This is a genomic window from uncultured Pontibacter sp., assembly GCF_947499215.1.
In the GTDB taxonomy this organism is placed as follows: Bacteria; Bacteroidota; Bacteroidia; order Cytophagales; family Hymenobacteraceae; genus Pontibacter.
Window position 1 is genome coordinate 288358 of the sequence record NZ_CANMNI010000002.1, and the last position, 57671, is coordinate 346028.

General features: G+C 50.5%; 52 protein-coding genes (1 of these 52 running past the window's edge). 34 read left to right on the forward strand and 18 right to left on the reverse strand.

Annotated elements, in window-relative coordinates; genetic code table 11:
• Positions 1-261: 261 nt before the first annotated feature.
• From folB to Q1A04_RS09205, 3 genes are read right to left on the reverse strand one after another with little or no spacing between them, the layout of a single operon-like run.
• Entirely contained in the window at positions 262-618 is a 357-nt protein-coding gene (gene folB, locus Q1A04_RS09195) for a dihydroneopterin aldolase (protein WP_299704363.1), read from the reverse strand.
• 8 nt (positions 619-626) lie between these two features.
• Complete coding sequence (locus tag Q1A04_RS09200; protein WP_299704365.1) at positions 627-1613, reverse strand: DivIVA domain-containing protein; 987 nt, start codon at positions 1611-1613, stop codon at positions 627-629.
• Complete coding sequence (locus Q1A04_RS09205) at positions 1573-2541, reverse strand: WD40 repeat domain-containing protein (protein WP_299704368.1); 969 nt, start codon at positions 2539-2541, stop codon at positions 1573-1575. Before Q1A04_RS09205 ends, Q1A04_RS09200 begins: the two co-directional genes overlap by 41 nt.
• An 84-nt stretch (positions 2542-2625) precedes the next feature.
• Here Q1A04_RS09205 and Q1A04_RS09210 point away from each other — a divergent pair, with 84 nt between their 5' ends.
• On the forward strand, positions 2626-3264 hold the full coding sequence (locus Q1A04_RS09210) for a 4'-phosphopantetheinyl transferase superfamily protein (protein WP_299704371.1): 639 nt from the start codon (positions 2626-2628) through the stop codon (positions 3262-3264).
• Positions 3265-3294: 30 nt separating this feature from the next.
• The gene (locus Q1A04_RS09215) at positions 3295-3885 is read left to right on the forward strand and encodes a thioredoxin family protein (RefSeq protein ID WP_299704374.1); all 591 of its coding nucleotides are present in this window, start codon (positions 3295-3297) and stop codon (positions 3883-3885) included.
• Positions 3886-3978: 93 nt separating this feature from the next.
• On the opposite strand, the gene Q1A04_RS09220 is transcribed toward Q1A04_RS09215, so the two are convergent.
• The 4 genes from Q1A04_RS09220 to Q1A04_RS09235 form a co-directional block, all read right to left on the reverse strand.
• Positions 3979-4827, reverse strand: coding sequence for a transglutaminase-like domain-containing protein (locus tag Q1A04_RS09220; RefSeq protein ID WP_299704377.1), 849 nt, complete (start codon positions 4825-4827; stop codon positions 3979-3981).
• 109 nt (positions 4828-4936) lie between these two features.
• A complete protein-coding gene (locus Q1A04_RS09225; RefSeq protein WP_299704379.1) occupies positions 4937-6565 on the reverse strand; it encodes an acyl-CoA carboxylase subunit beta in 1629 nt (542 codons plus the stop codon).
• A gap of 88 nt (positions 6566-6653) precedes the next feature.
• Positions 6654-7709, reverse strand: a complete 1056-nt coding sequence (locus Q1A04_RS09230; protein WP_299704385.1) for an MlaD family protein — start codon at positions 7707-7709, stop codon at positions 6654-6656.
• A 22-nt stretch (positions 7710-7731) separates the two neighbouring features.
• On the reverse strand, positions 7732-8514 hold the full coding sequence (locus Q1A04_RS09235) for an N-acetylmuramoyl-L-alanine amidase (RefSeq protein ID WP_299704388.1): 783 nt from the start codon (positions 8512-8514) through the stop codon (positions 7732-7734).
• An 84-nt stretch (positions 8515-8598) separates the two neighbouring features.
• On the opposite strand from Q1A04_RS09235, the gene Q1A04_RS09240 reads away from it, so the two are divergent.
• The 10 genes from Q1A04_RS09240 (at position 8599) to Q1A04_RS09285 (ending at position 17889) form a co-directional block, all read left to right on the forward strand.
• Positions 8599-11298, forward strand: coding sequence for a putative LPS assembly protein LptD (locus tag Q1A04_RS09240; protein ID WP_299704390.1), 2700 nt, complete (start codon positions 8599-8601; stop codon positions 11296-11298).
• Between the two features lie 85 nt (positions 11299-11383).
• Positions 11384-12202, forward strand: a complete 819-nt coding sequence (panB, locus tag Q1A04_RS09245; RefSeq protein WP_299704393.1) for a 3-methyl-2-oxobutanoate hydroxymethyltransferase — start codon at positions 11384-11386, stop codon at positions 12200-12202.
• 90 nt (positions 12203-12292) lie between these two features.
• Positions 12293-12985, forward strand: a complete 693-nt coding sequence (locus Q1A04_RS09250; RefSeq protein ID WP_299704396.1) for an RluA family pseudouridine synthase — start codon at positions 12293-12295, stop codon at positions 12983-12985.
• Between the two features lie 165 nt (positions 12986-13150).
• The gene (locus Q1A04_RS09255) at positions 13151-13912 is read left to right on the forward strand and encodes an acyl-CoA desaturase (protein ID WP_299704399.1); all 762 of its coding nucleotides are present in this window, start codon (positions 13151-13153) and stop codon (positions 13910-13912) included.
• A gap of 124 nt (positions 13913-14036) precedes the next feature.
• Positions 14037-14579, forward strand: a complete 543-nt coding sequence (locus Q1A04_RS09260) for a hypothetical protein (protein ID WP_299704402.1) — start codon at positions 14037-14039, stop codon at positions 14577-14579.
• A 236-nt stretch (positions 14580-14815) separates the two neighbouring features.
• Positions 14816-15361 carry a 30S ribosomal protein S16 gene (locus Q1A04_RS09265; RefSeq protein WP_299704404.1) on the forward strand — a complete coding sequence of 182 codons (546 nt, stop codon included), beginning with the start codon at positions 14816-14818 and terminating at the stop codon, positions 15359-15361.
• A gap of 12 nt (positions 15362-15373) precedes the next feature.
• Positions 15374-15937: a ribosome maturation factor RimM gene (gene rimM / locus Q1A04_RS09270; protein ID WP_299704407.1), complete on the forward strand. Its 564-nt coding sequence runs from the start codon at positions 15374-15376 to the stop codon at positions 15935-15937.
• An 11-nt stretch (positions 15938-15948) separates the two neighbouring features.
• Entirely contained in the window at positions 15949-16626 is a 678-nt protein-coding gene (gene trmD / locus Q1A04_RS09275) for a tRNA (guanosine(37)-N1)-methyltransferase TrmD (protein ID WP_299704409.1), read from the forward strand.
• A 164-nt stretch (positions 16627-16790) separates the two neighbouring features.
• Positions 16791-17144: a 50S ribosomal protein L19 gene (gene rplS, locus Q1A04_RS09280; RefSeq protein ID WP_007657440.1), complete on the forward strand. Its 354-nt coding sequence runs from the start codon at positions 16791-16793 to the stop codon at positions 17142-17144.
• 157 nt (positions 17145-17301) lie between these two features.
• A complete protein-coding gene (locus tag Q1A04_RS09285) occupies positions 17302-17889 on the forward strand; it encodes an inorganic diphosphatase (RefSeq protein ID WP_299704415.1) in 588 nt (195 codons plus the stop codon).
• Positions 17890-17964: 75 nt separating this feature from the next.
• On the opposite strand, the gene Q1A04_RS09290 is transcribed toward Q1A04_RS09285, so the two are convergent.
• Positions 17965-18669 (reverse strand): DNA repair ATPase, encoded by a 705-nt coding sequence (locus Q1A04_RS09290; RefSeq protein WP_299704418.1) that lies wholly within the window; start codon positions 18667-18669, stop codon positions 17965-17967.
• A gap of 218 nt (positions 18670-18887) precedes the next feature.
• Between Q1A04_RS09290 and Q1A04_RS09295 the strand changes: the two genes are divergently transcribed.
• From Q1A04_RS09295 to Q1A04_RS09305, 3 genes are all read left to right on the forward strand, one after another.
• Entirely contained in the window at positions 18888-19295 is a 408-nt protein-coding gene (locus Q1A04_RS09295; RefSeq protein ID WP_299704421.1) for a 6-carboxytetrahydropterin synthase, read from the forward strand.
• Positions 19288-19953, forward strand: a complete 666-nt coding sequence (folE, locus tag Q1A04_RS09300; protein WP_299706973.1) for a GTP cyclohydrolase I FolE — start codon at positions 19288-19290, stop codon at positions 19951-19953. Before Q1A04_RS09295 ends, folE begins: the two co-directional genes overlap by 8 nt.
• Before the next feature lie 121 nt (positions 19954-20074).
• Positions 20075-20992 carry a TIGR01777 family oxidoreductase gene (locus Q1A04_RS09305; protein WP_299704423.1) on the forward strand — a complete coding sequence of 306 codons (918 nt, stop codon included), beginning with the start codon at positions 20075-20077 and terminating at the stop codon, positions 20990-20992.
• Between the two features lie 72 nt (positions 20993-21064).
• Here Q1A04_RS09305 and Q1A04_RS09310 read toward each other — a convergent pair whose 3' ends face one another.
• Positions 21065-23404, reverse strand: a complete 2340-nt coding sequence (locus Q1A04_RS09310) for a transglycosylase domain-containing protein (RefSeq protein WP_299704425.1) — start codon at positions 23402-23404, stop codon at positions 21065-21067.
• Between the two features lie 183 nt (positions 23405-23587).
• On the opposite strand from Q1A04_RS09310, the gene Q1A04_RS09315 reads away from it, so the two are divergent.
• The 5 genes from Q1A04_RS09315 to Q1A04_RS09335 all read left to right on the forward strand — a co-directional run bounded on the left by Q1A04_RS09315 (position 23588) and on the right by Q1A04_RS09335 (position 26915).
• Entirely contained in the window at positions 23588-24097 is a 510-nt protein-coding gene (locus Q1A04_RS09315) for a hypothetical protein (protein WP_299704427.1), read from the forward strand.
• A 25-nt stretch (positions 24098-24122) separates the two neighbouring features.
• A complete protein-coding gene (locus Q1A04_RS09320; protein WP_299704430.1) occupies positions 24123-24584 on the forward strand; it encodes a YciI family protein in 462 nt (153 codons plus the stop codon).
• Positions 24585-24635: 51 nt separating this feature from the next.
• Positions 24636-25454: a class I SAM-dependent methyltransferase gene (locus tag Q1A04_RS09325; protein ID WP_299704433.1), complete on the forward strand. Its 819-nt coding sequence runs from the start codon at positions 24636-24638 to the stop codon at positions 25452-25454.
• A gap of 12 nt (positions 25455-25466) precedes the next feature.
• The gene (locus Q1A04_RS09330; protein WP_299704435.1) at positions 25467-26372 is read left to right on the forward strand and encodes a UbiA family prenyltransferase; all 906 of its coding nucleotides are present in this window, start codon (positions 25467-25469) and stop codon (positions 26370-26372) included.
• A gap of 69 nt (positions 26373-26441) precedes the next feature.
• Positions 26442-26915, forward strand: a complete 474-nt coding sequence (locus Q1A04_RS09335; RefSeq protein ID WP_299704438.1) for a hypothetical protein — start codon at positions 26442-26444, stop codon at positions 26913-26915.
• 228 nt (positions 26916-27143) lie between these two features.
• Here Q1A04_RS09335 and rho read toward each other — a convergent pair whose 3' ends face one another.
• Positions 27144-28949 carry a transcription termination factor Rho gene (gene rho, locus Q1A04_RS09340; protein WP_299704441.1) on the reverse strand — a complete coding sequence of 602 codons (1806 nt, stop codon included), beginning with the start codon at positions 28947-28949 and terminating at the stop codon, positions 27144-27146.
• Between the two features lie 282 nt (positions 28950-29231).
• On the opposite strand from rho, the gene serS reads away from it, so the two are divergent.
• The gene (serS, locus tag Q1A04_RS09345) at positions 29232-30506 is read left to right on the forward strand and encodes a serine--tRNA ligase (protein WP_299704444.1); all 1275 of its coding nucleotides are present in this window, start codon (positions 29232-29234) and stop codon (positions 30504-30506) included.
• 188 nt (positions 30507-30694) lie between these two features.
• Here serS and Q1A04_RS09350 read toward each other — a convergent pair whose 3' ends face one another.
• Positions 30695-31105 carry a hypothetical protein gene (locus Q1A04_RS09350; protein WP_299704448.1) on the reverse strand — a complete coding sequence of 137 codons (411 nt, stop codon included), beginning with the start codon at positions 31103-31105 and terminating at the stop codon, positions 30695-30697.
• 124 nt (positions 31106-31229) lie between these two features.
• Between Q1A04_RS09350 and Q1A04_RS09355 the strand changes: the two genes are divergently transcribed.
• Positions 31230-32174 carry a TraB/GumN family protein gene (locus Q1A04_RS09355; RefSeq protein WP_299704451.1) on the forward strand — a complete coding sequence of 315 codons (945 nt, stop codon included), beginning with the start codon at positions 31230-31232 and terminating at the stop codon, positions 32172-32174.
• A gap of 133 nt (positions 32175-32307) precedes the next feature.
• Here Q1A04_RS09355 and Q1A04_RS09360 read toward each other — a convergent pair whose 3' ends face one another.
• Complete coding sequence (locus tag Q1A04_RS09360) at positions 32308-33303, reverse strand: glycosyltransferase family 9 protein (protein WP_299704454.1); 996 nt, start codon at positions 33301-33303, stop codon at positions 32308-32310.
• Between the two features lie 3 nt (positions 33304-33306).
• The gene (gene polX, locus Q1A04_RS09365) at positions 33307-35010 is read right to left on the reverse strand and encodes a DNA polymerase/3'-5' exonuclease PolX (RefSeq protein WP_299704457.1); all 1704 of its coding nucleotides are present in this window, start codon (positions 35008-35010) and stop codon (positions 33307-33309) included.
• Between the two features lie 301 nt (positions 35011-35311).
• Between polX and Q1A04_RS09370 the strand changes: the two genes are divergently transcribed.
• The 6 genes from Q1A04_RS09370 to Q1A04_RS09395 all read left to right on the forward strand — a co-directional run bounded on the left by Q1A04_RS09370 (position 35312) and on the right by Q1A04_RS09395 (position 40203).
• Positions 35312-35710 (forward strand): hypothetical protein, encoded by a 399-nt coding sequence (locus Q1A04_RS09370; RefSeq protein ID WP_299704460.1) that lies wholly within the window; start codon positions 35312-35314, stop codon positions 35708-35710.
• Positions 35711-35966: 256 nt separating this feature from the next.
• Complete coding sequence (locus tag Q1A04_RS09375) at positions 35967-36371, forward strand: EVE domain-containing protein (protein WP_299704463.1); 405 nt, start codon at positions 35967-35969, stop codon at positions 36369-36371.
• A 106-nt stretch (positions 36372-36477) separates the two neighbouring features.
• Complete coding sequence (locus tag Q1A04_RS09380; RefSeq protein ID WP_299704465.1) at positions 36478-37956, forward strand: hypothetical protein; 1479 nt, start codon at positions 36478-36480, stop codon at positions 37954-37956.
• Between the two features lie 186 nt (positions 37957-38142).
• Entirely contained in the window at positions 38143-38691 is a 549-nt protein-coding gene (gene pyrR, locus Q1A04_RS09385) for a bifunctional pyr operon transcriptional regulator/uracil phosphoribosyltransferase PyrR (RefSeq protein WP_299704468.1), read from the forward strand.
• A gap of 6 nt (positions 38692-38697) precedes the next feature.
• Positions 38698-39621 (forward strand): aspartate carbamoyltransferase catalytic subunit, encoded by a 924-nt coding sequence (locus Q1A04_RS09390; RefSeq protein WP_299704470.1) that lies wholly within the window; start codon positions 38698-38700, stop codon positions 39619-39621.
• Between the two features lie 45 nt (positions 39622-39666).
• Complete coding sequence (locus tag Q1A04_RS09395) at positions 39667-40203, forward strand: alpha/beta hydrolase (RefSeq protein WP_299704472.1); 537 nt, start codon at positions 39667-39669, stop codon at positions 40201-40203.
• A gap of 103 nt (positions 40204-40306) precedes the next feature.
• Here Q1A04_RS09395 and Q1A04_RS09400 read toward each other — a convergent pair whose 3' ends face one another.
• From Q1A04_RS09400 to Q1A04_RS09410, 3 genes are all read right to left on the reverse strand, one after another.
• On the reverse strand, positions 40307-41764 hold the full coding sequence (locus Q1A04_RS09400) for an OmpA family protein (RefSeq protein ID WP_299704473.1): 1458 nt from the start codon (positions 41762-41764) through the stop codon (positions 40307-40309).
• A gap of 381 nt (positions 41765-42145) precedes the next feature.
• Positions 42146-43438: an aminopeptidase P N-terminal domain-containing protein gene (locus Q1A04_RS09405; protein WP_299704476.1), complete on the reverse strand. Its 1293-nt coding sequence runs from the start codon at positions 43436-43438 to the stop codon at positions 42146-42148.
• A gap of 189 nt (positions 43439-43627) precedes the next feature.
• Entirely contained in the window at positions 43628-44626 is a 999-nt protein-coding gene (locus Q1A04_RS09410; protein WP_299704479.1) for a glycosyltransferase family 9 protein, read from the reverse strand.
• A gap of 182 nt (positions 44627-44808) precedes the next feature.
• Between Q1A04_RS09410 and Q1A04_RS09415 the strand changes: the two genes are divergently transcribed.
• From Q1A04_RS09415 to Q1A04_RS09430, 4 genes are all read left to right on the forward strand, one after another.
• Complete coding sequence (locus Q1A04_RS09415) at positions 44809-45561, forward strand: hypothetical protein (RefSeq protein ID WP_299704482.1); 753 nt, start codon at positions 44809-44811, stop codon at positions 45559-45561.
• A gap of 68 nt (positions 45562-45629) precedes the next feature.
• Positions 45630-46862, forward strand: coding sequence for a pitrilysin family protein (locus tag Q1A04_RS09420; protein ID WP_299704485.1), 1233 nt, complete (start codon positions 45630-45632; stop codon positions 46860-46862).
• 84 nt (positions 46863-46946) lie between these two features.
• On the forward strand, positions 46947-47591 hold the full coding sequence (locus Q1A04_RS09425; protein WP_299704488.1) for an O-methyltransferase: 645 nt from the start codon (positions 46947-46949) through the stop codon (positions 47589-47591).
• 241 nt (positions 47592-47832) lie between these two features.
• Positions 47833-50373: a LysM peptidoglycan-binding domain-containing protein gene (locus Q1A04_RS09430; RefSeq protein WP_299704491.1), complete on the forward strand. Its 2541-nt coding sequence runs from the start codon at positions 47833-47835 to the stop codon at positions 50371-50373.
• A 71-nt stretch (positions 50374-50444) separates the two neighbouring features.
• Here Q1A04_RS09430 and Q1A04_RS09435 read toward each other — a convergent pair whose 3' ends face one another.
• Positions 50445-51773: an MFS transporter gene (locus Q1A04_RS09435; RefSeq protein WP_299704494.1), complete on the reverse strand. Its 1329-nt coding sequence runs from the start codon at positions 51771-51773 to the stop codon at positions 50445-50447.
• Positions 51774-52003: 230 nt separating this feature from the next.
• Here Q1A04_RS09435 and Q1A04_RS09440 point away from each other — a divergent pair, with 230 nt between their 5' ends.
• Both Q1A04_RS09440 and dnaE read left to right on the forward strand, forming a co-directional pair.
• Positions 52004-53089, forward strand: a complete 1086-nt coding sequence (locus Q1A04_RS09440) for a mechanosensitive ion channel family protein (protein ID WP_299704497.1) — start codon at positions 52004-52006, stop codon at positions 53087-53089.
• 470 nt (positions 53090-53559) lie between these two features.
• Positions 53560-57183, forward strand: a complete 3624-nt coding sequence (gene dnaE, locus Q1A04_RS09445; RefSeq protein WP_299704500.1) for a DNA polymerase III subunit alpha — start codon at positions 53560-53562, stop codon at positions 57181-57183.
• A gap of 86 nt (positions 57184-57269) precedes the next feature.
• Here the strand turns inward: dnaE and Q1A04_RS09450 are convergent, their stop codons facing one another.
• Positions 57270-57671, reverse strand: the final stretch of a protein-coding gene (locus Q1A04_RS09450) for a S41 family peptidase (RefSeq protein ID WP_299704503.1). 1314 nt of this gene lie beyond the right edge of the window; the window shows 402 of its 1716 coding nt (coding positions 1315-1716); the start codon falls outside the window, past its right edge; it ends in the stop codon at positions 57270-57272.

A 57671-nucleotide genomic window follows, 5' to 3' on the forward strand; every position in this document is an offset into this window, starting at 1 on the left:
TAGTCCTCTCCTTTCGAAGAATAGGGCTCTTAAGTTCTAGCGAATTCTCCCCTTGAGGGGAGCGCAGAGGGGTGTTTTCGGTCAGAAGGAAAATGAAAAGGGCCAATTATTAGCTTTTCAGTCCTAAATTTACACCCCTATAATCCCCTCAAGGGGATAGTTTTCAATATAGCTTAACACCTTCTTAAAACAGGAAAGGAAGAAACGAAAACAGCCGGCACATTCCTGCACCGGCTGCTCTCTTATCAATAAGTAAAATCTTTAGCGGGCTTCTTCTAAGGTCACTTTCGCCCACTTGCATATACCTCCCAGCGGGGGGTTAAACTTATATACATTGATCTTGACGGACTGCACAAACGGAAAGCGCTCATAGATCTTATCGATGATCCGGTGGCCTAAGTGCTCCAGCAGGCGAGCGGGAGTTTTCATCTCCTCCAACGCCAGTGCATAGAGCACCTCGTAATTTACCGTCTCATGCAGGTCGTCGCTTTCGGCAGCGCGGCGCAGGTCGGTTTCAATGATCAGGTCTATCCCATACTTGTTGCCGATCTTCTGTTCTTCGTCGTAGTACCCATGGAAGGCAAAGAACTCCATGCCCTCCAGTGCGATCTGTCCCATCAGCGCGATTAGCCTAACTCGTCGAAGAAAGAACCGGCAGGCTTTTGCTGGCGCTGTGCCCAGTTGGCCAAGGCGTTACGCGACGGCTCCGTCATTGGTGGCTGAATCTCCGGCTGATCAGGTTTTACAGGCTGAATTTCAGGTATAGGTCGCTCGATCTCAGGAGCTGGCACAGTACCCGGATAGTCAGGTTTTGGCTGTTCGATCTCTGGCGAAGGTATATTCGGCACAGGAGTCGTCGGGTTTGGTACTTCCGGCTGCGGTTGTGTTACGTCCGGAGCGGGGTCGCCCAGTGGTTCGTATCCATTGCCACTGGCCACCACTGGCATAGCAGTTACTGCAGTGGCCGTAGCCTCTGGCAGTTGTATAGTTCGGTTTGTCGTGTTCGTTGTTTCCATATCTTTCAAGTTATGCAGCAACTCGGGCTGTTCCACCCGCAGTTCGGCCGCTCTTGAAAGAATACTGTTTGTATTGGTTTTAGGTTTAGCCTTTGTCTTCTCAGCTTTCTCCAATGCTTCGTTTGCCAGATTACGCAAGTCGCGCACCATCGTGTCGAGGTAGCTTTCCATGCGCTGGTAGTCCTGCTCCAAGGCCTTTACCTCCTGTTGCATTTCGCTTACCATGCGCTCAGCCTGTTTCTGGCTCTCCTCCAGCACCATACGGGCTTGGTTGCGGGCTGTGTTCATCAACTGATCGGCCTGCAGCTGTGCCTCCCGGATTTTCAGTTCCGAAGACTTGTTCGCCTGCTCCAGTATGGAGTTGCCCGTGTCTTCAGCGGTTTTCAGTGTTTTGTATAAGGAAGATTCCACCTCGCGCAGCTTCTGCGTCTCACGGTGAGCCGACTCCAGCTTGTTGCGCAGGTCTTTGTTCTCATCCAGCAATTTCTCCCACTGCTGCGATAAGGTCAGCAAAAAAGCATTTACTTCGTCCTTGTCAAGCCCTCTAAATGCCTTCTCAAATGTCTTTTGTCTGATTTCTAAGGGTGTAATCTTCATGATCCAAACTGAATTTTATATCCCACACCGAAATGGTGCGGTCATCGCTACACGAAACTAACTGATTCTGATGAGCCGACCAAAATAATTTATTCACCGATGTGCCGTGGCTCGCATTTCGGACTTTATCAATAACCTTGAGCAGTTTAAAGGTCTGGGCGTCCCACAGTTTTATGGATTTATCCATGCTGCAGGTCGCAAAATAGCGTCCGTCAGGGCTATAGGTTATGTGATTGACGGTATACATGTGCGCGATCACATAGCCGCGCTCCTTGTATTTTTCCTGCACCTGCCATACGCGCAGGTGGGCGTCGCGGCCGGCAGTGAGCAGCAGCGTGCCGTCTGGAGAGTAAACGACCGTGAACACGGAGTTGGTATGCGACGGCAGCTCGTATTTCAACTCCATGCTGCCTGCGTCGAATATCCGCACGAGGTTGTCGCTATACCCAGCGGCCAGTTCGTTGGTGGTTTTATTGTAGGCAAGGCAGCGCACGCTCTGGTCCGATTTGCGCACCATGCTGCGCAGTTCATAGTCCTCGGCCCCGATCACGGCTATACCTCCGTTGCCAAGCGCCACGTATACCTGTCCTGTTTCAGGCACGAAGGCTATATCGAAAATAGGCACCTTGGGCAGAGCCACTGATTTGTGAATGGCTTTGCTCTTGAGATCGATCACCTGCAGGCCTTCCATGTTCTGCCCGATCAGCAGCAGGTCGCGATCAGGTATAAAGCGCAGTGCGTATACCGAAGAGGTGACCTTGGCTACAAGTTCGCCATTGTCAGGCTGGTTCAGGTCCCAAGCAGCCACCATGCCGTCGGCGCCCGCTGAATATACCGTGGCGGGGTTAGCACCGCTTTCCAAGGTATACACACAGTCCCGGTGGCCGGTCAGGGTGGCGACTTTTTCTACTTGTATTTTGCTGGCCATCTATACTTGGTTTGTTAAGCTTAATTTTAGCTAAATTTACAACAATTGCGGCGAACCTATTCGTTGCCTTTTAAAAAATACGCCATGCCCCTGCTCCACACCCGCGAACTTGACTCCCATACCCTGCTAGGTGTATGGTCGTTGGAGGAGCGTCCGGAGGAACTCCTGCATACCCTGCCGGCCCACCTGAGTCCGGAAGAAGGGCTGGCACAGGCCCACCCGCGCCGCCAGCGGGAGTGGCTGGCCAGCCGCACACTGGCTTATCAGCTTTTACAGCGTTTCACCGACGCCCCCCTGCCGCTGCTGCGCGACGCTACCGGCAAGCCCATTTTTGCACAAAAGGGCTTCCACCTGTCCATAACGCACTCGCCCCGGCTTGCCGCCGTTATACTTTCCGAAAGGTATGATGTTGGCATAGATATTGAACTAGTGAGTGCGAAAGCGCTGCGGGTGGCAGACAAGTTCTTGACTGATCAAGAAAAGACCTTCACGGCAGACGATGAGCAACAGACTTGTCTGTATTGGAGCGCCAAAGAAACGTTGTACAAAATGTATAGCCAAAAGCAGCTCATTTTTAAGGAAAACCTATTGGTAGAGCCGGCACAGAGCCCTGAAAACAACTTGCTGCAGGGTCGCGTAATTACCGATAAATTTTCTAAATTGTATCAGATTCACCATGAGTTACTGCTTAACCATATACTCACGTATAGTATTGACCGATAATCTGACACACTCACCTTAAAACAAACTCATATGAAATACCTAGCTTCTTTTGTTGTAGCCTTGATGGTTACAGCCAGCGTGTTCGCCCAGCGCGGCGGATACCAGTTGGGCAGTAAAGTAGCTGACTTCTCGCTAAAGAACGGTCAAGGTAAAACCGTATCACTGAGCGACTTTACTGACAGCAAAACGGTCGTGGTCGTCTTTACCGACAACCAGTGCCCATACGCCAAACTTTACGAAAACCGCTTAGTAACGCTTTCCACCACCTATGCAGCCCGCGGGGTGCAGTTCATTTTTATCAACCCGGGTGTGGGCCTTGGCGAGGGTAGCGATAGGCCGGAAGACCTCGCCGCCAAGAACTACGGTTTCCCATATCTTGCCGACGAGGGTCAGCGCATTAGCCAGCAGTTTGGCGCCACCAAAACGCCTGAGGTGTTTGTGCTGCACAACATGGGTGGCGAGTTTGTGCTGAAGTATAAAGGCGCCATCGACGACAATCCGCAGGTGGAAAGCGGCGTCAAAAACAATTACCTAAAGTCAGTGATAGATGATGTACTGGCCAACAAAAACGTGAGCACTGCTGATAAGCGTGCGACGGGATGTATGATTAAGCGCTACTAATAATTCTTAAGCACAAAATAACAAAGGGGCCGCTCCATCAACTGGAGCGGCCCCTTTTCTTTTGCCTATACCTTGTCAGCGACTATACCTAAACTATATAGCCGGATCGTCATCCGTAATAGCGGTGAGCAATTTGGTAACTTCTGTGGCTTTCTCCAGATCCTTGGTCTTTTCAAACGCGAATGCCAGATTGCGCAACGCCCTTTTCACGATCTCGACATTAGAGCAGGGCTCATAGAAAATATCTACCGGATTCAGATTGAGCTGCACAATGTAATTGTCGATGTCTGCCTTAGAGAGCATCAGCCCTTTGTTGTAGACATTGATATAGAACTGCACATCGCCCTGCTTGTAGGTCAGGATAAAGAGATTAGGTAGGTTCACACCGTAGACAGGCATACCCAATCGCTGTGCAATAGTCATGTAAATAACGCAGAGTGTCAGCGGATTGCCCCGCCTCGTCTCCAGCGCCAAGTGCATCATAGAGTTAGATGGAGAGTGAAAATTCTTGGTGTTGGCCGTAAACTTCTTCTCTCGAAAGAGGGAATTATTGAGCGTCTTCACTTGGTCATACGGGTGCATGCTCTCCTTCATGTTTGTCCAAGCATCGAAGTATAGCTGATCCAGCGCCTTATGAATAGTAGCTAGATCCACATCAGGGTATAGATAGGAGTTCACCAACCACATCCCCTCTATCAGATCCAAACCACCGGTTTCTTTCCAGTTTTTGAGGCGCCTGAGCAGGCCCTCGAACTGAAGGCTGTGAATCAGGTCCTCGATCTTCTTCTGCAAGTCTGAGTCAAGGGTTTCTTCCCATTCCTCTTCCAGAAATGGAATGATCCCTTCACCCATTGATACAATCTTACCCTCTACATGCGACGCGACCTCATAATCCATATCATCCAACAGCGAGATCAGCGCCTTTATCTCCTTCTTCGTCACAGAAATATTTAAAACTTAATAGGTACTAGATATTCAATAGTTTACTCTAAACACAGGCAATCAGATACCTGATTACCTGTATTCTTCAACAAATTTCTATCAAAACAGCTTAGGTTTGGATCACGCCAACATTATACGGCTTCTCAATCGGGGCATGATTGGCAGCCTCTATACCCATGGAAATCACCTTACGGGTCTCCAGCGGGTCGATGATGCCGTCTATCCACAAGCGGGCGGCTGCGTAGTAGGGCGACAACTCTTCGTTATACTTGGCTGTGATGCGCTCCAGTAGCTCATTCTCCGCTTCCGGTGTTATCTCTTCGCCTCTGGCTTTAAGGGCTGACACCTGAATCTGCAGCAGGGTTTTGGCTGCCGCCGCACCGCTCATCACGGCTAGCTGCGCCGATGGCCACGCATAAATCAGACGCGGATCATAAGCTTTGCCGCACATGGCGTAGTTACCAGCGCCGTAACTGTTGCCAAGTATAACCGTAAATTTCGGCACTACCGAGTTAGCCATAGCGCTCACCATCTTGGCGCCGTCTTTTATAATGCCGCCGTGCTCCGATTTGCTGCCCACCATAAAGCCGGACACATCGTGCAGGAATACCAGCGGAATTTTCTTTTGGTTGCAGTTCATGATAAAGCGGGCCGCCTTGTCGGCTGAGTCGGAGTAGATTACGCCACCCATCTGCATTTCGCCTTTTTTACTTTTCACGATCTTGCGCTGGTTCGCTACAATGCCTACTGCCCAGCCATCAATACGGCCTAGTCCGCAAATAAGTGTTTGGCCATAAAGGTCCTTGTAGGGCTCGAACTCAGAGTTGTCGACCAAACGGCTGATGATGTCCATCATGTCGTACGGCTTGGTACGATCGGCTGGCAACTGGCCATAGATCTCGTTTTGGTCCAGCTTTGGAGCAACGGGCTCCACACGGCTGAAGCCAGCTTTCGGGTTCTCGCCCAGTTTGTCAAAAATAGTGCGGATATGATCCAGCGCCTCTTTATCGTCTTTGCACTTGTAGTCGGTTACACCGGATATTTCGCTATGCGTAGTAGCACCACCCAGCGTTTCGTTGTCGATGTTCTCACCGATGGCCGATTTCACCAAGTAAGAGCCTGCCAGAAATACAGAGCCTGTACCTTCCACAATCAGAGCCTCATCGCTCATGATCGGCAAGTAAGCACCACCGGCCACGCAACTGCCCATAATAGCGGCGATCTGCACAATGCCCATTGAGCTCATTACGGCGTTGTTGCGGAACATGCGCCCGAAGTGCTCTTTGTCCGGGAAGATCTCGTCCTGCATCGGCAAAAATACGCCAGCGCTGTCCACTAGGTATACGATCGGCAGTTTGTTCTCAATGGAGATCTCCTGCGCGCGCAGGTTTTTCTTGGCTGTGATCGGGAACCATGCACCGGCCTTTACGGTGGCGTCGTTGGCTACCACTACACACTGGCGGCCTTTGATGTAGCCTATACCTGTCACCACACCGCCGCTTGGGCAGCCGCCAACTTCTTGGTACATGCCTTCACCGGCAAAAGCACCAACTTCCAAAAACTCGGTGCCTTCATCGAGCAGGTAGTCAATGCGCTCACGGGCGGTCATCTTGCCTTTAGCATGCTCTTTTGCGATGCGCTTCTCGCCACCACCCAGATGCACTTTCTTCAGTTTACTTTTCAGCTGGAAACTCAGCTGTTTAAGGGAGTCTTCGTTCTTATTGAATTCGATATCCATGAAAGGGTTATTATAAATAAGGGGACTACTTACAATGAAAAATCCGCTTTATGGGCGGATTTCACAAATATACAATTATTAAGATGCATTATTGGCTTTTTGTGGTATCGGTGGCCGGTACGCGCAGTGTATCCGGTGCCGAACGGCGGAACTCCTCCGGGTTCTCATCTTGCAACTCCTTTACCTCCTCCAATGTGATCACGCGGCCAGTTTCGTCTACTTTATACCTGTCTTTGCGGCCAATAAGCGAGAAGTGCACGTAGCGCTTCGGATAGGCTTGAATGTCACGCAGCAGCAGATTGAGCGCCTCTGTCGAGTTATTCATGTTACGGTAAAGTTCATCATCATTCATAAGCCTGCCAATAGATCCTTGGTCAGAGTTAAGTTTAGCAACGGTCGTTTCAAGTTCATTTACCGCTGAATTTGCGTCGCGCACCAGTTTGTTCACTTCCACTCGCTTCAGCGTATCGGTAAGCTCGGTCATGTTCACAGCCAACCTGTCAATGTTACGCTGCGTCTGCTTAAGAGCCGATGTCAGTTGACTCAGGTTAGAGGTAATCTGGTTAATATTGCGCTGGTTGTTGGCAAGGATCGCATTGATCAGCCTTGTCGTTTCATTAGAATTAGCCAATATCTCCTGCAAATTGCCTTTCGCCTCACTGTCTAGCAGGCGGTTGACACGTGCCAGCGTGGTGTCCACCTTGTCGATTACAGGCACTGACTTGGATGAGAGCATATCCGTTATGCTAGTCTCTTTAAAGGCTATGAGTTCTTCGCCTCCATTGTACTGCTTGGTGTTGTTACGCAGCAGCAGGGTTATCGCCTTGCTGCCTAGAAGGTCAGAATTACCTAAACTGGCAATGGTCGAATCGCCAAGCTGCAGGTCTTTACGCACTTCCAAGTCCACACGCACCATGTTAGCCCGATCTGTCAGTAGTTCGAGGTCTTTTACATGACCCACCTGTATACCATTCAGAAACACCGGATTTGAGACGGTAAGCCCGTCTACGCTATCATACACGACATGGTAGGTATGCGTTTTTGAGAAAATTGTGGAGCCTTTCAGGAAGTCATACCCGAAATACAAGATAACAATTGCCGCTATACCTAACAGGGCAACTTTAATTTCTTTAGATATTTTCACGTAGGTGAGTTTGCTTTTTGCATTAGTTCATAGCTTCAAGCTCTTGCTTGTACTCCTTAAAGGCACGATATATACCTGATGCCATATACGTTTGACCGGTTTTATCGTTAAGGAATTTTTCTTCAGTGGGGTTGGTCAGGAATCCGGCTTCAATCAATACGCTCGGCATATAGGATTTCCAGAGCACCAGAAAGCCCGCCTGCTTTACGCCGCGACTGCTACGGCCAACACGGGTTTTAAACTCATTTTCGATCTTTTGGGCAAATCGGAGGCTGTTGTCGATGTAAGCACTCTGGTGCAGCGCGAACATGATGTGGCTCTGGGGTGAGTTCGGATCGAAGCCGCCATATTTCTCTTTGTAGTCGTCTTCTTGCAAAATAACGGCGTTCTCACGCTTAGCCACAGCTAAGTTGCCGTTGGTCGTGTGGAGCCCCATGGTATAGGTCTCGGTACCGAAGGCTGCGGGAGGTCCGGCGTTGAGGTGGATGGAGATAAAAAGGTCTGCGTTGTTTTTGTTGGCGATGCCGGCCCGGTCGATAAGTTCCACGAAAGTATCGTCCTTGCGGGTGTAAACAACTTTCACGTCGGGTACGTTCTTCTCAATTAAGGCACCCACTTGCAGCGCCAACTTTAAGGCTACATCAGCCTCATGCGACATTTTACCGTTACAACCTATGTCTTTGCCACCGTGACCCGCATCGATAACTACCGTACGCAGCTTATACGCCTTACGGTATTCGAGCTTGCTGGAAGAGCATAGTAATAAAATAAGGGCCAGAATTGAAATAGTAACAATATTTCTCACAACGCTCGTTAGTTAAAAGTTAAACAATAACTTTGTACAAAATAAATAAAACTTTAGGGAAGTCTGAAGAAGTTGCGCTACATTTTGATTTTTTTGCTGCTGGTACAGCTCGCCGTGCTTTCTGCCCAGCCTGTGTTGGGTCAGCGGGTGCGCCGCCCCACCAGTACAGCTACGCCAAAAGACACTGTTAGCATCAAGCCCCCTGCCGATTCGCTCATGGCCAATGTGCCCAAAGGCGACATTGAGACCACTATCAATTACTCTGCCAGAGATTCCATCTTGTTTGAGGTTGACCGCAAAGTGGTGCACCTCTATGGGGATGCCCAGATAGACTATGGCACCATGGAGCTCAAGGCTGCCTACATTCAAATTGACTACGACCTCAACACCCTTACGGCTACCACGCTTGTTGACTCCACTGGCAAAGAAGTTGGCACGCCTGTGTTTCAGGACGGGGCCGAGAGCTATGCTGCCAAGCGCATCGCCTACAACTACAAAACCAAGCGCGGACGCATCTCCGAAGTAGTAACGCAACAAGGCGAGGGATACATACACTCCGAGGTCGTGAAAAAAAATGAACAGAACGAGATTTTCGGTCTGCACAACAAGTACACCACCTGTAACCTCGAGCATCCACACTTCTACATCAGCGCGGGCAGGATCAAGGCCATACCTAACGACAAAATCATGTCGGGGCCTTTTAACTTGGTGATCGCCGACATACCTACACCACTTGGGTTCCTATTCGGACTGTTCCCCACGCCGCGTAATAAGCGTTCTTCTGGGGTAATCATGCCGACCTTCGGCGAATCACGTGCCCGTGGTTTCTACCTGAGCAATGGGGGCTACTACTTGGCCATCAACGATTACATCGGCACGCGCATTACCGGGGACATTTACTCACTGGGCGGCTACAAGGTAACGGTAGACAACACCTATATCAAGCGCTATTCTTATCGTGGCAATTTCAATATCAGTTACGATTACTTCAAGAATGACCAAGCAGGTATAGACGACCCGTCAAGGTCGACTACCAACTTCAGCGGACTGCCTCCCTCACAGCGCACAGCCTTCGTAAACTGGACGCACAGCCCCGTACAGAAACCGGGCCGCGGACGCTTTACCGCCAACGTAAGAGCAGGTAGCGGGCAGCACAACCGCGTGAACTTCAACAGTCCGAACCAGTACCTGACACCGACGTTCAACTCGACTATCACCTACCAGAAAAACATACAGAACTCCCCGTTCAGCTACACGGCGACGCTGAGCCAAGGCCAAAACAACGGTGGCTTCGTGGGAGAGGAAGAAAACCGGAGACCTGCGCCCACGGTTATGAACTTCGTGCTGCCGGATCTTAACTTTGCTATGACGCAGACGAGTCTGTATGAGATTTTCTCGAAAAACGTGCCGACTGGTAAGTGGTATGAGAACTTCACGTTTGGCTACAACCTCCGGGCCCGAAATGAGGTGTCAAACAGAGAAACTGCACGCAGCCTAGGTAATGTGCCTTTGATTGGCGGTACTGACAGGGACTCTATCTTTGGGATCAACTTCGACAACCTAGATCGCCTGTGGCGCAACGGCCGAAAGAGCGCCGACCACAACTTCCAGATCGGACTGGGCAACTACAAAGTACTCCGTCACTTCAACTTGACACCTACTGTGAGCTACCGGGAGTCATGGTTCGATAAAAAACTCTCCTATACCTTCAACCCCGAAGCGCAAGCAGTGCAGGTAGACACGGCTGGATTTGGCAGAGTATACGAATACGGTGCGGGCGCCTCTCTAAACACGACCGTATACGGCACCGTCAATTTCCGGAAAGGCAATCGTGTGGAAGCCATACGCCATATCATGCGCCCTAGCCTGAGCTATAATTACCGGCCTAACTTCGACGATGAACAGCGCTTTGGTTTTGCCCAGACCATACAGGTGGGCACGGACTCGCTTACTAACCAGCCCATTTTTCAGCGGCTGCCACGCTTCAGCGGCAATGTGCCCACTGGCGGCATGGCCAGCGGATTGGGTATTAGTTTAGACAACCAACTACAAATGAAGGTGCGCTCCCGCTCCGACACTGCTGCAACAACTTCGGAGAAAGTAAGCATCCTCGACAACTTCCGCATCAGCACCTTCTACAACTTCGCTCAGGATACCATGCGTCTGAGTCCAATTAACGTGAGCATGAACACACGTCTGTTTCAGATATTCGACGTGAACTTTAACTCGATCTTCAACCCTTATCAACTAAGTCCCAATGGCGACCGGGCCATCAACCGCTACATGATAGAAGGGGGTGGCTTTAAGCTGGCAAGGCTTACAAACGCCAACTTGAGTGTGCGCGCCAATTTTAACCCGGAAGCCCGTAATACCAGCGCGCCGCCGCCTTCGAACCTGCCAGGTATGCTGGATCCGATGGACCCGCTCATTCCAGAATACGTGGACTTTAACATCCCTTGGACGCTGAGTTTGGACTATACGATCTACTACATAGGAGCTATGGGGCAGCAGGGGGCAGACATCACTCAGAATATTGGTGTGCAGGGCACGCTGAACCTGACTGAGAAATGGAAGTTTGGTTACATGGCCGGCTACGATTTTACGAATAAGAATGTCTCCAATGCCAGCGTGGACATATACCGTGATCTGCACTGCTGGGAGATGAGCATCGGCTGGCGGCCTTTCGGTTTGATGCGGGGCTATAACCTGACGATCAATGCCCGCTCATCGCTGCTGCGTGATTTGCGCCTCACCCGAAACAGATCGGGTATGAACTTCAGATAAGATACAAAACAGCCGCTCCTGCAAAATGGGTGGCTGTTTTTGTTTTGATTTTTATAATTTTGGATCGAACCTTAAACAGCACACTATGTCTGTCCATAAAAGCGACCTCAAAAAAGTAACCACACACCAGTTGCAGAACATGAAAGAGCGCGGCGAGAAAATCTCCATGCTCACGGCTTACGATTATTCCATGGCCACTATTCTGGATGCAGCCGGCGTGGATGTGCTGCTCGTAGGCGACTCGGCCTCCAACGTAATGGCCGGTCACGAGACAACACTCCCGATTACACTGGACCAGATGATCTACCACGCCTCTTCGGTTATCCGAGGTGTGAACCGCGCTTTTGTGGTAGTGGATCTGCCGTTTGGCTCTTACCAAGGAAACTCTTCGGAGGCGCTGCGCTCCACCATCCGCATCATGAAGGAGTCGGGTGCGCATGGCGTGAAACTGGAAGGCGGCGCAGAGATAAAAGAGTCTATTATACGCATCCTGAGTGCGGGTGTACCGGTGATGGGCCACTTAGGCCTGACACCGCAGTCCATCTACAAATTCGGCACCTACACGGTTCGCGCCAAAGAAGAGGTCGAAGCCCAGAAGCTGATTGATGATGCGCTATTGCTGCAGGCGCTCGGCTGTTTTGCCATTGTACTGGAGAAGATTCCTTCTGAACTGGCAAAACGCGTGGCAGAAAAACTGGAGATCCCTATCATAGGTATAGGCGCTGGTCCACACGTGGATGGGCAGGTACTGGTGGTACACGATATGCTGGGCATCAACAAAGAGTTCAAGCCACGCTTCCTTCGCCGCTACGCCGATATGCACAGCATCATGACCGACGCTGTGCAGAACTACGTGAAAGACGTGAAGAGCAAAGACTTCCCGAACGATAAAGAAGCATATTAACTAATGAATAATGGACTAATGATTACTGAGTAATTCGCTTTGGATTATTCATTAATCATTAGTCATTATAAACTACTCATTCAAAAGCCCATGGCTTTTCTAGATGTTCTTTTTGAGGATAACCATGTGCTGGTGGTCAATAAACCGGCCGGTTTGCTGGTGCATGGCGACGAGACGGGTGACGTGTGCCTAGCCGATCTGGCAAAGGAGTACATCAAAGAGAAGTATAACAAACCGGGCAATGTGTTTATCGGGGTGGTGCATCGTCTCGACCGGCCGGTGAGTGGCGTGGTGCTACTGGCCAAAACCTCCAAAGCCCTTAGCCGCCTCAACGAGCTTTTCCGGAGCAAAAAAACCATCAAGACGTATTGGGCTGTTGTGTTGAACAAACCCACCGTGGAGCAACAAACGCTCGTGCATTGGCTCATCAAAGACAGCAGCCGCAACGTGACCACCGCCTACGCCCGCGAAAACAGTAAAGGTCTCCGCTCTGAGCTCAGCTACCGCCTCATAGCACAGCACAACAAGCACTACTTGCTTGAGGTGAACCCCGTAACAGGCCGTCCGCACCAGATACGGGTGCAGCTAGCCTCTATGCATTGCCCCATTGCAGGCGACCTCAGGTATGGCGCCGGCAATCCGTTGCCCGATAAAAGCATTGCGCTGCATGCCCGCAGCCTGCAATTTGAGCACCCCACTCTCAAAACCATGGTAACGGTGAGCGCTCCACTTCCCTCCGCCCCCATCTGGAAGCCATTTAAATCGAATGATTATTCTTATTAATCATTATTTATTCCCAAAATTGATATTTATCATCTTTCTGAACTTTTATACCTGATTTTATTATTTCTATAGAATCACATTGTAATTTTGCAAAGGCTTGGCGCCTGCACAGGCTGACATTATACTATACTCTGTTATTAGAAACTTTAACATACTAATTGCTTAATGGCTATACTCATTTTCTTCGTACTGCACTGGTACCTTTCTCTGTTCGTGCAGACATTCTTCCTGCACCGCTATGCAGCCCACAAGATGTTCACCATGAGCCCTTTCTGGGAGAAGGCTTTTTATCTACTAACGTACATTGCGCAAGGCTCCTCCTTCCTGTCGCCACGTGCTTATGCCATTTTACACCGCATGCATCACGCTTTTTCTGATACGGAGCGTGACCCGCATTCACCGCACTACTCCAACAATGCTTTCACGATGATGTGGAAGACCAAAAATATTTACAACGACGTGCTCAACCACCGCGTGGAGCCAGAGCGTCGTTTTGATGGCGACTACCCACTGTGGCCGGCTCTTGAGAAGATCGGGGATTCGAAAGTTTCCCGTATTGGCTGGGGTGTAGCTTATGTGCTGTTCTACATCGCCTTCGCCACCCAGTGGTGGATGTTCCTGTTGTTGCCGCTTCACTTCCTGATGGGCCCGGTACACGGCGCGATCGTAAACTGGAGCGGACACAAGTATGGCTACCAGAACTTCGACAACAACGACAAGTCGCGCAACTCGCTTTTCTTCGACTTCCTGACAGGCGGTGAGCTGTTCCAGAACAACCACCACAAACTGCCTAACCGCGTGAACTTCGGCGTGAAGTGGTGGGAAGTAGACCCAACCTGGCCTGTCATCTGGACGCTGGACAAGCTGAGCATCATCAAGCTGAAGCCCGTGAAAGTAAAAGCTGCCCGCAACAAAGTAGGCGCTTAATAATTCAAGACATAAAGGAAAGCCCTTCGGAAACGGAGGGCTTTTTTTTGTGTGGTAAAAATTATAGAATTGTATTTTTTGTCAAATAATTAATTATTTTTATCCAATATATTCACACACACCTATGAGAACAACATCTACAATTACAACTTCACCCAAAAGCACTATACTGAGTTTGCTTTTGATGCTGCTCATTATCCCGCTGTGCTTTTCTTGCAAAAAAGAGCCAGTTGAAGAACCACTCATGCAATATCATTTTATTGAATTTGTAGACGCCTCAGGCAAAAATCTTTTAGAAAGCGGCGAGATATCAACTTCTGACTTCAAGCTAATCTCTGGCGACTTTGTCTACACTTGGGATGAGATACTGGCTGAGAAGAAGCGCGATGCTACTTCAATTTCTGAAACTCTCCCCCATAACTATGAACATGTTGATATTCTTAACGAAATGTTCAGTAATGATAATTTGCTTTTAGAAGCCTCACAAGGCAACTTAGGAGGGTTTGGACCACGAGAGAAAATATTCTCTCTAAATGGAGTAAATCACACGTTCACGTATTCGTCCAAAGAAGGCTTCTACCAGAACGGCAAGAAGCTGTCAACCACAACAGATGTAATTGATAAAGGCTATATATTCCTGCACCACATAGTACTGGAGGATTATTAAGAACCGAGTTTGATAAAACTGCTAGAAAGCCCTCCTTTACGGGAGGGCTTTCTTATTTGGCAGCACTTATACTTGTCAGAGTATGCAAGGTGGTAACAGACTGCAGGAACTATACCGCCCGCCCACACCTGCAAATCAATTTTCAAAAATCTTGCATTAATCGGCACAAAATCATTACCTTTGCGGTTCTAAAAACTGGCGGACGGGTTTCGCCGACTTTAAATTTTATATAAAAAATGGCTGTTAAAATCAGACTGGCCCGCAGAGGCCGCAAAAAAGCCGCTATCTACGATATCGTAGTAGCTGATGCTCGCTCACCACGTGATGGTAAGTTCATCGAGAAACTGGGTACTTACAACCCAAACACTAACCCTGCGTCTATCGACTTCAGCGAGGAGAAGGCGTTCCAGTGGTTAATGAATGGTGCTCAGCCAACTGACACTGTGAAAGCGATGCTTTCTTACAGAGGTATTCTGTACAAGAAGCACCTGCAGATCGGTGTTGTAAAAGGCGCTATCTCTCAGGAAACAGCTGACGCTCGTTTCGAAGAGTGGAAGAAAGAGAAAGATGCTAAGATCGAAAGCAAGCGTACTACCCTTGGCTCTGAGAAAGATGCGAAGCGTAAGGCTGCTCTTGATGCTGAAACGAAAGTGAAAGAAGCTCGTGCAGAGGCTATCCGTCAGCGTGAGGCTGCCAAGCTTGCTCCTGAGCCAACTGCTGAAGCTGAAGAAGCTCCTGAGGCACCAGCTGCTGAAGGCGAGTCTACTGAAGAACAAGCATAAATTACATCAGCCATGCACATTGATGACTGCTTCCTGTTAGGTCACATCGTCAAGACCCATGGCATCAAGGGACAAGTGGTTGCGTTTTTCGACGTAGACTACCCCGAAGATTATGATGATCTGGAATCAGTCTTTCTTGAACAACAAGGAAGGCTGATTCCTTTTTTTATTGACAAGATGGAGCCCGTGCAGAAAGGCCGTTTTATTATCCACTTCGAGGATATCAAGACGATCGAGCAAGCCGAGAAGCTTCGCAATGTCAGCCTATACCTGCCGCTTGACGAGCTCCCGGAGCTGGAAGAAGGGCAGTTCTATTTCCATGAGGTGATCGGTTACCAAGTGGTGGACCAGAACCACGGTCCGCTTGGCACCGTGAAAGACTTTTACGACATGCCGCAGCAACAGCTGATGGCCATGGAGTACAACGGGCAAGAAATGCTTGTACCTGTGCTGGATGAAGTGTTTGTACGCGCCGACCACGAAGCCAAGGTACTGCATGTAAATCTGCCTGAAGGCCTGCTGGAGGTATACACCCAGCCCGGCACCCCTGACGACGCCGACGACCGCGACGAGTAGCCCCAATTATCATGCGATTTGACATCATCAGTTGCCAGCCCGACCTGCTGGACAGTCCTTTTAGCCATTCCATCGTTAAGAGAGCACAGCAAAAAGGTCTGGTTGAAATCCACATCCACGACCTTCGTAAGTACGCCATCAACAAGCATGGCCAGATTGACGATTACGCCTTTGGAGGTGGAGCCGGTATGGTGATGATGATCGAGCCAATAGACAGGATTCTTTCGGACCTTAAAGCTGAACGGGACTACGATGCCGTGATCTACATGACGCCTGACGGGCAGACGCTCAACCAGAAAATAGTCAACCAGTTCTCGCTTCTCCGCAACGTGATCATCCTGTGCGGTCATTACAAAGGCGTGGACGAGCGTGTGCGACAGCATTACGTGACCCATGAGATTAGCATAGGCGACTATGTACTTTCCGGCGGCGAGTTGGGAGCAGCTGTACTAGCTGATGCCATTATCCGGATCATACCGGGCGTGCTCAACGACGAGTCATCGGCCCTGACTGATTCTTTTCAGGATGGACTGCTGGCACCGCCGGTCTATACCCGCCCTGCAGACTATAAAGGTATGACAGTGCCGGATATCTTGCTTTCTGGAGATGGCCCTAAGATAGAGCAGTGGCGCTTTGAGCAGGCTATTGAGCGCACTAAACAGCGCCGACCTGATCTGCTGAATGACTAATACAAGAGTAGTCAAAAAGGTGCAAGGAGCACTTCTATTGCGCTTTTGATAAGTAAGTTTCAAAAACTTACATTTTTTTTCTGCAAAAATATTTATGTAAAAAATAATTACATATCTTTGCAGTCCGAATTTTGAAGAAGATATTTAGCTTTAACAACATAGCCATGAGCGAATTACTTAAATTTATCGAGCAGGAATCTACAGACAAGCGCGCCTCTTTCCCGACTTTCCAGTCTGGCGATACCATCAACATCCACGTGAAAATCCGTGAGGGTAACAAGGAGCGTATCCAGCAGTTCCAAGGCGTTGTTATTCAGCGCAAGAACGTTAACACAAACGGTGAGACTTTCACTGTAAGAAAAGTGTCTAACCAGATTGGTCTGGAGCGTATTTTCCCACTGCTTTCTCCATCTATTGAGAAAATCGAGCTTGTAAGAAAAGGCCGTGTTAGAAGAGCTAGACTATACTATCTGAGAGGCCTGCAGGGTAAAGCTGCACGTATCAAGGAAAGAAGATAATTGAAGAACCTGTTTTCATAAGTTTTCCATAGTTTTAGTAAAAAAGGAGCTGTTCTAACCGAACGGCTCCTTTTTTTGTGCCTATACCTGTCGAATCTGCAAGGGCTTCAGCAAGGCTTCTTATATTTGCAACTATACCTAGCCCGTAACTCTTCAGATGACTACACGCTTACGCTATACCTTGCTACTGTTACAGTTTGTGTTGTTGACCTCCTGCCAGACAGACTATGCTGGCCTTCCCACTTATAATGGCAAGAAGCAATTGCAGGCTGTGATTGAAGTGCCGGCCGGCAGCGCCACCAAGCTGCACTATAACCGACAGACCAGAAAATTTGAGGCAGAGCAACAGGCCGGTCAGGATCGCGTGGTCAACTTCCTACCCTACCCTGCCAACTTCGGCTTTATACCTTCCACAGAAATCAATGCCCAGAAAAAGCCACTAGAAGTAGTTGTGCTATCCGGAAGCGTGGAAGCAGGCACCGTGCTGGAGGTAATTCCAGTGGGCGTATTGCAGCTGGAAACGAACGGCGAACTCGACCATAAGATTATAGCCGTGCCGGCTCGTCCTAGCGAACGCACAGTCAACGTCTCCGATTATAACAGCTTCACGGCAGATTACCCGGCGGTAAAATCCATCCTGCAGCAATGGTTTGTATATCACAACCAAACTGCCAAGAGCAAGTTTGTAGGCTGGCGCAACGAACAGTTTGCCGAGCAGGAAATACAGCGCTGGATGAGGTTATAGCGCGCATCGCCTCTAAAACAGAAAAGCCTCCGGTCAGGAGGCTTTTCTGTTTTAGCAGGTATAAGAAGCTATACCTTATTTGATATCGCGTAGCTTGGCTCTCACCTCCTCCACTGCCCGCTCCATAGCTTGCACCTGCTGTCGGCTGGCCTCCTGCTGCCTGGCGTTTAGCTCTACGTTCTGCTCTAGTTGTCGCAGTTCATCGGCATTGCGCACTAGTTCCGCCTCCAGCTCTTGTTTGCGTTTTTTGTTTTTCTCTATACTTAGCTGCAAATCGTTGGCTTGCTTTACGACCCGATCCTGCTCCTTCTTGGTGTCGCGCAGTACGTTCTCGGCTTCGTTTATCTGTAGCAGCACGTCTTCTTGGTAGAGTTTTTTCCCGAAATCTTCCATAAACCGCTCAGCGGCGGCATAAACCTCCGGTGTGGCGTTCTTGTCAGCATAGGCTGTTCCCAGATCCAGAGCCCACCACACATAACTGCCAGTAGCATGTGTTCCCACGGTAGAGATCACTCGCATCGGATCTTTGCTGATCTTCTTTAGCTTCGCCTCCTCAACCGTATACACTCCCTTGGAGTGCTTCACCTTACCAGCCTCCTGAGACAAATGGTCCTTCCATATTTTCTCCACAAACTTGGGGTCTAGCTGCACGCTCAGTTGCTGTCCGCTGCGTTTCACGCCGCTTACCACCTGCTCGCTTTCCTCTACGCGCATTACCTGCGCACTCGCCATACCCGACACCAGCAGCATGGCCGCTACCAATAAACCTTTTACTCGCATACTATACTTAGAAATTATTTTGACAGGAACATCCGTATACCTACGAAAATAGGGATTCTATAGCATAATACAGATATATAAAGGATATTAATTTACCGCCTAAATGGTTTGGGTTTGGGGGCTGCGACGCTTACCTTTGTAGGTTTATAGCCATGTCAGTCCTAAAATGATTTTAATCGCACCCGAACAATAGCACAGGCCTGTTTGTTGGAGACACAATGAAAGTAACTATCTGCAGAAAAGAGCATTTTAACGCCGCCCACCGTTTGCACAATCCGGCTTGGAGCGACAAGCAGAATGCGGCTGTTTTCGGACTGTGCAACAACCCCAACTACCACGGGCACAACTACCAACTCATCGTAAAGCTTACCGGTCAGGTGAATGAGGATACCGGCTACGTGTACGACATGAAGAAGCTCAGCACGTTGGTGAAGCAGGAAGTGATCGATCGGTTTGACCACAAGAACCTGAACCTCGACACCGAAGCGTTCAGGCAATTGAACCCGACGGCTGAGAACATCGCCACTGTGATTTGGGAGCTTCTGCGGGAGAAAATAAGCAAGGACTATGATTTAGCTGTAACGCTTTATGAAACTGAACGAAACTTTGTTGAATATAATGGATAACCAGGACTTGGGCCACGAAGCGGAAGAGATGGACGACCACATGATGAGCTCGCTGGAAACGCCGCTGCGCCCAGACGCATTTGACCTTTCTGACGCGGAGAAGATCGTGATCATCGAAAGGCACTTCCGAGAGATTATGCACACCATGGGCCTCGACCTGACAGATGACAGCCTGAAGGGCACTCCCCTGCGCGTTGCCAAAATGTATGTGCAGGAGATTTTCAGTGGTCTCCATCCCGAGAATAAACCGGTTATCCGCCGTTTCGAGAACAAGTACAAGTATAACCAGATGCTGGTGGAGCGTGATATCACCGTGTACTCTTCCTGCGAACACCACTTCGTGCCGATTATCGGCAAGGCACATGTGGCCTATATGCCGAATGAGCATGTGATCGGGCTCTCCAAGCTCAACCGCATTGTACACTACTACGCCCGCCGCCCGCAGGTGCAGGAGCGCATGACCATGCAGATCGCCAATGAACTGAAGGAGGCCCTCAGAACAGAGAACGTAGCCGTGCTGATTGAGGCAGACCACCTGTGCGTGATGAGCCGCGGCGTGAATGATGTGAGCAGCAGCACGATCACAGCGGAATACTCCGGCTTGTTTGAGCAGGAGCAGTATCGCAACGAGTTCCTGAGCCACATTCGCAAGAAATAATTCATACCCTTACTGAAAACTGTACCTGCCAGTCCCGGTTTTATAAAGAAAGGCAACAATACGGTAGCACAAACACGTATAGGTATATTCCTATATAAATAGTTTTATACTAGAAATCGTTATGGCTGGTAAAATACTCATTTCAGGCGGCTCTGGCCTGATTGGCACAAGGCTTTCTGAAATGCTGATTGATCAGGGCTATGAAGTGGCACACCTTTCCAGAAACCCGGACAAGTTCTCGCATTATAAGACCTTCCGCTGGGATATAAAAGACGCTTCTATCGATGACAGCGCCATCACCTACGCCGACTATATTATTCATTTGGCAGGAGCGGGACTGGCAGACGAGAAGTGGACCAACGAGCGCAAGCGGGAGATTCTGCGCAGCCGCGTAGACAGCACGCAGCTGTTGCTAGACAGCCTTCGCAAGACCGAACATCACGTAAAAGGTTTTATTTCGGCTTCCGCCACCGGGATATACGGTAACTCCGGCGACCAGCTCATGTCTGAGGAAAGCAGCTATGGCGAAGACTTTATGGCGGAGGTATGCAAGGCTTGGGAAGGCGCTGCTTGGCAGATCAAGAACTTGGGTATACGCACTGTTATTTTGCGCACGGGTATAGCCTTGAGCGACAAAGGCGGTGCTTTGCCTCAAATTGCCCGTCCCGTCAAGATGATGGCCGGCGCCCCACTCGGGAGCGGCAAGCAGTACATGTCTTGGATCCACATCGACGATTTGTGCCGCCTTTACATCCGGGCCATAGAGGACACCCAGTTTGAAGGCGTGTACAATGCCGTGGCCCCACACCCTGTTACCAACAAAGAGTTTACCGAAACACTGGCCAAATCCATGCACAGGCCGCTGGTATTGCCCAAGGTGCCATCCTTTGCCCTAAACCTAATGCTGGGCGAAATGAGCGAGGTGGTGCTGTCAGGTCAGCGCGTGAGTGCCAACAAAGTAATGCAAACAGGCTTCACCTTCGAATACAACTATTTGGACGAGGCGCTAGCGTCGTTTTACAAGAAGGATAAGAATTGATTTCAATTTCAGATCAAGCAGAGGGGCCAGCTAGAATTAGCTGGCCCCTCTGCTTTAGGATGCGGCTATACCTTAAAACGTATCCGTCAGGTCCAGTATGTCGAAGTCAAAGTCGAGCACAGTAGAGTCTGGTTCAGCTTTTGGCAGCACGGTAGTGCAGTTATACTTCTTGCTGATCTTAACGGTCGGTTTCGGGAAGCGGCCCATGGTAAAGCCCAGCTCTTTGTCTTGGTAAAGGCGCTCCATGTAAAGCCCATAGACTGGCAGCGCAGTTTTGGAGCCTTCGCCCAACTGTGAGGTTCGGAAGTGGATACTGCGGTCCTCGCCGCCAACCCAAACACCCGTTACGAGGTCTTTTGTCACGCCCATGAACCAGCCATCAGAGTGGTTGGAGGTGGTACCGGTCTTGCCGCCTATCTCGTTGCCTTTCCAGAGGTCGTACTCCCACAGTGCCTGTGAGGTACCGCCCGGCTCCTCCATACCACCTTTGAGCATGTGCATCATCAGAAAGGCGGTTTCTTCTTTGAGCACCTTCTTCTGCTCCGGCACAAACTGCTCAATCAGGTTGCCGTTGCGGTCTTCGATGCGGGTAATGAACATCGGATTGGTATGGAAGCCGTGGTTTGGAAAAGTACTGTAAGCGCCCACCATCTCGTATACCGACACGTCGCTTGGCCCTAGACCAATGGAAGGCACCTTGTCTAGCGGACTGCTGATGCCGAGCCTGTGCGCATAGTCCACCACCGTCTCCCAGCCAACCAGTTCCGTGAGCTGTGCCGTCACAGAGTTCACAGATTTGCCCATGGCACGGCGCAATGTCATCGGGGCGCCAGTGTACTCCCAGTCGGCATTGTTGGGCGACCAGCTCTTCTTCTCCCCTTTTTCTACATAGTTGATGGTAATGCGGGTATCCACTATCTTGTCACAAGGCGAGTAGCCATTGTCAATGGCAGCCACATATACGAAGGGCTTAAAGGTAGAGCCCGGCTGGCGTCGTGCCTGTTTCACGTGGTCGTACTTAAAGTACTTGTAGTTAATACCGCCCACCCAAGCTTTGATCTCACCGGAGAAGGGGTCCATGGTCATCATACCGCCGTGCAGAAAGCGCTTATAGTAGCGCAACGAGTCCAGCGGCGACATGGTCATCTTCTTCTCACGCGCGTCATTCTCCCAAGTAAATACCATCATCTCACGCGGCGTGTTCAACTCTTTGTTAATCGCGGCCACATTATCACCGTGCTTTTTCTTGAGGCGCCGGTAGTAGTCGGTGCGTTTGATGGTTTCTTCAATGAAGCCCGGAATCTCGCGGTTCTTCTCATCCACCCATGGGTTCTTACCCTGCCAGTGGTTGTCAAAGCGGCGCTGCAAGGTACGCATCTGCTGCTCCATGGCGGCTTCGGCATGGGCCTGTATGCGCGAGTCGATGGTGGTGTATACCTTCAGGCCGTCGCGGTATAGGTCGTAGCCGTTCTGCTTGCACCACTCTTTCATAAAGTCGGCCACAGCGCCCCGGAAGTAGGTTGCCGGTCCGTCGTAATGGTTTTCTACCTTGTACTCCAGCTCCAACGGCAACTGGCTCAGCGAGTCTGCCTCGGCCTGCGTGAGGAAGTCATACTTGGCCATCTGGCCCAGCACCGTGTTACGGCGGCGGGTGGAATTCTCCGGGTTAAAGCGAGGGCTGTAGTAAGTCGGCGCCTTCAGCAAACCCACCAGCACGGCGGCCTGTTCCGTCTTTAGACTATCCGGTGAGGTGTTGAAGAAAGTTTTGGAGGCCACCTGTATACCGAAGGAGTTACTGCCGAAGTCCACCGTGTTAAGGTACATGGCCAGAATCTCCTCCTTGGTATAGCGCTGCTCCAGCTTGATGGCCGTAAGCCACTCTTTGGTTTTGGAAATGATTATGTTCAGAGCCGGAATGTGCCCCAGCACACCTTTCGAATCATCGGTTCGGGTCTTGTAGAGGTTTTTGGCCAGCTGCTGTGTGATCGTGCTGCCTCCTCGGCTCTCACCGCGCAGGTTGTCGTACACGGCACCGAAAATAGCAGCAGGGTCTATACCTGAATGCTCATAAAAACGAATGTCTTCCGTGGCAACCAGTGCCTTGATAAGCGTAGGCGACATTTGCTTGTAGCTGACCGGACTGCGGTTTTCGCGGAAGTACTTGCCAATCAGGTTGCCGTCGGCAGTATACAACTCCGAGGCTTGGTCGCTGCGCGGGTTCTCCAGTCGGTCGAGGCTTGGGGAGGACCCGAAGAGGTAGAAGAAGTTATACTCCACGCTCACGAGGTAACCCGTCACCACCATCAGTCCCAACAGGAACAGCTTCCACGTAAAGCCAATGATACTTCCGTATACCGACTTCCTTTTCTGGACAGGTTCTTTTACTTTCTCTTTTTCTTGCTCTTGCAGCATGTTTGTCTTCTCAGGGCGGAGGGCCCTTTATTTCAAGTCCGCTTCTCTCTAAACTACTGCAAATATACCTTTTGTGTACAAATACTTTCTGAGAAACGCATAAAACTTAGCCAGCGGTATACATTAGCTGTCATAACTTTGGTGCTGGCTGGTTATCTTTGCCTTGAATTACCCGATACACCCATGCAACAGCCATTACAGGCAGCTTTCGAGAAGATAAAAGGCCTGCCGCTCACCAAAACCACCCGCAACGAACTAGTGCAGTACTTCCACTTTGGTAAAACCAGCTATACTACCTCGCAAGGACTTATACTGGATGTAGGTGCCTATACACTCGCCGTGAACTGCCCGTGGACCTTCGAGTTGTCCAAAGGCGAGACCATTAAGCACAGTGAAGTCTTTATGCGCAAGCGCGAGCCCGGCCTACCATCGCCCAAGTTCGACTGGAAAATACCGGGCGCCAACCTACGCGACCAGCGCCTGCAAGGTGTAGTTATCAGTAGTCAGGCATTGGCTATTGAAAGTGTGGAGATAAAAGACGCCTACGGTGTGGCGTTGACATTCGTGAACGGCGACCGCCTTGTGCTGGCGCCAGACCTCGGCAAACCGCAGGAGGAGTATTGGCAGCTGTTCAGCAACACCGGTGATAATTTCAGCATCGGTGCCGGGGCAGCGGGTATTGTGCAGAAGTAGCAGGAAATTCTATACCTTTATCACCATGAAAAAACTGCTTCAAACCACAGGTATAGCCTTGGCTCTAGGTCTTTGCTTCAACTTGAATACGCAAGCCCAGTCCAAAGCCAAGCCGGCTGCTAAGAAAGCCCCTGCTACCAAAGCGCAGGCAGCGCCTAAGCAGCAAGAGCTAACCGACATGAGCCAGATGAAGACCTATTACATGGCGCTGCTTAAAAAAGGTCCTTACCAGCCTACCGACACCGCCGAGGTGAACAGCATACAGCGCGGACACATGGCACACATCCGTAAGATGGCCGCAGATGGTAAACTGGTCATGGCTGGGCCTTTCCTAGACAATGGCGACCTGCGTGGCATCTTCATATTTGACGTGGCCACCTTGGAGGAAGCTCAAGCCCTGACCCAAGCCGACCCTGCTGTGAAAGCCGGCAAACTGATCATGGAGCTGCACCCTTGGATGAGCCAGCGCGGCACCACCCTCCCCTAGTAACTTTTAAATGACCGGGGCAGTATGCGATGATAACAAACGCTGCCTCCCTTGAACATACGCCTGCAACTTTTCGAGTTCGAAGACCAGCCTTGGTTTCCGCACATCTTCCGGCAGGGCATGCTCGACTTCCTGCGCTTCATGATCTCGAAACTGGGCGCCTATGGCCCTGCCATACCTTTGCTGGAGGAACTGCTACGCCGTAGCGGACAGACGCACTTCACAGATCTCTGTTCTGGTGCGGGTGGCGGCATAGAAGGTATACGCGAGGCTTTGAGTAAGCGCATGGGTGAACCCGTAGAAGTCACTCTCACTGATTTATACCCCAACATCGGCGCTTATGAGTACTTGCAAACCCAATCCGACGGCCTGATCGATTTTATAGCTTCTCCAGTCGACGCTACCAAAGTGCCACCACAGATACAGGGTGTGCGTACTATTTTCTCCTCTTTCCACCATTTCCGTCCGCGGCAAGCGGTAGCCATTCTGCAGGACGCCGCAGACAAGCAGGCACCCATCGGCATATTTGAGGGCAGCGGCAAAAGCTGGCTGGAACTAGTGTTCTTTCTGCTTACTTTCCCTATTATTATTCTGGTCGTAACACCTTTTATCAGGCCGTTCAAACTCAGTCGTCTGTTTTTCACGTACCTTATACCTGTTATTCCGTTGGGTATACTTTGGGACGGAGCCGTATCTCTTTTTAGGATTTACAACCCGCAAATGCTGCAGCAGCTCGTGGCACAGGTACACACACCACCCGGCTACACGTGGCGCAGCGGTAAAGTAGGCAGCGGACTGGGGAAGCAGGTCATTTATTTGGTGGGGTATCCGGATACAGTAAGCAGAAACCAGTATACAATTAACAGATAAAAACGAGCTAGCTTGAGACCAGTCACTATACCTGTGAGCCAAAAGTACAGCAGCGCACTCACGCTCATGCGGATTCCGTTTTCGGTCTACCTGATGCCTGTCTTTTGGTTTGCATTGAGCGTGGCGGATGGCTATACCTTACTGCGTGCCGCAGGGGTTTTTCTAATTCTGCACTTGCTCTTGTACCCTGCCAGCAACGGGTATAACTCCTACCACGACCGCGACGAGGGAAGCATTGGAGGCTTGAAGCGACCTCCGCAGGTCACCCAAGAGCTTTTCCATCTGGTATTGCTGTTCGATGTGATGGCCGTGCTGACAAGCTTTTTTCTGTCTCCCCTGTTTGCCCTCCTAGTGGCGTTATACCTTCTGGTTTCGAAGGCTTATAGCGACAAAACCATCCGCCTCAAAAAGTACCCAATCATTAGCACGCTGGTGGTCACGGTTTTTCAGGGTGGGTTCACGTTTTTGATGGTGCAGGTAGGCGCCGGTCTGGACCTGCAGCGAGTATTGCAATTCCCGAACATGTGGTTCGCTTTAGTGAGTACGCTTTTCCTCTGTGGCTCCTACCCGCTTACTCAAATTTATCAGCACCAAGAAGACAGCCAGCGGGGCGACAAAACACTAAGCTTGATGCTAGGTATACGCGGGACCTTTCTATTTGCAGGTATGAGTCTGGCCCTTGGCGCAGCGCTTTTGATCGGACTATACCTAGCCATTGGCCAATTTCTGAACGTGCTCATCTTTTTGCTTTGCACCGCTCCTATTTCCCTCTTTTTTGGGCGTTGGGTGATCAAGTCATGGCGTAAACCAGAGGAAGTTAACTATGAGAATACCATGCGCATGAACAAAATATCCTCACTTTGCATCAGTCTTGCTTTCATCCTCATGCTTGCCCTACGCACTGTTTTCACCTCCTAAAAAGCCAAGAAGCTGCAACGCTAAAACTACATAGCCGGATTTCGTATAACACCCAAAAACCGAAATGCCATGAAACTCCTCTACGCCGTTATTGGTGGCTTGGCCGCTACCGCCGCCATGACCGCCTTCCTGTACCTGCTCTCCCTGTTCACGCATCGTGTTATGAAGGTGATAAAAATCCTCGGCACTATGCTCACCAACCGAACCCATCCAGACGGCTCCTTGTCTGATGCGGTCAGCACGAAGGTATACGGTACGGTGGCCAACTATTTAGTCGGGATTATATTTGCGCTCTTCTACATCGCGCTGTGGCATTCTGGGGTTGGGCTGATTAACGCTTCGTGGGGCTTCCTGTTCGGATTGGCACACGGACTGACGGCGATGTTTATATGGTATCTTTTCTTCTTAGTACACCCCCGTCCACCCCTAATCGCACTGCGCACCTATCTGGTCACGCTCATCTTTGCACATATCGTCTATGGCATCGTGCTAACCTATACCGTGTACCTGCTCGCTCACCCTGAGTATTCGTTTTGGAGTTGAGTTAAATGGTTGATTGCCGATTATTAATTGTTGCTGTGCATGATTTCAAATGATTTGGTTTGCCCCTTTTCTATGGTGAAGGCTGTACTAAACCATTAGATTCTTAATACTTAGTTAATCGGCAACTAACAATTCAACCATCAAGCAATTTGACCCTCAAGCAATAAAAAAACCGGCCCCACCACTTTGCAGCAATGGGGCCGGTTTTATATGGTTGAAGGTTTACCCTTATCCGTTCATCGAGATCAGGAACTCTTCGTTACTCTTCGTTCCTACCATTCTGTCTTTCAGGAATTCCATGGCTTCCACAGAGTTCATATCAGACATGAATTTGCGCAGTATCCAGATACGGTTGAGCTCGTCTCTGTCCATGAGCAGGTCCTCGCGGCGGGTACCTGAAGCAGGCACGTCGATAGCCGGGTAGATTCTGCGGTTGGCCAGTTTGCGGTCCAGCTGCAGTTCCATGTTACCGGTACCTTTAAATTCTTCGAAGATCACCTCGTCCATCTTAGAACCAGTATCGATCAGGGCTGTGGCGATGATGGTCAGGGAACCACCGTTCTCCACGTTACGGGCCGCACCGAAGAAACGCTTCGGCTTGTGCAGTGCGTTGGCATCCACACCACCTGAGAGAATCTTGCCAGAAGAAGGCACCACGGTATTGTAAGCACGGGCCAGACGTGTGATAGAGTCCAACAGAATGACCACATCGTGACCGCACTCTACCATACGCTTGGCTTTGTCCAGCACAATGCTCGACACCTTCACGTGGCGATCGGCTGTTTCGTCAAACGTAGAAGAAATTACCTCTGCTCTCACGCTGCGGGCCATGTCAGTTACTTCTTCCGGACGTTCGTCGATCAATAGAATCATCAGGTATACCTCCGGGTGGTTTTCAGAGATGGCGTTGGCGATCTCTTTCAGCAATACGGTTTTACCTGTCTTTGGCTGCGCCACGATCATACCACGCTGACCTTTACCAATTGGGGCAAAAAGGTCAAGGATACGCGTCGAAAGCATGCTTGGCTTAGTGGTCAGTTTCAAACGCTCTTCCGGGAAAAGCGGTGTGAGGTGTTGGAAAGGTATGCGGTCACGAATCTCTTCTGTCGTGCGGCCGTTTACTGTCTCCACTTTTAATAGGGCAAAATACTTCTCGCCTTCCTTCGGCGGACGGATCTGGCCTTTCACGGTATCACCGGTCTTCAAACCGAAAAGTTTGATCTGCGATGGCGATACATATATATCATCCGGAGAAGCTAAATAGTTGTAGTGCGTAGAGCGAAGGAAGCCATAGCCATCCTGCATCAGTTCCAACACACCTTCATTTAGGATTATTCCGTCAAATTCTCTAAAATTATTGCTACTCGCAGCCGCTTGCTGCTGTCCACGACGCTGAAAATTGTCACCACCACGGTTCTGATCGCTGCGTGCGTCGCTGCGGTTGCCAACCTCCGGGCGAGACTCTCTTGGCTCGTTGCGTTGCTCTCTCGGCTCTGGACGGTTATCCGTTCTTTCAGTTCGTTCAGGGCGCTGCTGCTCTATTCGCTCAGGTCTTTCGGCACGCGTGTCTGCGCGATCAGCGCGCTCTACACGCTGCTCGTGGCGTTGTTCACGTGGGGCACTACCATCACCGCGGTTATCACGACGCACAGGTGCGCGCTCGCGCTGTGTGCTTTGCGGACCATGATCTTTGGCTGGCGCAGCTTGTTGCACTAAAGTTGGGGCGGCTTGTTCGCGGCGTGCAGCTTCACGCGCTGGTTTTCTCTCTGCTGGTGCGGCTTCAGCAACTGGGGCCTGCTCTTCAATCTTAGTAATTGTGTTTTCAGTAGCTTCGGTTTCGTCAGTAGCGGCAGGACGAGGGGAGGATTTTACTTTTTTCGGTAATTTTTCGGGAGGGGTAACTGCTTGTTGATCAAGGATTTTGTAGACTAGGTCTTGCTTGCTCAATTTCTTGAAATTCTTAACGCCTAGGTCCTCCGCAATTTCCTTGAGTTCTGAAAGAAGCCGATCTTTCAATTCTTCAATTTTATACATAAATATGGTGTGGTAGTTAAATTAACATGCTAGGCACGCTTGTGCGAACGCAGCGAGAGCTTCAATTATAATTCGGAAAATGAATGAATGCGATAGAGTTTTTGTGAGGCACAGGAAAGGGCCTTCCATAAATTGCACTGCAATGTTATTGTAATGCTTATTAATTAACAAATATTAGCGGAGTTTTTGTTGAAAATGTTTCAGATTTTCCTTAAAAGATTTCGTAAATGCCGCATACAACCTAAAAAAGTATATTTTTGCAGCACTACATAACCCCAAACTATGCTACAGCTAAACGTTTTAAGAGAGCAGACAGACCTGGTAGTGGCTGGATTGAACAAGAAAAACTACAAAAACGCAGCCCAAGAAGTTGCCGCCATTGTAGAGTTGGACCAGCAGCGCCGGCAGATACAGAGTACGCACGACGAACTACAGGCCCGGGCCAATGCCATTTCCAAAGAGATCGGTATACTGATGAAAAGCGGCGACCGTGAAAAGGCGGAGGCGTCCAAAGCAGAGACATCAGAGCTGAAGCAGCAGACCAAATCGCTGGCTGACCAGCTTTCTGCCATCGAGGAGCAAATACAACAAGCACTATACAAGTTGCCTAACCTTCCGCACACAAGTGTTCCTGAAGGTAGAACAGCGGAAGACAACGAAGTAGTTCTCCAGCACGGTGAAATTCCGCAATTGCACGAGGGAGCACAACCGCATTGGGAGCTTATTCAGAAGTACGACATCATCGACTTTGAGCTTGGCAACAAGATTTCTGGCGCCGGTTTTCCTGTGTATAAGAAGCAGGGAGCCCGCCTGCAGCGTGCGCTGATCAACTTCTTCTTAGACGAGGCCATGAAAGCCGGTTACATGGAAGTGCAGCCGCCTATTTTGGTAAACGAAGCTTCTGGCTACGGCACAGGCCAGCTACCTGACAAGGATGGCCAGATGTACCATGCCAAAGAGGATAACCTATACCTGATCCCGACGGCCGAGGTGCCGATCACCAATATTTACCGTGACGTGATTGTGCCGGTGGAGCAGCTTCCGATCAAGAACGCGGGCCATACCCCGTGCTTTAGAAGAGAAGCGGGTTCATGGGGTGCCGATGTGCGCGGCCTCAACCGTTTGCACCAGTTCGATAAGGTAGAGATCGTGCAGATCACCCTGCCGGAGAAGTCTTATGAGGCGCTGGAGGAGATGAGCAGCTACATCCAAGGCCTGCTGCAGAAACTGGAGCTGCCCTACCGGGTGCTGCGTCTTTGCGGCGGTGACATGGGCTTCACCTCTGCCCTGACCTACGATATGGAAGTATACTCTACTGCCCAGAATCGCTGGCTGGAGGTAAGCTCCGCCTCTAACTTTGAGACCTACCAGTCTAACCGCCTGAAGCTGCGCTACAAAACAGAGTCTGGCAAAACACAGCTGCTACACACCCTAAACGGTAGTGCTTTGGCCCTGCCGCGCATTGTAGCTGCCATCTTAGAGAACAACCAGACTCCAGACGGCATCAACATGCCGAAGGTGCTGCACCCATACCTTGGGTTTGAGAAGATTGGTTAGGATTTGAAAATGTCTATACCTAATTAAACAAAAGCGCCACTGAGTAATTTCAGTGGCGCTTTTTTGGATGCATACCTTGGGTTATAACAATGTCACGTGTATGTCGATATAGAAGACAGGTAAGGAGAGAGAACGTATTCTTTTTGCATCTCCACATCTTCTAATTTCTAAATTTTCAAATCCAAAAATCAACCAAACTGCTCCAGAAATTGCTGGTAGTGGTTCTTTAGCTTGTACTTTTTCAGCGTCTCATTTTTGGCTTTGGTTATATCTGCTTCAGTCAGTTCCTGCTGCTCTAGCAGTTTTCGCAGTGGCTTTTGTTCCTCATCCACAGCAGCGTTCAGCGTGATGCGCTCATAGGCTATTAGAAACTCTTTTGACAGGGCCAGTTTGTTCTTTTGCACCAACACAAAGCCCACTGACACCAGTTTCTCCAAACCCTGCTCCAGCTCCTGCAGCGACAGCACGGTCCCGTCCAAGGCGTCGCCCATTAGTAGCACATCCTGCAGCGTGGCACCGCCTTCACCGCCTGTGGCCAGCAAGAGGGCATCGAGCAATTGCTCATCGGCAGGTTGCCAAGTCAGATTCATTTTGGACATCTCGATCAATTTTATGAATAATTAAGCCATCCGATTCGGATACATCAGCCGAAGGGCGTATTTTGCATACAAAAATAGCCTATCCTGTCCAATCTTAAACATCCTTTACCACAACTTATCAGCAATGTCTTTCAAAAACAAAATTACTTGGCTCTACTTGTTTCTATTTGCCCTGCTACTACACCCAACATTAGGTGAGGCGCAGAAGGTAAAGTCGAAGCCGGCTAAAACAGTTAAAACACAACCTACCACATCTGCTAAAGCGCTTTTGTGGGAGATTAGCGGTAATGGGTTAAAACAGCCCTCATACCTGTATGGCACTTACCACCTGCTTAACGATAGCTACCTGAACTCAGTACCGGAGGTGAAGGAGCAATTTAATAAGAGCAAAGCCGTCGTGATCGAGACAGAGATCGACTCCGCTAAAATGATGTTGCTAGGTGCGAAAATGATCATGCCGGACAACAAACTATCAGCACTGCTGAACCCGGAGGACTTTGCACTGGTGGGTCAAGAGGTGAAGCAGGCCTTTGGATTTGACTTGGCCATGGCAGACCAGATGAAGCCGATGACCATCCTACTGATGCTCTCCCTGACAGAGTACCAGAAAATGGAAGTGCTAAAACAGTACAAGGGCCAGCCACTTGACGGCTTCTTTGCTGACCAAGGCCGCAAAGACGGAAAGAAAATCCATACGCTCGAAACCATGGAGCAGCAGTTTGACCTGCTCTACAGTCACCACCCGCTCGATAAGCAGGCGGAGCAGCTGGTGGCCTACGTAAAGAACAAGGACAAAGCCTTGGAGATATCCGACCGCTTGGTTGAGCTGTACTTTAACAAAGACCTGCCTGCTATGTGGACCATATCAGAAGAGTACAATGAACTGACAGGTGGTGGCGATATGAGCTACATGGTGGATGACCGCAACATCGACTGGATGACCAAGCTCCCCGCCATAATGAAAGAGCAGGCCACTTTCGTAGCTGTCGGCGCCCTGCACTTACCCGGCGAGAACGGCCTGCTTCAGCTGTTGCAAAAAGCCGGTTATACTGTAAAGCCACTGCAGTAGCAGAAAGCGAGGTATAGGTACAGCTATACCTGAAACAGCATCGCCCGCGCAAGTTTATACCTGTGCGGGCGATGCTGTTTTTAGTTTAGACTGACTTTCTGGAAGCTAAAGATCCTGCTTTATACCTCACATCTTAGGATCTGAATTCGAGCCTTTCTAATGCGTTGAAATCAATATCCCGCATGCACTTGAAATGTCCTTTAGGGCATTTACTATACCCTATCTTGGAGCAGGGGCGACAGCTGAGTCCGTTTACCTCCAGCACCTTATACCTCGTCCGGAACGGGTACATGCCAAACTCCGGAATGGTGTTGCCCCAAACGCTGATGATGTCTTTCTGAAAGGCCGCCGCGATGTGCATCAGGCCCGTATCGTGACTCACCACCTGCTCCGCCTGCCGTACCAGTGAGGCCGAACCGGCTAGGCTATACCTCCCGCAGGCATTGAGGATGATTGTTGATTGTTTATTGCTGATTGTTGTTTCCTCGAAATGGGTGGCGATCTCCTCTCCTACTGCGGCATCTTCTTTTCCCCCTAGCAGGATGATCGGGCGCTGCAGCTTCTCGCACAGTTCAATGATGCGCTCTTTGGGCAGACGCTTGGTATAGTGCTGCGCCCCAATCGCAAAAGCCACATAACCCTGCTGAAACGGCTGCGGCAAGGTATGCGGGTCTACTTCATCCTGAGCAGGTATAAAATAGTCCAGTCCTTTGCCATCGTCGACTATACCCAATGGGGCGGCGGCGAGGTAGCGGTCTACAATATGTTGGTCGGGCAGGCGATTCACCTTGAGGTTTACCATCAGCCACTTTTCGTAGTTCAGCTTATCAAAGCTTCGGGACGGTTTGCCGAGGCGCAGTTTGATGATGCGGGTGCGCAGGTTGTTGTGCAGGTCCACCACATAGTCAAAGTTCTCGGCCTTTAGCTGCTGTACTAGTTCGCCTAAACTGCCGCTGAGCACATGCACCTTGTCCACGTAGGGGTTCGGCTCCAGTATACCTTTAAAGGCCTGCTTGGTACAGTAATGCACCTCCGCACCCGGCACCTGCTGCTTGATGCAACGGATAACGGGTGTGGTCAGCACAATGTCGCCGATAGAGGAAAAACGGAGGATGAGTATTTTAGGCATTCGCTACTTGATCTTCTCTTTCCGCGACTTAAAATAGGCAGCCACTTCGTCCGCTGATTTTGTGTTGAATGTCATCTCCTTGGTCAGTCCTCCTTTGCGCCCCACCAGCACGCCATAGCGCATGTCGTCGTAGCCGCTGGTATGGTGCGCATCCGGGTTAATGCTTAGCATCACGCCCTTTTCCAGCGCGTATTGCACCCAGCGCCAGTCCAAATCGAGTCGCCACGGATTGGAGTTGATTTCGATGATGACATTGTTGGCGGCGCAGGCGTCAATCACCGCTTTGTGGTTGATCGGGTAGCCCTCGCGGCGCAGCAGCAGACGGCCGGTCGGGTGGCCCAGCATAGTCGTGTAAGGGTTCTCGATGGCGGTAATCAAACGGTCGGTGGCCTTTTTTTCATCCATACCCAAGTTACTGTGAATCGAGGCCACGATAAAGTCAAACGTCTTCAGGATGTCCTCTTCATAATCCAGTGAACCGTCGCCCAAGATGTCCGACTCTATACCTTTAAAAATTTTAAAAGGAGCCAGTTTCTGGTTGAGCTCGTCGATCTCTTTCTGCTGCCGCAGCACATCACCCTCACGCAAGCCGCCGGCGTAGGCAGCGGTCTTGGAGTGGTCGGATATACCTAGGTATTGGTAACCCATGTCGCGGCAGTACGTGGCCATCTGCTCTAGGGTATGGGCGCCGTCCGAATAGGTGCTGTGGTTGTGGAGTATACCTTTCAGGTCGGTAAGTTCCAGCAGCTTCGGCAGCTTATTTTCCATGGCCAACTGCAGTTCATTCGTTCCTTCCCGCAATTCCGGCACCACATAGGCCATACCTGCTGAGGCATAAATATCCTCTTCTGATTCGTGGCTGCTTTCGCGGGCCACGGTCAGCATGGTTTTGCCGGCTGCGAACACCTGCGTGAGGTGCGCCGGGGAAGCCGACCGGATAAAGAGCTCGTTCTGGAAGCTGTCATCACTGGCAAAGCGAATCTCCGTGTTCACGCCGCTGACCGTATGCTTGCCGCGCCATACCATTGGCCCTGAAGTCAATTCATCCTGCTGCAGTACTTCCATGCGGTTAAGTATGGCTTCGGCATCCACAGGGTTCTCAGTGCCCACTACCAGTTCCAGCTTTTCCACAATTTCTTGGCAGCGGCGCACATCGCCTGCCAGCGCCACTTTGGCATCAGGTAGGACTTGTTGCACCTGTTCCAGCAAAGTAAGGGCAGCGGGTTCGGCTTCGGCAAACAGCAGCTTGCCGCGGTTCTGTTGGGTAAAGAGCAAGGCTTGGCGGATGTTCTCCTGTGTCTTGGCACCAAAGCCTTTCAGCTTGCTTACTTTGTCCTGCTCGCAAGCATCCAGCAGTTCCTCTACGGTCTCGGTGCCCAGCTCTCGCCAGAGGGTGCGCACTTTTTTCGGGCCGATGCCTTTTATGCGCAGCATTTCCACCACGCCCGGAGGCGTTACTGAAAGCAGCTGGTCCAGTTCCGCAAAAGAACCCGTTTCCTCTATCTCTATAATGCGGGCGGCTATGCTCTTGCCCACACCGGTTATACCTTCCAGTTCCGCTTGGCTTTTCAGCGCCAAAGGCTCCTCTACCAGTTCAAGCGCCGCGGCCCCGTTCACATAAGAGCGCACCTTAAAAGGGTTTTCGTCGTGCAGCTCCATGAGCTCTGCCGCCAGCTTAAACAGCTTTATGATTTTCTTATTTTCCAAGTCAGTATCGCGTTGAGGTAAGCTTAAACTCCTTTTAGGTGATGGGAATTATCCAGTAGCTGCACATATCATTACGCTATGAATTAACATACACGTGATGCAGGCTTCTTTCCAGACAGTCCGTAACACCAATCAGGAAGTGTTAAAAATGCTCTGAATACAAAGATAGAAAAAGCACGCATACCTTGCCCATCCGGGTTGGGCGCTCATTTATATGCAAGGGTTTCTATATAAACTAGGAATTGCCTATCTTAGCCTTAATTTATGGCCGCTGTTATGCAGGCGGCACAACCAAAAACCTATGAAATACGCTTCGCTGTTATGCGTCCTGTGCCTGCTCTTGCTGGCCAACACTTGCCGGAAAAAAGCGGAGGCCGAACTACTCGGCCAGACGTGGTTGCATTCCTATGAGGAAGATCAAGATGAACTGCTCGTTTACCGGCCCAACAGCTATGACTTCCCTCCGTCCAGAGGCCGTACCGGCTTTGTGTTGGAGCCCGAGGGGGTAGCCAAACAGTATGTGATCGCACCTGCCGATGGCTTGGAAGAACATGTCGGCATCTGGGAATACAAAGACAAAAACACGGTGCTGGTGCACATACAGGGCAACGGCCATCCCGAGCAGCGCTATACCATGGAAGTCGTGTCGCTGAAAGACAGCGTGCTGAAAGTGCGGATCACGCCAGATGTAGAAGAATAAAAGTGCTTCACCTTTATGCATACCGAAAGGCATGGCTAGTCCGTCTGAAAAAATCTCGCTCAAGAATCGTTTGATTATTTATGCCATCTTGCTATCTATTGCGGCAATACTGATCCTGACTGACACTGCCGCAGGCTTTTTCAAAGGTTTTGCAGGAGGTCTTTTGATAGCTGTGCTTATTGGCGAATCGGCTTTATACCTGAGAAGACGAAATGTGAAATAAGATTTATAAATTTAGTTTACCTATACCTGACACATGCAATACTGGTTAGTGAAATCAGAACCTGAGGCCTACTCTTGGGCCAGATTTGTAAAAGAGGGTCGTGCCTGCTGGGACGGCGTGCGCAACTACCAAGCCCGCAACAACTTGCAGCAGATGCAACCCGGCGACCTAGTGCTGTTTTACCATTCTGTTTCCGAGAAAGCCATCGTGGGTATGGCCAAGGTGGATAAAGCCGCCTACCCCGACCCTACCGCTGACGATGCCAAGTGGGTGGCGGTGGACCTAGTGCCCGTACGCGATTTCAGAGATCCTGTCACGCTGGACCAGATCAAGAAGGACCCACGCTTAGAGAACATTTCCCTGCTGCGCCAGTCGCGCCTGTCGGTGATGCCGCTCAAAGCAGAGGAGTTTGACGTGCTGCTCGCCTTAGGCAACTAGCTTGGGCTGGCAGCTCCTCATAGGCACAACGTTACTTTACAAAAAGAGTAAAAAGCAATTGTACGCCTTACACTTTTCTACCATCCGGTAGTCCAAACTCGGTAACATGCCATACCTGCGTTTTCTGTTAAGCTGTCTTACTCTGGTAGTATCTGCCCCGCTTTTGGCGCAGGAACCGCAACAGCCTGTGCGCTTGGAGCTAACCTACGACCCAGAGACCAGCTACATTGAACCCATGGCGCTCCCCGACAGCAGCTTATTGGTGTACATCCGGAAGTCGGATATATGGCTGCGCGACCCGAGCTACACCTTGGAGAAGTATAACGCACAGCTGGAACTCGTGTGGAGTGCCAAACTGGACCTCAAGGCAGAGTACAGACTAGTGCGCCACTACAACGAGGCGCCGTTCACACACCTTATCTTTCAGGCAGCCGATCTAGAGCAGTATACCTTTGTCCGCATCCATACTGGCAACGGTAAACTGGCACAAAGCGAGATAGAACTCGAAAAAGCGGAGTTTATTCATGAGTTCAATGTACTGCGAGGCAAATACTTCATCATTGCCGGCAACCGCACGGACTTAAAGCCCAACCTGCTTTACCTTGATCCCGAAAATCCAAAGCCCGTTATACTACCATCCATTTATGGAATCGAGTCCTCGTTTTCAGATCTGCTCACAGACGACACCCAAGGCAGGGTGGATGTGGTACTAACCGAGGGCAAAGGACGTATCTCCCGTTTGCAGGTAAAGAGCTTTGATCATAGGGGGAAGCTCCTCCATAACCACTTTATACTGCAGCCCGACAATCGCAGCCTCCTGAACGCCGAAATAACACCCGGCGACACGCTCTCGCGTTTGCTGGTTGGCAACTACGGTATGCGCGACCTACGCTATTCACAGGGCTTTTTTACGGCGCCTGTTGTTTCGCAAATTGCCAGCGGAGAGTTTTACTCCTTTTTGGATCTGCAGAACTTCTTCAAATACATGAAGCCCCGCCGAGAGGAACGCACCCGAAAGCGAGAGTATGCCCGCGTAGCGGAAGGCAAAGAACCCAGTTACCGCTACCGTCTGCTTCTGCACGATCTAGTTGTGACTCCTTATGGCTATGTGTTGGCCGCTGAGGTATACTATCCTCAGTATCAAAGCAACACCTCTTACTTTGAGCGACACATACGGGGGGCAGGGCGAAACGCACAGATTTATAAGCGCACACATGCCGTGGCGCTCGGATTTGACAGAGATGGCATTCTACTCTGGGACAATACCTTTCCAATACCAGATATTGTGACATCAGACCTCGTGCATGCCATAGAGATAGCCTGCCTGCCTGATGGGCGCTTTGTAATGGCCTACCCAGAACGGGAAAAAATTTACTATGGCTTGATGGAAGGGAACAAACCCATCGAGGAAGACACCTACCTTGAGCTAATGCCCTATGAGGAAGACGAAAAAATAACAAGCACGGACTACCCCGGTCTCATCAGCTGGTATGGTCCACACTTCGCAGCGTTTGGTTACCAGCGCATCCGCAATCCCAAAGGCCCCAACCGCACGGTATATTACATCACCAAGATCTCTTTTTGATTGTTGGATGGTTAGTTGGCCCAACTGTTAATCGGTTCAGAGGAAGGTGATACTTGTAAAAATCTGAGCAAGTGACTTATAGTTGAGGTATAAGCACACCAGCGATTTAACCATTCGACAATTAAACAATTAAACCATTCAGCAATTCAACCGAACTCTCTATATTTGCAACCAAGACCTCCGGCCATGCAGAAAAGACTCATTGTAAACCACCACTTGCTTGAGATCATGGTGATGCGCCTTTGCCACCAGCTCATCGAGAACCACGGCGACTTTTCTGATTCCGTTATCATCGGGCTGCAGCCTCGGGGCCGACAGGTGGCTCAGCGCCTGCAAAGCACGTTGGCCTCTATCTTGGGCACAAACGTACCAACCGGCTACCTCGACACCACCTTTCACCGCGACGACTTCAGACGAAGGGAAACCCCGTTGGCAGCTAATGCCACGCATATCGACTTTCTGATCGAAGGCAAAAAGGTAATCTTGGTGGATGATGTGCTATATACCGGTCGCTCAGTCAGGGCCGCCATGGATGCCATGATCTCCTTCGGACGACCGGCCAACGTGGAACTTCTGGTGCTGGTGGACCGCCTCTACAGTCGCCATTTGCCTATAGAACCGACCTATGTGGGTCGGCGCGTCAACTCCCTGCAATCGCAACGGGTGCTGGTAGAGTGGAAAGGCCCGGAGACACAGGAAGACAATATCTGGTTAGTAACCAAAAACGAAGAATAACTCCCCATGCAAGAGCTCAGCGTCCGGCATCTACTCGGCATCAAAGACATCACAGCAGAAGACATTCAGCTCATTTTTGAAACAGCTGATAACTTTAAAGATGTTTTGAACCGGCCCATCAAGAAAGTGCCCTCGCTGCGTGATATCACCATTGCCAACGTTTTCTTCGAAAACTCCACCCGCACACGACTCTCGTTTGAACTGGCTGAGAAAAGGCTCTCTGCCGATGTGATCAATTTCTCCTCGAGCGGCAGTTCCGTGAAGAAGGGTGAAACCCTGCTCGACACGGTGAACAACATCTTGGCCATGAAAGTGGACATGATCGTAATGCGCCACTCCAGCCCGGGGGCCCCGCATTTCCTTAGCCGCCACATAGACGCCAACATCGTGAACGCCGGCGACGGCACGCATGAGCACCCGACACAGGCCCTGCTTGACACTTTCTCGATTAGAGAGCGGCTAGGCAATGTGGCCGGAAAAAAAGTGGTGATCATTGGTGATATTCTGCACTCGCGGGTGGCGCTTTCCAACATCTTTGCCCTACAGAAACTCGGTGCTGAGGTAATGGTTTGCGGCCCTGTCACCTTACTGCCGAAGTACATCAAAGAACTCGGCGTGAAAGTGGAGCTGGACGTGCGCAAAGCCCTCGCGTGGTGCGACGTGGCCAATGTGCTGCGCATACAGCTGGAGCGCCAGCAGATGAAGTACTTCCCATCCCTGCGCGAGTATACGCTCTATTACGGCATAGATAAAAAGATGCTCGACAGCCTAGACAAAGAGATCGTGCTCATGCACCCCGGCCCGATTAACCGCGGGGTGGAACTGAGCAGCGATGCGGCCGACTCACATCACTCCATCATTCTGAACCAAGTAGAGAACGGCGTTGCCATCCGTATGGCGGTGCTGTACCTGCTGGCTTCGAAGAAGTAATTATTCCCCGTTATTTAGGAAAGTCAAAAGTAAAAGAAACTCATCATGCAGGATGTGCAAGTGATTCATGTACCTGGCTTGGGAAATTCTGGTCCAGAGCATTGGCAGAGTATTTGGGAAAGAAACGACCCGACCAGCATTCGCGTGCAACAAGCCGACTGGGATAACCCCATTTGCAAGGATTGGACAGAAGAGTTACAACGTGTTATAGCCAATACTCAAGGGAAAGAAATTCTGCTTGTAGCGCACAGCTTGGGTTGTCTGACTGTAGCTCATTGGGCTCAGCGGTATAAGGTCGCCATCAAAGGGGCATTTCTAGTAGCTCCGCCTGAGGTTGAGCTCGATGTTACACTAAAAGAAGTCCTTGATTTTGCCCCATTTCCACGGCAGAGACTACCGTTCAAATCCATGCTCATTGCTAGTTCGGATGATGACTACCTAACAATAGAAAGGGCAGCTTATTTAGCTGAGCTGTGGGGAAGCGAATTCATGAACGTGGGCGCACTGGGGCATATCAACACCTACTCCAATATTGGTGCTTGGCCCCAAGGTCAAGAGCTTTTCGAGCGGCTCCAAGCTTAATTTATGTAGAAGTTTTGCTCACTACATCAACTGGTCATAAAACGAAAAAAGCGCCGCAGATTGCTCTGCGGCGCTTTTTCAACGTTTAACCTTTCCGGCTATATTATTCCATATCTAATTGCATATCCGGCGTGTTCATCTCGAAACCAACGCGTCGGTTTTGAGCACGGGCCGCTGCAGTTCTGGCCTTAGAGAGTCTAGTGTTTACTTTCACCATTGGCTGGGTCTCGCCGTAGCCTCTTGTCACCAATCTGTCTGGGTTCTGAACACCGCGCTCGATCAGGTAGTCCTTCACAGCCTGTGCTCTTTGCTCAGATAGTGCTTGGTTATACTCTTCTGAACCGATGTGGTCAGCGTGACCTTTGATCAACAGTACATGGTCAGGGTATTTCTCAAGAGCTACCACGATGCTGTCAAGCAGCTGACGGTAACCATCCTGTACACGTGCTTGGTCAAATTCGAACTTAACTTTCTCTTCGATCAGCTTCTTAGTACGCTCATCCAGTTCAGGGCAGCCTTTAGTTTCGGCAGTACCAGCAGAGTTAGGGCAAAGGTCCTCGTTGTCCGGAACACCGTCACCGTCAGAGTCAACTGGGCAACCATCGGCACCTACTTGCACACCAGATGGCGTGTCAGGGCACTTGTCGTCTTTATCTGGAACACCGTCACCATCGCTGTCTGGGCAACCTTGTGTGGCAGCAGTACCAGGCTCGTCTGGGCACTGGTCGTCTTTGTCAGCGATACCGTCACCGTCGCGGTCAGGGCATCCACCCAAGTTAGCTACGCCAGCCTCAGTAGGGCATTCGTCTTGGTAGTCAGCCACACCGTCACCGTCTGTATCGATAGGGCAACCGTCTTTGTCAACCTGAACACCAGTTGGCGTGTCTGGGCACTTGTCTCTTCTGTCCGGAACACCGTCGGCATCAGTATCCTTAGCCTTACCTAAGCCGAAACCAAGTCCAATGGTGTGCTGCAGAAAGCGGTCGTTGATGTTAGACTCAATGTTGTCATATTTGTCGTTGGTTGTGAAATGTGCAACGGACTGAACAAACAGACTAATGTTGTCAGAGAATCTGAAACGGATACCGGCACCACCAAAACCAGCACCAGCAATGAAGTTATCTTCATATGTACCAGTAGGGGAAACACCTTCTGGTCTAACAAAGTGAGCACCACCACCTACTGTCAGGTAAGGGCCGATGAAAGCATCCTCTTTCAGAATGTTACCATACATTTTCAGTCTCAATCCCAGCATAGCCATACCGATTTTGGTATTCATGGTATTTGGGAAGCTGTTGCTGAATTCAGAATTGCTGTAGCTCAAGTGCAGGCCTGCATCTAAAGACGGGCTCAGGTACTGGTTCAGAGACACACCGCCTCCCCAGCCTAAATCCTTTTTCCACCACTGGTTACCTAGGTCACCTTTATATTGGAGCGCACTTCCGTATAGCTGGAGGCTTGTCCGTTGATCAGCGTTCTGCGCAAGTACCTCTGTATTGGCAGACAGCAGGAATACAAACGCAAAAGCAATTGTACATAGTTTCGTTAGAGTTTTTCGCATAATTTTAAAAAGTATATTTTGATATGACAATACGTACATATTTTCAAGTAAGTTTTTTTATATTTTTATAAAAAAACAGACGGAACGTATATTCTGATACGCCAAGCGGGAAGTCATTACATGATGGTAGTGTTTATCCATAAGCAAAAGCATTTTTTAAGTGTATATAATTGCCTTGACAGCTTAAGTACATATAAAAACAAAGGCTTCGTGCAGTTTAATACTGCTTATCTCCGCCTTGTGCGTCATTACATTTCAACCCAAAACTGCGGTTTTAGGTTGTATGCCCAACATTAATAAATGCAAAGCATCTGTTTTTTAACGTAAATACAATAAAAAAGGCTGCAAGGAGTTATAAGTAAGCCCTTGTCATGCACGCCTTTAGCGCTGTTGCATCAGCCGTTCTATATCATCCGCCTCCAGCGGTATATCCTTCATCAAGTCAACTGGACCGCTTTTCGTCACGAGGACATCGTTCTCCAACCGCACGCCGATTCCCTCTTCTCTTATATAGATACCCGGCTCGCAGGTAAACACCATTCCCTCTTCAAAAGGCCTGTACTTGCTGCCCACATCGTGCACATCCAATCCTAGGAAATGAGAGGTGCCGTGCATAAAGTATTTCTTATAAAGCGGGTTCTTAGGGTCTTGGTTGCGCACATCGCCTTCGGTGAGCAAACCTAGGCCGATCAACTCGTTCTCCATCATGGTTCCCACAAAAGCGTGGTACTGATCGAGCGAGTTACCCGGTACCAGCATCTGAGTGGCGGCTTTCATCACGCGCAGCACAGAATCGTATACTTCGCGCTGACGCTTTGTGAACTTGCCGTTCACCGGCACGGTGCGTGTCATGTCCGCAGCATAGTTGGCATACTCCGCCCCGAAGTCCATTAGGAGCAGATCACCGTCTTTACACTCGCGGCTGTTATCGGTATAGTGCAGTATGCAGGCATTTTCACCAGAAGCGATGATTGGGCTATAGGCCGGACCGCGAGAGCGGTTGCGCAGGAACTCGTGGTACAGTTCTGCCTCCACCTCATACTCCATCACGCCGGGTTTGATAAACTGCAGCAGTCTGCGGAAACCGAGGTCTGTGATATGGCATGCCTTGCGGAGAAGCTCAATTTCCGTATCCGATTTGATGGCACGTAAGTGGTGCATTATAGGTGCGCTGCGCTCGTAGCGGTGCAGCGGGTAAGTTTGCTGACACCACTTGATAAAACGGGCGTCGCGGGTCTCTACCTCCACAACGGCACGCAGGTGCTCATTCGTGTTCAGGTATACGTGCTCGGCTTCAGCCATCAGGCTATTCAATACCTGTTTGAAGTCTTTCAACCACAAAACAGTCTGTATACCTGAAGTTTCGCGGGCCTGTTCTTTTGTGAGCTTATACCCCTCCCACACCATGATATGCTCATTTGACTCACGCAGGAAAAGAATTTCTTTCATGCGCTCATCGCGTGCGTCCGGGAAAAGCACAAGTATGCTCTCCTCTTGGTCAACTCCGGAAAGGTAGAAAAGGTCGCTGTTTTGACGGAATGCCATGGTGCCATCCGCATTGGTCGGCATTACATCGTTAGAATGAAAAACAGCAAGAGACGAAGGCTTGAGTTGCCGCACAAAATTGCGCCTGTTATGGCAAAACAGCTCCTTATCAATGGGCTGGTATTTCATAGTTTTGTAGGTATAGTGGCTTAGCGGATTTGCCAGTCAGACGCCCATGGGCTTGCTAAACTTGCACTGCAAAGGTAGCACTTTTAAAACAAGTGCAAACACCTTTATAGAAAAACTCTAATATACCTAGGTATGCCACAGCCGCTTCCCATGCAGCACTCCCCTCATCAAACTCACAACCTAAGTTGCTTATAATGTGCGCAATGCAAGCACATCCAGAAGCTGCTGCGTCTCTATATCCTTGGCACATTTAAAATGCCCTTGCGGGCAGGATTTATATCCGTGCAATCCGCAGGGGCGGCAGTAAAGTGGCTCATTTTTCTCGACTACCTTTGAAAAACTGGCCAGTGGGCCAAAGCCGAAACGGGGCACGGTGGAGCAGTAGATGGCGCAGGTTGGTGCATCCAAGGCGGAGGCCAAGTGCATGGGGCCGGAGTCATTCACATAGTTGAGCACAGCATCGCGCATGAGCGCCGCAGACTGCAACAGGTTTAGCTGTCCGCAGAGGTTCTCCACCCGCTGGTTAGCCGTGCAGTTTATGATTTCGTCGCAGTGCGCTTTGTCGGCCGGGGACCCCAGCAGGTATACCTTATGGGAGTTGCCCAGTTTGTCAAGCAGGTCCACCCACTGCTCCTGTGGGTACTGCTTCGTGAACCACACGGAGGTAGGCGCCATACAGATGAAAGGCTCGCTTTTCAGGCCCTGCACTTTCGCAAAATCCGCTTCGGACGGGTATAGCTTGGGTTTGGCCGGCTGCTCATCGGTGAGACTGGCGATGAGCAGATGGTTGCGCTCCACCTCATGCGTACCGGACTCCACGTCGTGGGTATAGCGGCGGGTGAAAAAGCGAGAAAAGGGATTTTTGTCAAAACCAACCGTCTCCTTTGCCCCGGAAAGGGCGGTCAGGATACCGGTGGCTCCGAATCGCTGCAGGTTTACAACAAGATCGTATCTCTCTCGCCTGATCTGGGTGAGCAGTTTCATCAGGCTTTTGTACTTTCCTTCCTGCTTGTTCCAGATCAAAACCTGCCGCAGCAGCGGGTGCCCCTTTAGCAGCGATTCGTTGCCTTTGCGGAGCATAAAGTCGAGCTGCGCCTGTGGATAGTGGGCATGCAGTTTTTCTACTAGCCCGGTTGCCAGCACCACATCCCCCAAAAAGGCAGTCTGTATGATCAGTATCTTTTTCATAAGTAAACCTGCGGCAAAGCTACGGGAATGCGGCAAGACTTGAAAGTAAGGTATAGCCGCTGTGCCGGCCATATTGCAGCGATCTAACCTGCGGTTGCACATTCACGGAAAAGAACAAAAAAATTTTCCTTCTTAGCTTCAGGAGAATTAGTTTAGCAGTTCTTTTAGCCCGGGTTACCCACATGAAAGCACTATTACACTTCTCAAAATTTTCTGCGCTTATACTTTTGCTTCTGACCACAGGGTGTGTGTCTACCTATATGCCCAACGTGCCGCATGTACCCATGTTCACGGAGAAAGGCGAACTGAGTGCCGCCGGTCACATTACTCCGAAAGGCAACATTACGTTCAACACGGCTTATGCCGTCACAGACAAGTTCAGTGCTATGCTAAACGGCTCCATGCTCAATCAGGAAGGCCGCAAGCGTGACTTCAGGCATAACTTGATTGAAGCGGGTGGAGGCTACTACACTACTTTCGGACCGAACCAGAACCGGGTGCTCGAGGTATACGCCGGCTTTGGCGGAGGCAGCAGCGACCGTACAGAGAAAGAGGAGCTAGAGGGCGTGATGACCTATACCCGCCGCGAGGCCAGTTTCAGCAAGTATTTCACACAGGTTAACTTCACCTCCAAAAAGAAAAAATCGCTGCGCCTGCTGGGTAACGAGTTTCCGCTCAACTACGGCACGGCCCTGCGCATGAGCTACGTGAACATGAGCAAGCACCTGCTCGACGGGGAGGCCCAGGAAAAAGAGGACAACATCTTTCTGGAGCCTATTTTCTACACCCGGCTGGCCTTGAGCCCGACCGTGCAGTTGCAGTATACCAGCGGCAGTAACTTCGGGCTTCGCAACCGTAAAGCGCTGACAGCAGGCTACTCCGTGTTCTCGCTCGGTTTCGTGATCAACGTGGGAGGACGCAGCTTGGATCGCTAACATCTACGTGGCCCTCTAGGCCAATTGTGCTAGTTTTTGCGTATCTTTGCAGGCTAATTGCGAACTGAATGCTTGATTATCATATTCATACATTGCCGAACGGTATCCGTATCGTTCACAAACAAGTACTACACACCAAAATTGCGCACAGCGGCTTTATACTTGACATAGGCAGCCGCGATGAGCAAGCCGATCAGCTGGGGCTGGCCCACTTCTGGGAGCACATGGCTTTCAAAGGAACTGCCAAACGCAAATCTTTCCATATCCTGAACCGACTGGAGTCGGTGGGTGGCGAACTCAACGCCTACACCACCAAAGAGAAGCTCTGCTTTTACAGCTCCGTGCTCGACAAGCACTTCGAGAAATCTTTTGAGTTGCTGACCGACATCACCTTCCATTCCGTCTTCCCTGAAAAGGAGATTGAGAAAGAGCGTGGCGTGATACTGGAAGAGATGGCCATGTACCTCGACACCCCAGAAGAGGCGATCGTGGATGAGTTTGACAACGTGGTGTTCGACCATCATCCGCTGGGCAACAACATACTGGGCACCAAAGAGAGTGTGGCGAGTTTTAAGAAAGGCGACTTTCAGCGTTTCATTAAAGACAACCTAAGTACCGAGGCGTTGGTCTTCTGCTCTGTGAGCAACCTGCCTTTCGAGAAGGTTGTAAAACTGGCCGAGAAGTACCTCTCCGATATACCGACTATCAGCAAGCCGCGTCAGCGTGCACCTTTCGGAAAGTACATTCCTAAAACAGCAACTTATGAGAAACCGATCTCGCAGGCACATTGCGTAATTGGCTGCCCTGCCTATGCGCTAAACGACGACCGTCGTATACCTTTCTTTATGCTGGTGAATCTGTTGGGTGGTCCGGGTATGAACTCACGCCTAAACTTGGCTGTCCGCGAAAAGCATGGGCTGGTCTACACCATCGACGCCAACTACGCTACTTATATTGACACGGGTCTGCTTTCGATCTATTTCGGAACGGAGAAAAAACAGCTGAAGCGCACGACGGCGCTTGTGCTGAAAGAACTGAAGAAGCTGCGCGAGAAACAGTTGGGCTCCCTGCAACTGCACACAGCCAAAGAACAGCTGATGGGCCAGTTGGCGATGGCCGAGGAAAGTAACATGGGCCTGATGATGATGATGGGCAAGAGCATCCTCGACCAAGGCCACATCGACACTCTGAACGAGATTTTCGACCAGATCAAAAACACAACAGCCAAAGACCTGATCGACATTGCCAATGACGTACTTCAGGAAGAGAAGCTAAGCTTCCTCAATTACGTACCGGCGTAGCGATGCTACAATTAATAATTAAGAATTAGGAATTGTGTGATCCATTTTCAAATCTTGACGTTTCCAAACCTTCAAATCTGACCTATGGAATTTATTGATGAAGACCTGCAGCGCTATGCCGAGGACCATACCTCGCCGGAATCGGAGCTGTTGCACAAGATAAACCGGCAGACGCACCTGAGTGTGATGAAACCGCGCATGCTGTCCGGGCATTTGCAGGGACGATTGCTTTCTATGTTCTCACATATGATCCGGCCGAAGCAGATTCTGGAAATCGGCACCTATACCGGCTATTCCGCCCTTTGTCTGGCCGAGGGCATGCAGGAGGACGGCACGCTGCACACCATCGATATAAATGAAGAACTGGAGGATATGGTCCGCGGCTACATAGCGGAGGCTGGCTTGAGCGAGAGCGTGAAGTACTATATCGGCAATGCCCTCGAGATCATTCCGACCATCGACGCGACTTTCGACTTGGTGTTTATCGATGCCGACAAGTACAACTATGCTACTTACTATAATATGGTGATTGACCGCGTACGTCCCGGTGGCTACATTATAGCCGACAACGTACTGTGGAGCGGCAAGGTGCTGGAGAAGTACCGCAAGAAGCTAGACGAAGACACCGCTGCCCTGCTGGACTTCAACAAGCAGGTGCAGGATGACCCGCGTGTGGAAAACATTCTGCTGCCCGTTCGGGATGGCCTGATGGTCGCCCGCAAGAAATAACTGACAGGACGGTAGCGATACCGTCCTTTTCTTTTGTCCTCCCCTCTAATTATCCACATCTAAAAATTTCTCTAAAATTACTTCGTTCTAAACTTTAGAATGAGCGTCAAATTGCGTTAATTTTGCGAGTGTATATCTATATATAGAACACACTATACCTTAAATAGTTATCAACACTTGTTTCAACATTTACTGTAGCCTAGCACTCGGCCTCAGTCCCTTATTTACCCGATTACGCTTTATGAAGACACCACTACCCTTTTTGTTTCTGTTACTGTTGCCATTATTAAGTGTGGCACAGGGTGTTACAGTGCCCCAAAACATCTATTTCGGCGATATTCACCTGCGCATTTCGCCTAGAGCCCAAGACGAGATTCAGAAGAAAGTAGACGCTCTGCACCGCAGTCCGAAGTATTTTCAGAATAAAGTGGAATTGGCTGATGCTTATTTCCCACTGATAGAGCGCACGTTTCAGGAAGAAGGGGTGCCGGATGATTTCAAGTATCTGGCACTGCAGGAGAGCGGACTCCGTGGAGACGCTGTTTCCACTTCCAATGCCGTTGGTTACTGGCAGTTCAAGAAAGAGGCTGCTATAGACTTCAACCTGCGCATGGATCATTTGGTGGATGAAAGAAAACACATCATTGAAGCCAGCCGGGGCGCCGCTCGCTATTTTAAGCGCAGCAATAACTACTACAACAACTGGCTTAACGCGCTGCTCTCCTATTACCATGGCTATACGGGCGCCAAGGCTTATACCAAGGAATCGGACAAGGGCAGCAAAAAGATGGATATTACGGAGAAGACCGATCCTTACCTGCTTACCTTTTTGGCACATAAGGTCGCTTACGACAGCTTTGTCGGTAAAAGCACACAGCCGGCAGTTTCGCTGCGTGAGCTTCGCGCCACACCGGGCCAGAGCTTGGCCGATATTGCCTTGGCTCACCAGACCGATCCTTCTGAACTGGAGAAATACAACAAATGGCTATTGGGCAGCTCTATACCTTCCGATAAAGATTACTATGTCATGCTACCAGTGCGCCACAATGTGGAGCCGGGTGTAGTGGCATCTGCCGAGCCGACATTGGCTACCCCTTCCAGACAGGCAAGCCCAGCCCCAGCAGCAGGTAGCATCATAAAACGCAACAACCTGAATGCCATCATCGCTGGGAAAAGCGACACCAAAGACAAACTGGCTATTAAAGCGGGGATCAGCACCCGTCAGTTCCTTCGCTATAACGACTTGCGCGACTTCGACAAGATTGAGGAAGGTACAGCTTATTACATTCAGCCGAAGCGCTTGAACGCAGACACGGAGTTCCACGTGGTGCAACACGGGGAAAGTATGCAGGAAATTGCGCAACTCTACGGCATCCGCATGGATTACCTGCAGTTCAAGAATCGCATGAAGCGCGCCGAGGTGCCGGTTCCGGGCCGAGTGCTTTGGCTGCAGAAGCGCCGTCCGGCCAAAGTGGCCGTGGAGGTGCGGGATGTAAAGCAAGCTCAACCAGCATCTAAAGCAGCGGTAGCTTCTCAGGAGAAAGCTGCTCCGGCTGAGCAAAACCAGCCGCAGGAGAACTTCTTTACCCGCTTCAAAAACAGCCTGAAGCGCTTTAAGCATCAGCCTGAGCAGACAGTACCTGCTTCGGAACCGACTCCTGATCCTGTGGATAAAAAAGAGGCGGCAATAGAAGAAGTAGCGATTGAAGAGGTAGTTGTTGAGGAAGTGCCTGTTAAGACAGAGACCGCAATTGCTATACCTGTCATGAAGGAACCTGCTGCGGCTGAAACAAAACAGGAAGCGACTCCAGAGCCAACAGTGAAACCAAAGGCGGAGACGAAGCCGATAGCAAAAACCGAAGTGCCAAAGAGCAGCGCGGTGCTATACCCTGGCAAGAAGCCACAGGAGACTAAAGCTAAAGCTGAAGAAGCAAAAACTGCAGAGGAGGTTATCGTGGAAGAAGAAGAGTCAGCAGAATGGGCTGCTGGCTTGGGCGAAGAAGTGTTTGTTGGGTTCTCTGGTGGGGAGATGGAAGTTGAGGCCGAAGAGCTTATAGTAGAGTCTACAGTTGAGACGACCGAGGTGACCACTGCGGTAAAGGAAGGAGGAACTCCCAAAACTACACCTACCAAAGCAGAGCCAGCTAAAACGGCTCCTACAAAAGCTGCACCTGTGAGTCAAGCGGTTGACCCGAAACCAACTACAACTAATAAACCTACCCTCCATGTCGTGAAGCAGGGTGAGTCGCTTTGGGGTATCTCAAGGCTATACGCCGTAACCGTGAACGATATCACGACTTGGAACAATCTGGGTGACGCACCGATAAAGATCGGGCAAGAACTTGTGATCGCAGAACCTCTTACAGTGCCTGCTGGTTCTGATAGAGAAATTGAAGCGAAGGCCGAAGGACCAACCGCTGAAGAAAAAACCGAAATCCACACCGTGGCATCCGGCGAGTCGCTCTATGTGCTGTCCCGCAAGTATAATGTGACCGTGAACGAGCTGAAAGCATGGAACAACCTTTCCAGCTCAGCGCTTTCCATCGGACAGGAACTGCGCGTGACTGCTCCCGCTAACGCTACCGGGTCTAACGAAGATTTGGAAGAAACTCCGGCGGAGACTTTTAAAGGCACTAGTACCCAGCATACGGTGGTATCTGGTGAGAGTCTTTACCAGATCTCCCGCAAGTATGGCGTCACCATCAAGGATATCATGCAGTGGAACGGTAAATCCGATTTCAACGTGAAGCCCGGAGATAAGCTGGTGATCAAGAAGAAATAGATTTTAACCGAAATGAAACGGAAAGAGCCAGCTGGATCAGCTGGCTCTTTCCGTTTTCAGGTATAGCTATCCTAGCGCTTCCCCGGAGGAGCCGTCAGCTTAGAAGCCGTGCGTAGACCGGTGGCAATTTCAGGTACTATACCTAGTCGCTCGTAGATAGGCTGTACCATCAAGCGCAGGCGTTTTAGATTCCACGCGAATGGGATGACGCTGATGGCGCACAGGAAACCGCAGCCCAGCAAGGTATAACCCACCCCGATCTGCTCTGCCACAGAACCTGCCAACATACTTCCCAGTGGGGCCATTCCCATAAAGGCAGTTGCATAAAGGCTCATCACACGACCCCGCTTGTCGTCATCCACCAGCGTTTGCAACAGCGTGTTGCAGGAAGCCATGGTGACGATCATACCGAAGCCGGAAAACAACATCAACACCAGCGAGAGCCAGAGGATCGTAGAGAAAGAGAAAGCCATCAGCGCTGTACCGAAGAGCGTCATCGTAAACACGATCACCTTCCCCAGCCCTAGCACTGATTTACGTTGCGCCAGAAAGAGAGCCCCACTTAAGGCCCCTAGACCCGAGGCACCCATCAGATAGCCCAGTGTATTGGCACCGCCCTGCAGAATGTCGCGGGCAAACACGGGCAGCATCACGCTGAAAGGCATTCCAAAAAGGCTGATCAAACCTACAATAAGTATAAGCGTCCGGATAGGGGGGAAACCGAAGGCGTACGAGAAGCCATCCCGCAGCGACTCCCATACCTTGGTCTGGACTGTCTGCCGTACGAACGGCTCCAGCCGTAGCATGAGCAAAGAGGCCAGCACAGCGATGTAACTCACCGCATTGATCAAGATACAAATACCCTCTCCCACCCAGGCGATTAACAAACCTGCAATGGAGGGACCGACCAAGCGGGCCATGTTGAACATGGAGGAATTCAGCGCAATAGCATTGCTGATGTCTTCCCGCTTCTCCACCAATTGTATCACAAAGGCCTGCCGGGTGGCGATATCAAAGGCATTGATTGTGCCGAGCATCGCCATCAAAACCAGCACATGCCACACCTGTACTGTATCAGTGAGCACTAGCGTGGCCAAAGTACCAGCCTGCAGCATAGACAGAAACTGCGTAACCAGCAACACATGGTGCCGGTTGAACTTGTCGGCCAGCACGCCGGCGAATGGTCCGAGCAAAAAGGAAGGAATCTGGTTGGCGAAGGTAACGGCACCGAGCAAAAACACAGAGTCGGTCAGACGATAGACCAGCCAGCTGATGGCGATCTGCTGCATCCAAGTACCGATCAGCGAGATACCCTGCCCGGTAAAGAACAGCCGGTAGTTGCGCGAGCGCAGCGCCCGGAACATGCCCCCTAGCCTCCCTGAATCTTCCGCTTCCGCCATACCTGTTTTACGCGTTTACCTGTTCGTGCATTCCTAAGTGCTTACGGCTAGCCCCGTGCCCAAAGTTTAACTTATTCTTTTTAATAGCTGTCCAAACATCCAATTAATAACCTTATACCTCGTAGCCTGTTCATTCTCAATACCTATCCCGGGCTATTGCAACCTCAATCGGCCGGCAGGTTTAAACTATAATTTGTAACTTTAAGCTTCATCAACCATTACCCGAGTACATGAGTGACCTTTTAGAGAGAGTCTATTTCCACAACACCGTTCAAGATTACCTGATCGCCTTTGCCATTATCCTGCTGGGCTCGCTGCTCATCACTATCTTCAGGCGCTCCGTCCTCATCCGCATCCGCAAGTGGACTGAGAACACTAACAATCACATCGACGACTATGCCGTGCAGAGTTTTGCCCGATTCGGCATTCCCATCGTGCATTTTATAGTCGTATACATAGGCATCACGTCCCTCACCCTGACTCCGAGAGCCGCCGGTATCGTCACAATCGCGGTCACGGTGGCCATTACATTTATGGTGATCCGGTTTATCACCACCACGCTGGTAATGCTGGTGCGGTCCTACTTCAACAGAAAGCACCATGACCGCAGCAATGCCAACGAGATCGGAGCCATTAGCCTGATCATCAATATGGTGGTGTGGTTTATCGGCCTAGGCTTCCTGTTCGACAACATGGGCTATGACCTGACCGCCATCATTGCGGGTCTGGGTATAGGTGGTATCGCTGTAGCACTGGCAGCGCAGAATATCTTGGGTGACCTTTTCAACTACTTCGTTATCTTTCTGGACAGGCCCTTTGAGGTGGGCGATTTTATTGCGCTCGGCGACAAGAGCGGCACTATTGAGCACATTGGCGTGAAAACCACGCACATTAAAAGCCTGACCGGAGAGCAGCTTATCGTCTCAAACTCCGACCTGACCAGCTCCCGTATCCACAACTACAAGCGCATGGAGCGCCGCCGTATTCAGTTTGGCATTGGCGTAACCTATGAAACACCCGCTGATAAGGTGGAGGCTATACCTGAGATCATCAAAGAAATCATCACTTCACAGGAACTGGCAGAATTTGACCGGGCGCACTTCGCTTCTTACGGTGATTCTTCCCTCGATTTTGTCATCGTGTACCATGTGCTCTCTTCTGAATTCAATAAATACATGGACACGCAACAGGCCATCAACATGCAGCTGTTCAGAGAGTTTGAAACCCGCGGCATTGAGTTCGCCTACCCTACCCAGAAGCTCTATGTGGTGAACGAGAAGCAAAGGGTTGAAAACGAACCACAGCAGATGTTCTAAGTGTTAAATAATTTCAATTTAGGAATGCTAGAATGTCCCCTTGAGGGGACCATAGGGGTGTTTCATTCTAAAAAAACCTATTCAAAACATATTGTCATTCTGTAAAGAAACTTGTTTGAAGGAAGGTTAAGCTTATACTACTTGCGGGTGTAGGGGCACTCTTTACCAAAATCCTTTCAGGATGACGAAAATGGGTGTAAAACGACCTTACACTCTTGGGAGGCGTTTCTTCTAAAGATTAAATTGGAGAAGCACCACCTTAACATTTTGAGATCCAGACAAAGTCAAAATAACAAGGCGCGGCGGGACTATTTTCGTCGCGCTTTTGTTTTGCTGCAGAGCTGTTTTTGGTTTGGGCAGCCGACCATTTTTCCGTAATTTTAACATCCCGAAAATGAATCACCGCATAGGCTATACCTTGCATAGATTCATTCCTAATTCTTAGTTTCTAATTCTTAATTCCCAAAGAGTTGCCTGTTTTTTCGCATTTACACACCCATACCCAGTACTCTCTGCTCGACGGTCAGGCCAGCATCAGCGCGCTCATGAAAAAGGCGCAGGCCGATGGCATGCCCGCCGTTGCCATGACCGACCACGGCAACATGTTCGCCGCCTTCAACTTCGTGAACGAGGCCAACAAGTATAACGTGAAGCCGATCGTGGGCTGCGAGTTTTATCTGGTAAAAGACCGACACCTGAAGACCTTTACCAAGGAACAGAAGGACGTGCGCCACCACCAGTTGCTACTCGCTAAGGATCAGGAGGGCTACCAGAATCTGGCCAAGCTTTGCTCGCTTTCTTACATTGAGGGGGTATACAGCAAGTGGCCGCGCATTGACAAGGAGTTGCTACTCAAGTATAGCAAAGGCCTGATCGCGACCAGCTGCTGCATTGGTGCTGAAGTACCGCAGGCTATTTTGTGGAAAAGCGAAGAAGAGGCCGAAGAGATATTCAAGTGGTGGCTGGACGTGTTCGGTGAAGACTATTACATCGAAATACAGCGCCACGGCCTGATGAATATCGACGGTACAGGTAAAAGTCAGGAGGACATTAACCAAGTGCTGCTGAAGTGGGCGAAGAAGTATAACTGCAAAGTAATCTGCACCAACGATACGCATTATGTGGATCAGGAGGACTGGAACGCACACGACATTCTGCTTTGCGTAAATACCGGTGAAGACCAGAGCACACCCGTTGGTGACTTTACCACCAAATATTACCGCTTCCTGAGCGACGACCAGAAGGTGATTTACGACACCGTGGAGAACGTGCGCAGCAAGTATAGCAACCAAATGAGTGTGCGCCAGATGTTGCAGCGCATTGACGATGCCGGCCCAAAAACCCGTTTTGGTTTCCCGAACGATCAGTTCTACTTCAAGACGCAGGCCGAAATGAACCAACTGTTCAAGGACGTGCCCGAAGCGGTGGACAACACCAACGAGATCGTTGATAAGATCACACCGCCTGTCCTGAAGCGTGACATCCTGTTGCCGAACTTCCCGATTCCGCCGCAGCACGCCGACGCCGACGATTTCCTGCGCCACCTCACTTACGAGGGAGCTGCCAAGCGCTATTCCGAGATCACTCCCGAAATAACCGAGCGACTCGACTTTGAGCTGCACGTTGTCAAGACCATGGGTTTTGCCGGTTACTTCCTCATCGTACAGGACTTCATTAACCGTGGCCGCGACATGGGTGTGTTCGTGGGTCCGGGTCGAGGCTCGGCCGCCGGTTCGGCGGTGGCCTACTGCATTGGTATCACCAACATCGACCCGATCAAGTATAACCTCCTATTCGAGCGATTCCTGAATCCGGAGCGTGTGTCCATGCCCGATATTGATATTGACTTTGACGACGTGAACCGCCAGCGCGTGATCGACTACGTGGTGGACAAGTACGGCAAAACGCAGGTGGCTCAGATCATCACCTTCGGTACAATGGCTGCCAAGTCGTCGATAAAAGACGTGGCCCGCTCTACCTCTCTGCCGCTGGCCGAGGCCAACGAACTCGCCAAGATGGTACCCGAAACTCCGGGCACAACGCTTGCCAAGGCCTTTATGGAGAACCTCGAGCTGGCCGCTATACGCGAAGGTGATGATGCACGTGCCGCCGTACTCAAACTGGCTGAGAAGCTGGAAGGCTCGATCCGGAACACAGGTATACATGCCGCGGGCGTCATCATCGCCCCGGACGACATTACCAATTACATACCTGTTTCAACCTCCAAGGACTCCGACCTGTTGGTAACGCAGTTCGACGGTAAGGTAATCGAGAGTGCGGGTATGCTGAAGATGGACTTCTTGGGCCTGAAAACCCTGACCATCATCAAAGACGCCATGGAGCTGATCAAGAAGAATCATGGCGTGGAGATCGACATTGACAACATTCCGATAGACGACGAGAAGACCTACGAACTCTACCAGCGTGGCGACACCATCGGTACGTTCCAATTCGAGTCCGAAGGTATGCGCATGTACCTCAAGGACCTGCAGCCGACCAACATTGAAGACTTGATCGCCATGAACGCCCTTTACCGTCCGGGCCCAATGCAGTTCATCCCGAACTTCATTAACCGCAAGCACGGCAAAGAGGAAGTGGAATACCCGCACGAATTGCTCGAGCCGATCCTGAATTACTCTTACGGGATCATGGTATACCAAGAGCAAATCATGCAGACGGCCCAGATTCTGGCCGGTTACTCACTGGGTGGCGCCGACTTGCTGCGCCGCGCTATGGGTAAGAAGGACATGAAGAAGATGGCCGAGGAGCGTGAGAAGTTCATCAAGGGAGCCGCCGAAATGCATAAAATTCCGGCGAAAAAGGCTTCCGAGGTGTTCGACGTGATGGAGAAGTTTGCCCAGTACGGCTTCAACCGCTCGCACTCTGCCGCTTACTCCGTGGTGGCGTACCAAACTGGTTACCTCAAAGCGCACTACCCTGCCGAGTACATGGCGGCGGTGCTGACAAACAACATGAACGACATCAAGAAGGTGACGTTCTTTATTGAGGAAGCCCGCAAACAAGGAGTAGCCGTGCTTGGTCCAGACGTGAACGAGTCCCTGCTCAAGTTCAACGTGAACGAACAGGGGCAGATCCGTTTCGGTCTGGCCGCCATCAAAGGCACCGGCGAAGCAGCCGTAGACGCCATCATTTCAGAAAGAGAAAAGAACGGCACGTATCAGGACATCTTCGACTTCTCGAAGCGCATTAACTTGCGTGCTGTGAACAAAAAGACGTTTGAAAGTATGGCCTTGGCCGGAGCTTTCGACTCGTGGGGACTCTACCACCGTGCTCAGCTGATAGAAGTGCCGGAGGGCGAGAACATCAGCTTGCTGGAGAAGGCGGTCCGCTATGGCAACAACTACCAAGCCGAGCAACAAGCAGCGCAACAGTCGCTGTTCGGGGGCAGTGCCGCTGTGGCTTCTCCACTGCCGAAAATACCTGAGGTACAAGTATGGACACAGGCCGAAATGCTACGCCGCGAAAAAGAGGTGGTAGGTTTCTACATTTCGGGCCACCCACTCGACCAGTTCAAAATGGAGATAGACTCGTACTGCACCTCTTCGCTGGCTGACATTGCCAACCATAAGAACAAGGACATCAACGTAGCCGGTATGGTATCGGAAGTAGTGATCAGGACGGCGAAGAACGGCAACCCCTTTGCGCTGTTCTCCATCGAAGACTATGACACTACGCTGCAAATGGCCTTGTTCGGGGAAGACTACATGAAGTTCCAGCCTTACTTGCGGCAAGGGCTATACCTGTTCATCAGAGGCAAGGTGCAGTTGCGCTATCGAACCGAAGACCAGTGGGAGCTTAAGCCAACCAATATCCAGCTCTTGGGCGACGTGATGGACAAAATGGCGCAAGGCGTGCAAGTAAACGTAAACCTGCAGCTCCTCACCCCGAATTTAGCCGAAGCTTTGGAAGAAGCCATCGCGACTAGCCCGGGCCAGAAGCGACTGGAGATCACCCTGCACGTGCCAGACGAAAAGCTTGTACTGCCGACTTACTCACGCAAGTACCGTGTTGACCCGAAAGTGTTTTTAGGTCAAATCAAGGATTTAGGGCTGGGTGAGTGTAAGTTGTTGTAAAAAAGAAAAACCCTCTACTTCCTAAGCAGCAAAGCCTGATGTCAGTGTAAACATCAGGCTTTACTGTTTAGGTATATAAGGATAAGTTAATTGTCAGAGTTTACGGAAAACGCGGCTGCTTTCTCGGCTTCCGCTAGGGCCTCATATATAACTGCATCTTTACCAGCCACTACACTTGCCACGGTAGGCCGGACAACTTTGCCTATCCTCACGCCTTTTCTTTGCACAAATGTACCTCCCGCACCACGTTCTCCCACAGCTGTGAAGGCAGCATTTGCGCCACCAGGCAATGGAAGCCAAGTTATATTACCAGTAGTTCCTGCCGTTTGTGAGCCCATAATCAGTGTGTTAGGCCGTTGCGCCAATCCCATGGCAAAGCTCTCTGGTAGGCTCTGCGTCCGCTCGTCCACCAATACAATCATCTTGCCTTGGTAAGGTATAAGAGTTGAAGTGTCTGTATGCTCAAACACACTCTTGCTCACAGCGAA

What these genes read in the sequence shown, in the direction of transcription:
- folB (WP_299704363.1), bottom strand. Translation starts at nt 618, where the DNA reads ATGGGACAGATCGCACTGGAGGGCATGGAGTTCTTTGCCTTCCATGGG.
- Q1A04_RS09200 (WP_299704365.1), bottom strand. Translation starts at nt 1,613, where the DNA reads ATGAAGATTACACCCTTAGAAATCAGACAAAAGACATTTGAGAAGGCA.
- Q1A04_RS09205 (WP_299704368.1), bottom strand. Translation starts at nt 2,541, where the DNA reads ATGGCCAGCAAAATACAAGTAGAAAAAGTCGCCACCCTGACCGGCCAC.
- Q1A04_RS09210 (WP_299704371.1), top strand. Translation starts at nt 2,626, where the DNA reads ATGCCCCTGCTCCACACCCGCGAACTTGACTCCCATACCCTGCTAGGT.
- Q1A04_RS09215 (WP_299704374.1), top strand. Translation starts at nt 3,295, where the DNA reads ATGAAATACCTAGCTTCTTTTGTTGTAGCCTTGATGGTTACAGCCAGC.
- Q1A04_RS09225 (WP_299704379.1), bottom strand. Translation starts at nt 6,565, where the DNA reads ATGGATATCGAATTCAATAAGAACGAAGACTCCCTTAAACAGCTGAGT.
- panB (WP_299704393.1), top strand. Translation starts at nt 11,384, where the DNA reads ATGTCTGTCCATAAAAGCGACCTCAAAAAAGTAACCACACACCAGTTG.
- Q1A04_RS09250 (WP_299704396.1), top strand. Translation starts at nt 12,293, where the DNA reads ATGGCTTTTCTAGATGTTCTTTTTGAGGATAACCATGTGCTGGTGGTC.
- Q1A04_RS09255 (WP_299704399.1), top strand. Translation starts at nt 13,151, where the DNA reads ATGGCTATACTCATTTTCTTCGTACTGCACTGGTACCTTTCTCTGTTC.
- Q1A04_RS09260 (WP_299704402.1), top strand. Translation starts at nt 14,037, where the DNA reads ATGAGAACAACATCTACAATTACAACTTCACCCAAAAGCACTATACTG.
- Q1A04_RS09265 (WP_299704404.1), top strand. Translation starts at nt 14,816, where the DNA reads ATGGCTGTTAAAATCAGACTGGCCCGCAGAGGCCGCAAAAAAGCCGCT.
- rimM (WP_299704407.1), top strand. Translation starts at nt 15,374, where the DNA reads ATGCACATTGATGACTGCTTCCTGTTAGGTCACATCGTCAAGACCCAT.
- trmD (WP_299704409.1), top strand. Translation starts at nt 15,949, where the DNA reads ATGCGATTTGACATCATCAGTTGCCAGCCCGACCTGCTGGACAGTCCT.
- rplS (WP_007657440.1), top strand. Translation starts at nt 16,791, where the DNA reads ATGAGCGAATTACTTAAATTTATCGAGCAGGAATCTACAGACAAGCGC.
- Q1A04_RS09285 (WP_299704415.1), top strand. Translation starts at nt 17,302, where the DNA reads ATGACTACACGCTTACGCTATACCTTGCTACTGTTACAGTTTGTGTTG.
- Q1A04_RS09290 (WP_299704418.1), bottom strand. Translation starts at nt 18,669, where the DNA reads ATGCGAGTAAAAGGTTTATTGGTAGCGGCCATGCTGCTGGTGTCGGGT.
- Q1A04_RS09295 (WP_299704421.1), top strand. Translation starts at nt 18,888, where the DNA reads ATGAAAGTAACTATCTGCAGAAAAGAGCATTTTAACGCCGCCCACCGT.
- folE (WP_299706973.1), top strand. Translation starts at nt 19,288, where the DNA reads ATGGATAACCAGGACTTGGGCCACGAAGCGGAAGAGATGGACGACCAC.
- Q1A04_RS09305 (WP_299704423.1), top strand. Translation starts at nt 20,075, where the DNA reads ATGGCTGGTAAAATACTCATTTCAGGCGGCTCTGGCCTGATTGGCACA.
- Q1A04_RS09310 (WP_299704425.1), bottom strand. Translation starts at nt 23,404, where the DNA reads ATGCTGCAAGAGCAAGAAAAAGAGAAAGTAAAAGAACCTGTCCAGAAA.
- Q1A04_RS09315 (WP_299704427.1), top strand. Translation starts at nt 23,588, where the DNA reads ATGCAACAGCCATTACAGGCAGCTTTCGAGAAGATAAAAGGCCTGCCG.
- Q1A04_RS09320 (WP_299704430.1), top strand. Translation starts at nt 24,123, where the DNA reads ATGAAAAAACTGCTTCAAACCACAGGTATAGCCTTGGCTCTAGGTCTT.
- Q1A04_RS09335 (WP_299704438.1), top strand. Translation starts at nt 26,442, where the DNA reads ATGAAACTCCTCTACGCCGTTATTGGTGGCTTGGCCGCTACCGCCGCC.
- rho (WP_299704441.1), bottom strand. Translation starts at nt 28,949, where the DNA reads ATGTATAAAATTGAAGAATTGAAAGATCGGCTTCTTTCAGAACTCAAG.
- serS (WP_299704444.1), top strand. Translation starts at nt 29,232, where the DNA reads ATGCTACAGCTAAACGTTTTAAGAGAGCAGACAGACCTGGTAGTGGCT.
- Q1A04_RS09350 (WP_299704448.1), bottom strand. Translation starts at nt 31,105, where the DNA reads ATGTCCAAAATGAATCTGACTTGGCAACCTGCCGATGAGCAATTGCTC.
- Q1A04_RS09355 (WP_299704451.1), top strand. Translation starts at nt 31,230, where the DNA reads ATGTCTTTCAAAAACAAAATTACTTGGCTCTACTTGTTTCTATTTGCC.
- Q1A04_RS09360 (WP_299704454.1), bottom strand. Translation starts at nt 33,303, where the DNA reads ATGCCTAAAATACTCATCCTCCGTTTTTCCTCTATCGGCGACATTGTG.
- Q1A04_RS09370 (WP_299704460.1), top strand. Translation starts at nt 35,312, where the DNA reads ATGAAATACGCTTCGCTGTTATGCGTCCTGTGCCTGCTCTTGCTGGCC.
- Q1A04_RS09375 (WP_299704463.1), top strand. Translation starts at nt 35,967, where the DNA reads ATGCAATACTGGTTAGTGAAATCAGAACCTGAGGCCTACTCTTGGGCC.
- Q1A04_RS09380 (WP_299704465.1), top strand. Translation starts at nt 36,478, where the DNA reads ATGCCATACCTGCGTTTTCTGTTAAGCTGTCTTACTCTGGTAGTATCT.
- pyrR (WP_299704468.1), top strand. Translation starts at nt 38,143, where the DNA reads ATGCAGAAAAGACTCATTGTAAACCACCACTTGCTTGAGATCATGGTG.
- Q1A04_RS09390 (WP_299704470.1), top strand. Translation starts at nt 38,698, where the DNA reads ATGCAAGAGCTCAGCGTCCGGCATCTACTCGGCATCAAAGACATCACA.
- Q1A04_RS09395 (WP_299704472.1), top strand. Translation starts at nt 39,667, where the DNA reads ATGCAGGATGTGCAAGTGATTCATGTACCTGGCTTGGGAAATTCTGGT.
- Q1A04_RS09400 (WP_299704473.1), bottom strand. Translation starts at nt 41,764, where the DNA reads ATGCGAAAAACTCTAACGAAACTATGTACAATTGCTTTTGCGTTTGTA.
- Q1A04_RS09405 (WP_299704476.1), bottom strand. Translation starts at nt 43,438, where the DNA reads ATGAAATACCAGCCCATTGATAAGGAGCTGTTTTGCCATAACAGGCGC.
- Q1A04_RS09410 (WP_299704479.1), bottom strand. Translation starts at nt 44,626, where the DNA reads ATGAAAAAGATACTGATCATACAGACTGCCTTTTTGGGGGATGTGGTG.
- Q1A04_RS09415 (WP_299704482.1), top strand. Translation starts at nt 44,809, where the DNA reads ATGAAAGCACTATTACACTTCTCAAAATTTTCTGCGCTTATACTTTTG.
- Q1A04_RS09420 (WP_299704485.1), top strand. Translation starts at nt 45,630, where the DNA reads ATGCTTGATTATCATATTCATACATTGCCGAACGGTATCCGTATCGTT.
- Q1A04_RS09425 (WP_299704488.1), top strand. Translation starts at nt 46,947, where the DNA reads ATGGAATTTATTGATGAAGACCTGCAGCGCTATGCCGAGGACCATACC.
- Q1A04_RS09430 (WP_299704491.1), top strand. Translation starts at nt 47,833, where the DNA reads ATGAAGACACCACTACCCTTTTTGTTTCTGTTACTGTTGCCATTATTA.
- Q1A04_RS09435 (WP_299704494.1), bottom strand. Translation starts at nt 51,773, where the DNA reads ATGGCGGAAGCGGAAGATTCAGGGAGGCTAGGGGGCATGTTCCGGGCG.
- Q1A04_RS09440 (WP_299704497.1), top strand. Translation starts at nt 52,004, where the DNA reads ATGAGTGACCTTTTAGAGAGAGTCTATTTCCACAACACCGTTCAAGAT.